General features: G+C 68.8%; 48 protein-coding genes (2 of these 48 running past the window's edge). 21 read left to right on the top strand and 27 right to left on the bottom strand.

Translation table 11 applies throughout. From position 1 onward, the window contains the following. Both QHF85_RS08300 and QHF85_RS08295 read right to left on the bottom strand, forming a co-directional pair. A protein-coding gene (locus QHF85_RS08300; RefSeq protein WP_281326539.1) for a hypothetical protein crosses the window boundary here: on the bottom strand, positions 1-414 show its 5' portion. 303 nt of this gene lie to the left of the window's left edge; the window shows 414 of its 717 coding nt (coding positions 1-414); it begins with the start codon at positions 412-414; its stop codon lies off the left edge, out of view. A gap of 70 nt (positions 415-484) precedes the next feature. After that, a complete protein-coding gene (locus tag QHF85_RS08295; RefSeq protein ID WP_281326538.1) occupies positions 485-1,354 on the bottom strand; it encodes a hypothetical protein in 870 nt (289 codons plus the stop codon). 117 nt (positions 1,355-1,471) lie between these two features. Here QHF85_RS08295 and QHF85_RS08290 point away from each other — a divergent pair, with 117 nt between their 5' ends. After that, on the top strand, positions 1,472-2,701 hold the full coding sequence (locus QHF85_RS08290; RefSeq protein WP_281326537.1) for a zinc-dependent alcohol dehydrogenase: 1,230 nt from the start codon (positions 1,472-1,474) through the stop codon (positions 2,699-2,701). Here the strand turns inward: QHF85_RS08290 and QHF85_RS08285 are convergent. The 4 genes from QHF85_RS08285 to QHF85_RS08270 all read right to left on the bottom strand — a co-directional run bounded on the left by QHF85_RS08285 (position 2,617) and on the right by QHF85_RS08270 (position 5,189). Continuing rightward, entirely contained in the window at positions 2,617-3,618 is a 1,002-nt protein-coding gene (locus tag QHF85_RS08285) for a hypothetical protein (protein WP_281326536.1), read from the bottom strand. The genes QHF85_RS08290 and QHF85_RS08285 overlap by 85 nt on opposite strands. Then, positions 3,596-4,129 (bottom strand): hypothetical protein, encoded by a 534-nt coding sequence (locus tag QHF85_RS08280; RefSeq protein WP_281326535.1) that lies wholly within the window; start codon positions 4,127-4,129, stop codon positions 3,596-3,598. Before QHF85_RS08280 ends, QHF85_RS08285 begins: the two co-directional genes overlap by 23 nt. A 60-nt stretch (positions 4,130-4,189) precedes the next feature. Next, positions 4,190-4,642, bottom strand: a complete 453-nt coding sequence (locus QHF85_RS08275) for a hypothetical protein (protein WP_281326534.1) — start codon at positions 4,640-4,642, stop codon at positions 4,190-4,192. Between the two features lie 166 nt (positions 4,643-4,808). Further along, complete coding sequence (locus tag QHF85_RS08270) at positions 4,809-5,189, bottom strand: hypothetical protein (RefSeq protein ID WP_281326533.1); 381 nt, start codon at positions 5,187-5,189, stop codon at positions 4,809-4,811. A gap of 166 nt (positions 5,190-5,355) precedes the next feature. Here QHF85_RS08270 and dhaK point away from each other — a divergent pair, with 166 nt between their 5' ends. The 4 genes from dhaK to QHF85_RS08250 are packed head-to-tail and all read left to right on the top strand — an operon-like array spanning position 5,356 to position 10,475. Further along, positions 5,356-6,357 (top strand): dihydroxyacetone kinase subunit DhaK, encoded by a 1,002-nt coding sequence (gene dhaK, locus QHF85_RS08265; RefSeq protein WP_281326532.1) that lies wholly within the window; start codon positions 5,356-5,358, stop codon positions 6,355-6,357. A gap of 31 nt (positions 6,358-6,388) precedes the next feature. Continuing rightward, on the top strand, positions 6,389-6,994 hold the full coding sequence (gene dhaL / locus QHF85_RS08260) for a dihydroxyacetone kinase subunit DhaL (RefSeq protein ID WP_281326531.1): 606 nt from the start codon (positions 6,389-6,391) through the stop codon (positions 6,992-6,994). Next, positions 6,991-9,369 (top strand): phosphoenolpyruvate--protein phosphotransferase, encoded by a 2,379-nt coding sequence (gene ptsP / locus QHF85_RS08255; protein ID WP_281326530.1) that lies wholly within the window; start codon positions 6,991-6,993, stop codon positions 9,367-9,369. The genes dhaL and ptsP overlap by 4 nt, the downstream gene beginning before the upstream one ends. 11 nt (positions 9,370-9,380) lie before the next feature. Next, positions 9,381-10,475, top strand: coding sequence for a DUF4241 domain-containing protein (locus QHF85_RS08250; protein ID WP_281326529.1), 1,095 nt, complete (start codon positions 9,381-9,383; stop codon positions 10,473-10,475). Positions 10,476-10,493: 18 nt separating this feature from the next. Here QHF85_RS08250 and QHF85_RS08245 read toward each other — a convergent pair whose 3' ends face one another. Next, positions 10,494-11,882, bottom strand: coding sequence for an alpha/beta hydrolase (locus QHF85_RS08245; protein ID WP_281326528.1), 1,389 nt, complete (start codon positions 11,880-11,882; stop codon positions 10,494-10,496). A 272-nt stretch (positions 11,883-12,154) separates the two neighbouring features. Then, positions 12,155-13,291, bottom strand: a complete 1,137-nt coding sequence (locus QHF85_RS08240; RefSeq protein ID WP_281326527.1) for a hypothetical protein — start codon at positions 13,289-13,291, stop codon at positions 12,155-12,157. A gap of 164 nt (positions 13,292-13,455) precedes the next feature. On the opposite strand from QHF85_RS08240, the gene QHF85_RS08235 reads away from it, so the two are divergent. The 3 genes from QHF85_RS08235 (at position 13,456) to QHF85_RS08225 (ending at position 18,053) form a co-directional block, all read left to right on the top strand. Then, entirely contained in the window at positions 13,456-14,685 is a 1,230-nt protein-coding gene (locus tag QHF85_RS08235) for a hypothetical protein (protein WP_281326526.1), read from the top strand. Between the two features lie 447 nt (positions 14,686-15,132). Further along, on the top strand, positions 15,133-15,873 hold the full coding sequence (locus QHF85_RS08230; protein WP_281326525.1) for a hypothetical protein: 741 nt from the start codon (positions 15,133-15,135) through the stop codon (positions 15,871-15,873). Positions 15,874-16,301: 428 nt separating this feature from the next. Beyond that, positions 16,302-18,053, top strand: coding sequence for a hypothetical protein (locus tag QHF85_RS08225; protein ID WP_281326592.1), 1,752 nt, complete (start codon positions 16,302-16,304; stop codon positions 18,051-18,053). A gap of 48 nt (positions 18,054-18,101) precedes the next feature. On the opposite strand, the gene QHF85_RS08220 is transcribed toward QHF85_RS08225, so the two are convergent. Next, positions 18,102-18,374 (bottom strand): hypothetical protein, encoded by a 273-nt coding sequence (locus QHF85_RS08220; RefSeq protein WP_281326524.1) that lies wholly within the window; start codon positions 18,372-18,374, stop codon positions 18,102-18,104. Between the two features lie 182 nt (positions 18,375-18,556). Between QHF85_RS08220 and QHF85_RS08215 the strand changes: the two genes are divergently transcribed. The 3 genes from QHF85_RS08215 (at position 18,557) to QHF85_RS08205 (ending at position 21,609) form a co-directional block, all read left to right on the top strand. Beyond that, entirely contained in the window at positions 18,557-18,880 is a 324-nt protein-coding gene (locus QHF85_RS08215) for a four helix bundle protein (protein WP_281326523.1), read from the top strand. A 146-nt stretch (positions 18,881-19,026) separates the two neighbouring features. Next, positions 19,027-19,779, top strand: coding sequence for a hypothetical protein (locus QHF85_RS08210; RefSeq protein WP_281326522.1), 753 nt, complete (start codon positions 19,027-19,029; stop codon positions 19,777-19,779). Positions 19,780-20,253: 474 nt separating this feature from the next. Further along, positions 20,254-21,609: a M1 family aminopeptidase gene (locus QHF85_RS08205; protein WP_281326521.1), complete on the top strand. Its 1,356-nt coding sequence runs from the start codon at positions 20,254-20,256 to the stop codon at positions 21,607-21,609. Positions 21,610-21,612: 3 nt separating this feature from the next. On the opposite strand, the gene QHF85_RS08200 is transcribed toward QHF85_RS08205, so the two are convergent. The 3 genes from QHF85_RS08200 to QHF85_RS08190 all read right to left on the bottom strand — a co-directional run bounded on the left by QHF85_RS08200 (position 21,613) and on the right by QHF85_RS08190 (position 24,081). After that, positions 21,613-22,116, bottom strand: a complete 504-nt coding sequence (locus QHF85_RS08200; RefSeq protein WP_281326520.1) for a hypothetical protein — start codon at positions 22,114-22,116, stop codon at positions 21,613-21,615. A gap of 92 nt (positions 22,117-22,208) precedes the next feature. Further along, positions 22,209-22,718: a hypothetical protein gene (locus tag QHF85_RS08195; RefSeq protein ID WP_281326519.1), complete on the bottom strand. Its 510-nt coding sequence runs from the start codon at positions 22,716-22,718 to the stop codon at positions 22,209-22,211. A 25-nt stretch (positions 22,719-22,743) separates the two neighbouring features. Continuing rightward, on the bottom strand, positions 22,744-24,081 hold the full coding sequence (locus QHF85_RS08190; protein ID WP_281326518.1) for a DUF4403 family protein: 1,338 nt from the start codon (positions 24,079-24,081) through the stop codon (positions 22,744-22,746). A gap of 516 nt (positions 24,082-24,597) precedes the next feature. Between QHF85_RS08190 and QHF85_RS08185 the strand changes: the two genes are divergently transcribed. Then, a complete protein-coding gene (locus QHF85_RS08185) occupies positions 24,598-25,983 on the top strand; it encodes an adenylate/guanylate cyclase domain-containing protein (RefSeq protein WP_281326517.1) in 1,386 nt (461 codons plus the stop codon). Further along, entirely contained in the window at positions 25,980-27,566 is a 1,587-nt protein-coding gene (locus QHF85_RS08180; protein ID WP_281326516.1) for an oligopeptide:H+ symporter, read from the top strand. The genes QHF85_RS08185 and QHF85_RS08180 overlap by 4 nt, the downstream gene beginning before the upstream one ends. On the opposite strand, the gene QHF85_RS08175 is transcribed toward QHF85_RS08180, so the two are convergent. The 3 genes from QHF85_RS08175 to QHF85_RS08165 are packed head-to-tail and all read right to left on the bottom strand — an operon-like array spanning position 27,551 to position 30,980. Then, positions 27,551-28,351, bottom strand: coding sequence for a hypothetical protein (locus QHF85_RS08175; RefSeq protein ID WP_281326515.1), 801 nt, complete (start codon positions 28,349-28,351; stop codon positions 27,551-27,553). The genes QHF85_RS08180 and QHF85_RS08175 overlap by 16 nt on opposite strands. Then, positions 28,348-29,328, bottom strand: a complete 981-nt coding sequence (locus QHF85_RS08170; protein WP_281326514.1) for a serine/threonine protein kinase — start codon at positions 29,326-29,328, stop codon at positions 28,348-28,350. Before QHF85_RS08170 ends, QHF85_RS08175 begins: the two co-directional genes overlap by 4 nt. Beyond that, positions 29,325-30,980 carry a PAS domain S-box protein gene (locus QHF85_RS08165; RefSeq protein ID WP_281326513.1) on the bottom strand — a complete coding sequence of 552 codons (1,656 nt, stop codon included), beginning with the start codon at positions 30,978-30,980 and terminating at the stop codon, positions 29,325-29,327. The genes QHF85_RS08170 and QHF85_RS08165 overlap by 4 nt, the downstream gene beginning before the upstream one ends. Before the next feature lie 81 nt (positions 30,981-31,061). Here QHF85_RS08165 and QHF85_RS08160 point away from each other — a divergent pair, with 81 nt between their 5' ends. Further along, complete coding sequence (locus QHF85_RS08160; RefSeq protein WP_281326512.1) at positions 31,062-31,841, top strand: chlorite dismutase family protein; 780 nt, start codon at positions 31,062-31,064, stop codon at positions 31,839-31,841. A 437-nt stretch (positions 31,842-32,278) separates the two neighbouring features. On the opposite strand, the gene QHF85_RS08155 is transcribed toward QHF85_RS08160, so the two are convergent. Both QHF85_RS08155 and QHF85_RS08150 read right to left on the bottom strand, forming a co-directional pair. After that, positions 32,279-33,967, bottom strand: a complete 1,689-nt coding sequence (locus QHF85_RS08155) for a serine/threonine-protein kinase (RefSeq protein ID WP_281326511.1) — start codon at positions 33,965-33,967, stop codon at positions 32,279-32,281. A gap of 58 nt (positions 33,968-34,025) precedes the next feature. Then, complete coding sequence (locus QHF85_RS08150; RefSeq protein ID WP_281326510.1) at positions 34,026-34,256, bottom strand: hypothetical protein; 231 nt, start codon at positions 34,254-34,256, stop codon at positions 34,026-34,028. 92 nt (positions 34,257-34,348) lie between these two features. Between QHF85_RS08150 and QHF85_RS08145 the strand changes: the two genes are divergently transcribed. Beyond that, the gene (locus tag QHF85_RS08145) at positions 34,349-35,317 is read left to right on the top strand and encodes a hypothetical protein (RefSeq protein ID WP_281326509.1); all 969 of its coding nucleotides are present in this window, start codon (positions 34,349-34,351) and stop codon (positions 35,315-35,317) included. A gap of 76 nt (positions 35,318-35,393) precedes the next feature. On the opposite strand, the gene QHF85_RS08140 is transcribed toward QHF85_RS08145, so the two are convergent. The 4 genes from QHF85_RS08140 to grxD are packed head-to-tail and all read right to left on the bottom strand — an operon-like array spanning position 35,394 to position 38,618. Beyond that, positions 35,394-35,669, bottom strand: a complete 276-nt coding sequence (locus tag QHF85_RS08140) for an ATP synthase subunit I (protein WP_281326508.1) — start codon at positions 35,667-35,669, stop codon at positions 35,394-35,396. Beyond that, a complete protein-coding gene (locus QHF85_RS08135) occupies positions 35,666-37,366 on the bottom strand; it encodes an amidohydrolase (RefSeq protein WP_281326507.1) in 1,701 nt (566 codons plus the stop codon). Before QHF85_RS08135 ends, QHF85_RS08140 begins: the two co-directional genes overlap by 4 nt. A 37-nt stretch (positions 37,367-37,403) precedes the next feature. Then, positions 37,404-37,664, bottom strand: a complete 261-nt coding sequence (locus tag QHF85_RS08130) for a BolA/IbaG family iron-sulfur metabolism protein (RefSeq protein WP_281326506.1) — start codon at positions 37,662-37,664, stop codon at positions 37,404-37,406. Positions 37,665-37,685: 21 nt separating this feature from the next. Then, positions 37,686-38,618 carry a Grx4 family monothiol glutaredoxin gene (gene grxD, locus QHF85_RS08125; protein WP_281326505.1) on the bottom strand — a complete coding sequence of 311 codons (933 nt, stop codon included), beginning with the start codon at positions 38,616-38,618 and terminating at the stop codon, positions 37,686-37,688. Positions 38,619-38,808: 190 nt separating this feature from the next. Between grxD and QHF85_RS08120 the strand changes: the two genes are divergently transcribed. From QHF85_RS08120 to QHF85_RS08110, 3 genes are read left to right on the top strand one after another with little or no spacing between them, the layout of a single operon-like run. After that, a complete protein-coding gene (locus tag QHF85_RS08120) occupies positions 38,809-40,242 on the top strand; it encodes a VWA domain-containing protein (RefSeq protein ID WP_281326504.1) in 1,434 nt (477 codons plus the stop codon). 30 nt (positions 40,243-40,272) lie between these two features. Beyond that, on the top strand, positions 40,273-41,118 hold the full coding sequence (locus QHF85_RS08115) for a hypothetical protein (protein WP_281326503.1): 846 nt from the start codon (positions 40,273-40,275) through the stop codon (positions 41,116-41,118). Positions 41,119-41,176: 58 nt separating this feature from the next. Continuing rightward, positions 41,177-43,870 (top strand): ion transporter, encoded by a 2,694-nt coding sequence (locus QHF85_RS08110; RefSeq protein ID WP_281326502.1) that lies wholly within the window; start codon positions 41,177-41,179, stop codon positions 43,868-43,870. A gap of 3 nt (positions 43,871-43,873) precedes the next feature. On the opposite strand, the gene QHF85_RS08105 is transcribed toward QHF85_RS08110, so the two are convergent. The 5 genes from QHF85_RS08105 to QHF85_RS08085 all read right to left on the bottom strand — a co-directional run bounded on the left by QHF85_RS08105 (position 43,874) and on the right by QHF85_RS08085 (position 53,932). Next, positions 43,874-44,677: a hypothetical protein gene (locus QHF85_RS08105; RefSeq protein WP_281326501.1), complete on the bottom strand. Its 804-nt coding sequence runs from the start codon at positions 44,675-44,677 to the stop codon at positions 43,874-43,876. A gap of 23 nt (positions 44,678-44,700) precedes the next feature. Next, positions 44,701-47,904, bottom strand: a complete 3,204-nt coding sequence (locus tag QHF85_RS08100; protein WP_281326500.1) for a TonB-dependent receptor — start codon at positions 47,902-47,904, stop codon at positions 44,701-44,703. Positions 47,905-48,109: 205 nt separating this feature from the next. Then, entirely contained in the window at positions 48,110-50,809 is a 2,700-nt protein-coding gene (locus QHF85_RS08095) for a hypothetical protein (RefSeq protein WP_281326499.1), read from the bottom strand. A gap of 174 nt (positions 50,810-50,983) precedes the next feature. Then, the gene (locus QHF85_RS08090) at positions 50,984-52,390 is read right to left on the bottom strand and encodes a sodium:solute symporter family protein (RefSeq protein WP_281326498.1); all 1,407 of its coding nucleotides are present in this window, start codon (positions 52,388-52,390) and stop codon (positions 50,984-50,986) included. A gap of 12 nt (positions 52,391-52,402) precedes the next feature. Next, positions 52,403-53,932 carry a serine/threonine protein kinase gene (locus QHF85_RS08085; protein ID WP_281326497.1) on the bottom strand — a complete coding sequence of 510 codons (1,530 nt, stop codon included), beginning with the start codon at positions 53,930-53,932 and terminating at the stop codon, positions 52,403-52,405. A gap of 107 nt (positions 53,933-54,039) precedes the next feature. Here QHF85_RS08085 and cyaY point away from each other — a divergent pair, with 107 nt between their 5' ends. Together cyaY and QHF85_RS08075 are read left to right on the top strand one after the other, a co-directional pair. Next, a complete protein-coding gene (gene cyaY / locus QHF85_RS08080) occupies positions 54,040-54,375 on the top strand; it encodes an iron donor protein CyaY (RefSeq protein WP_281326496.1) in 336 nt (111 codons plus the stop codon). Between the two features lie 15 nt (positions 54,376-54,390). Beyond that, a complete protein-coding gene (locus tag QHF85_RS08075; RefSeq protein WP_281326495.1) occupies positions 54,391-55,311 on the top strand; it encodes a matrixin family metalloprotease in 921 nt (306 codons plus the stop codon). Here QHF85_RS08075 and QHF85_RS08070 read toward each other — a convergent pair. After that, positions 55,280-56,620 carry a hypothetical protein gene (locus QHF85_RS08070; protein ID WP_281326494.1) on the bottom strand — a complete coding sequence of 447 codons (1,341 nt, stop codon included), beginning with the start codon at positions 56,618-56,620 and terminating at the stop codon, positions 55,280-55,282. The two genes, QHF85_RS08075 and QHF85_RS08070, sit on opposite strands and share 32 nt — an antisense overlap. A 371-nt stretch (positions 56,621-56,991) precedes the next feature. Between QHF85_RS08070 and QHF85_RS08065 the strand changes: the two genes are divergently transcribed. Beyond that, a protein-coding gene (locus QHF85_RS08065) for a pseudouridine synthase (protein WP_281326493.1) crosses the window boundary here: on the top strand, positions 56,992-57,238 show its 5' end (the start). The gene runs 2,033 nt beyond the window's last position; 247 of the gene's 2,280 nt are visible here — the first part of the coding sequence; its start codon is at positions 56,992-56,994; its stop codon lies off the right edge, out of view.

The raw sequence follows: 57,238 nt of genomic DNA, 5'->3' as shown, positions 1-57,238 counted from the left end.
GTCGATGAAGTCCGCCGCCGTGTCGATGAGCTCGAAGCGCCCGCCGCCCGTCGAAAGGAGATAACGGCGCTTTTGCGGCAGCATGCAGCCGAGGTCGACGATCCCCTCGGGCGAACCCCGACGCGCGTCGGCGTTGCACTGCGCGATGGCCACGCGCGGCGCGAGGCCGCCGAGCGATTCGACGATCTGGAGGGTATTTCCGAGGCACCCGAATTGCTGGATCGTCGGGGACGCCGAGCAATCCAGCGTGTCGTCGCTCCGGACGCAGCCCGCGCCGAGGAACGGCTCCACGTTGACCGCCGGCACGCGCGGCGGCGGATGCTGGGTGATGACCGGATCCCGCGCCGAGGCCTCCGCCGCGTAGCCCGTCACGAGACCAAGACCAAGCGCGAGAATCGGAAACAGGTTCTTCATGGTCATGCCCCCAGGCGTACCTAAGCCGGTCCGCCTGGGTGACAAGCCGAAGCTTACGACGCGGTCTCCGTCAAAACCGCAAAATCCCGTTCTCCAGCACGACGCCCGTGCTCCCGCGCTGCCCCTTGACGAGCTCGATCCGCGTGCGGCCCTCGGACAGGAGCATGATCCCACCGACGAGCGACCCGGCGCCCATGGCGAGCGTGACGAGGCCGATCGTGCGGACCGCGCGGACGTCCTGCGCCGGATTCGGGTTCTCGGGCGTGGGGGTCGTGTCCATTGTAAAACTCGCGGCCGTGAACATGGTGCCGCCGAGGCCGAGCACGACGCCCAGCGTCGTCAGCAGGATGCCTCCCGTGAACCGCGCCAAGCTGACGCCTTTGACCCGCGCAGTCACGGGGCCCTCCAGGTCATCGAGCCGGAAGGACGAGGTCGGGAACATGCCGGGGCCGCTGATGAAGAACCGATGACCGTCCCGGCCGTCCACGAGCTTATCGCACGGCGCCCGGCACATGTATTTCGTGATCGTATTGGGTCCAACGAACTCTGGCTGCTGGTACCCGCCGCCCACCTCGCCCTCGATCCGCGCGAGCTCCAGCTCGGGCCAGTTCGATTCGATGTGGACGAGCGGCACGCCCGGCCCGGGCGCGAGCGGCGCCGCCGACGCGGGCGGCGCGGGCGCGGCGGGGCCCTGGGGACCGCCCACGATCTTCGCGATCTCGCTCCAGGGGATGACGCTCTGCTCCCCCGCGACGATGACGATGACGCGCTGCCCCGGCTCGACGTTCACGATGGTGCCGCGCATCGTGCTGCCATTCTTGAGCTGAATCTCGGCGGCGTCCGTCTCGACCTCGGCCGCGACCTCGTCCGCCCGCGCCACACCTGCGAACGAAGCGCCCACGAGCGCCACCACCCCTACGCACCGTGCAACGAAGCTCATGGCTACGTCATAGAGCAAACGAGCGCGCGCGTGAAGAGCAGACGAGCAATCCCAGGCATATTCGTCCCTGGGCAAGGCGGGGCGCTGGCGCTAGGGCCCTTCCGAGGGGGAGGTCGCATGAAAGCCGTCGTGTTTCACGGAGTCGGAGACATCCGGCTCGATGACGTGCGCGAGCCGAAGATCAAGGAGCCGACGGACGCCATCGTCCGCCTGACGGCGAGCGCGATCTGCGGGACGGATCTGCACTTCGTCCGCGGGACCATGTCCGGGATGAAGCCGGGCACGATCCTCGGGCACGAGGGGGTCGGTATCGTCGAGGAGCTCGGCAAGGACGTGCGGAACCTGCGGAAGGGCGACCGCGTCGTCGTCGCCTCGACCATCGCCTGCGGCGCCTGCTCGTATTGCCGGGCTGGCTACCAATCGCAGTGCGACAAGAACCCGAATGGCAAGCAGGCCGGGACGGCGTTTTTCGGCGGGCCCATCCAGAGCGGCCCGTTCGACGGGCTGCAGGCCGAGTTTGCCCGCGTCCCCTTCGCGAACGTGGGCCTCGTCAAGCTACCCGACGGCGTGAGCGACGATCAGGCGATCCTGCTCTCGGACATCTTCCCCACGGGGTATTTCGGCGCGGAGATCGCCGAGATCACGCCGGGCGACACCGTGGCCGTGTTCGGCTGCGGCCCGGTGGGGCTCTTCGCCATCGTGAGCGCGCAGATGCTCGGCGCGGATCGGGTCCTCGCGGTCGACACGATCCCCTCGCGCCTCGAAATGGCGCGCGCGCTCGGCGCCGAGGTGATCGATTACAACGAGGAGGACCCGGTCGAGACCATTCTGCGCCTGACCGACGGGATCGGCGTGGATCGCGCGATCGACGCCGTGGGCGTCGACGCGAACCGGCCGCACGCGGGGCCGGCGAAGGTCCACCGCGAGGACAAGAAGGAAGCCGAGCGAATGCTCGAGCAGGTGGCGCCGAAGACGAACGAGGACGGCGACAACTGGCACCCGGGCGACGCCCCGTCGCAGGCGCTCACCTGGGCCGTGGAGGCGCTCGCGAAGGCCGGGACGCTGTCCATCGTCGGCGTTTATCCGCCGCAGATGAAATGGTTCCCCATCGGGATGGCCATGATGCGAAACCTCACGGTGAACATGGGGAATTGTCCGCATCGCCGGTACATCCCGAAGCTCCTCGATCACGTCGCGAGCGGCGTCGTGGATCCGACGAAGATCCTGACGAACCGCGAGCCGCTCGTCTCCGTGATCGACGCCTACAAGGCCTTCGATCGGCGCATGCCCGGCTGGGTCAAGGTCGAGCTCTCGCCCGGCGCCGCTCCGGCGAAAAAGGCGGCCTGATCGCCGCGCGGCTCGGGGGAGATCCCGAAAAGCGCGATGTTGAGCACGCACATGATGATGCCGAAGAAGTGGAGGCCGAGGAAGATGGCGATTCCGAGGTGGAGACCGAGGACCGCCGCGAGCCAGAGCCTCCGCGTGCGACGCGGCCAGATGAAGACGCAATAGCCGATCTCGATGGCGAGCGTGGCAAGGCAAGCGAGCTGTGCGAGCGCGGGGTGATGGGCGAGCCAGGACATGTCGAACCTGCGATACCCCGGGAACGAAAGGGCCCGGAAGATGAGCTCTCCGTTCCACCAGTCGATGAACGCCGCCTTCTCCACGCCGCTCGCGAAATACGAGATGCACAGGTGCATTTGCATGAGCCGTAGCCCGATCCGCGCCCCCGCCGTGGGCGCGCGCGAGGCACCCAAGAGGAAGACGTCGAGCGAAGCGGCGCGACCGACCGGGACCCAGATCGCGTAAAACAGAAAGATGTGCGCATACAGATCCACCCCGTACCTCAGCGGGTCGGCGCTGTTCATCAGCGTCCAGTGGAGAAACCACGCGAGCGCGGCGGCGGCCCGCGTGAAGAGGCCGAAACCGAGCATGACGAGGGCCACGACGTAGGCGGCGCCGATCGCACGAAGGCCCGCCACTTCGCCGACGCCGAGCGGGGACAACCAGGCGAGCAGATCACCCGTCCGTGGCCCGAACAGGGGGCCGAAGGCGCGGGCCAGATTCCCCTGGAAGAGGCCGTCGCGCGAGAACCAATCGAGGAACTCCGCGTGGACGACGGCCGCCTGCACGAGGAGCACCGAGGCGAGGCCGATCCGCAAGGCCGCGAGGGGCCTTGCCGTGGCCGGCGCGAACAGGAACACGTCGAGGGCCCGGCACGCGCCGGCCCTCGGGGACGAGTCATCCAGGATCGGCGCTTCCATGGCGTGCCTCCGGCCGCGCTTGCGGCTTTCGGAACCTCGCATCGTAGACTTGGGTGACTCGTGGCTCGCGGCCGCTCCGGTGCTCGTCCATCAAGACGGCCACGAAATACTCGACGCGCACGACGACCTCGCGCGCCTCGGGGTGCCTGTCGAACATCTTCGCGGCGAGTGACTTCGCCAGCTCGCGCCGGAGCTCAGGATCGGCCGTCTCGAACGCGTCCGCGATGTGCGCGACGCGGATCTCGGCCTCGTGGCTCGCCCCTGTGCCGAGGGAGCGCGTGCTCCGCCGGCCCTCGGCGTCGATCACGTCCACGTGGAGCACGAGCTGGCCATGATCCCTGGACGTGAAAAAGTCGTATTCACATTCGGCGCCGGAGGCGAGTCCGTAATGGTGGAGGAGCCGCCCGATGGGCCCGACGTCGCCGAGCTCCACGCCGGCCGCTCCCAGCGTCACGAGGAGCAAGTGGGCGGCGACCAGGACGAGCAGCCATCGGCGCGGTGTCGATCGCATGGTGGTTCCTCCCAGCGCCGCCCGCAGGTCCTCCCTGCGGGCGGCGCTCCTCGGAAAACCTCAGTGGTCCCAGCCGCCATGATGCCGGCCGCCGTGATCCCAGTGGCCGCGATCCCAGCCGCCGTGATCCCAGTGGCCGCGATCCCAGTGGCCGCGATCCCAGTGGCCGCGATCCCAGTGGCCGCGATCCCAGTGGCCGCGATCCCAGTGGCCGCGATCCCAGTGGCCGCGATCCCAGCCGCCGCGATCCCAGTGGCCGCGATCCCTGCCGCCGCGATCCCTGCCGCCGCGATCCCACTGCGTCCCCAGCGCGGCGCTCCCCTCGTCCACGTTCTCGTTGACCTCCTCGTCCACGGACCCGTCGACGAGCGCGTCCACGTTTTCCTCGACGAGGCTCGGCTCGTCCTCCCCTGAAGGGATATCCGCACGCGCCGCGAGCGGCGCCGCAATCACGGCGACGCCTGCACCGGCGACGCCAGCCACGAGCAAAAATCGAATGAGATGAGCAGCCATGATTCCCCCTCCTTCACCGCAACGTGCGGTTCGCGGCGCGGAACGGCAAGTGCAGCCTCAGGCGGATGGCTCGTCATGCTCGCCGACACAAAGGCGCCGCCCGCCGAAAAACCCGGCGGGCGGCTCACCTGTCCCTCTTGCGATGCTCAATACGGCGCGAATGGTCTCAATGCCACCGGTCCCAGCGATCGTGGCGACGATCCCAGCGATCGTGACGACGGTCGTAGCGATCATGGCGACGATCGTAGCGATCGTGACGACGATCGTAGCGATCGTAGCGGCGATCATAGCGATCGTGGCGACGATCGTAACGATCGTGGCGACGATCGTAGCGATTGTGCCATTGCGTGCTCAGGGCTTCTTCGGACTCGTCGACGTCTTCCTCGGATTCGGTCAAGGCGCCTTCGGCTCCGCCCAGGTCCTCGTCGTTGAGCTCCGGCTCCGGCGCCGGGATGTCCGCCCGAGCCTTGGACGGCACCGCCACCACGGCGAGCCCCGCACCAAAGACGGAAGCGACGAGTAGAGAGCGAATGAACTTCTTGAACATGAACCCCCCTTCCTGCCCGGAACGTGCGGTCGCCAGGCGGAACGGCAAGTGTCTCCCAGCGCAGGCCGCTCGCATGGAGGCTTCGCCGTCGCCATTCTCGGCTCCCGCCTCGGCCTCTTCCTTTTCCCCTCGCGGGATGCTCCCGTCTTTCGGTATCCTCCGCCCGATGAAGAAGCTCCTCAACGCGCCTTCCGATCTCGTGAAGGAGGCCCTCGCGGGCATGGCCCTCGCGCACCCGGACCTCCTCCGCGTCCACGTCGACCCGGCGTTCCTCGTGCGCGCCGATGCGCCCGTGCGGGGCAAGGTCGCGGTGCTCTCCGGGGGCGGCAGCGGGCACGAGCCTCTGCATGGGGGGTTCGTCGGGCGCGGGATGCTCGACGCCGCCTGTCCCGGCGCGGTGTTCACGAGCCCCACGCCCGATCAGATCCTCGAAGCCACGCGCGCGGTCGACGGCGGCGCGGGCGTCGTCCACGTCGTCAAGAACTACACCGGCGACGTCATGAATTTCGAGATGGCCGGCGAGCTCGCGCGCGACATGGGGATATCCACCGAGACGGTGCTCGTGAACGACGACGTGGCCGTGCAGAACAGCCTTTACACGGCGGGGCGTCGCGGCGTCGGGACCACGGTGCTCGTCGAGAAGATCTGCGGCGCCGCGGCCGAGGCGGGGCGCGCGCTCGCGGACGTCGCGGCCCTCGGCCGGCGCGTGAACGAGCACGGGCGCAGCATGGGGATCGCGCTCACGCCGTGCACGGTTCCGCACGCGGGAAAACCCTCGTTCGAGCTCGGGCCGGACGAGATGGAGGTCGGGATCGGGATCCACGGCGAGCCTGGCCGAAGGCGCGCGAAGATCGAATCCGCCGATCGGATCACGGAGATGTTGATGGAGCCTGTCCTCGACGATCTACCGTTCCGTGCGGGAAAGGACGTGCTGCTCTTCGTCAATGGCCTCGGCGGCACGCCGCTCCTGGAGCTTTACGTGGTATTCCGCAAGGCGCACGAGATCGCGGCGGCGCGGGGCCTCCGGGTCGTGCGGAGCCTGGTCGGGCCGTACATCACGTCCCTCGAAATGGCGGGCGTCTCGATCACGCTGCTCGAGGTCGACGAGGAGATGGTCCGGTACTGGGACGCGCCCGTGCACACGGCGGCGCTGCGCTGGGGGGTTTGACGTGGGGAGCGAGGTATTGAACGGGGACGCCGTGGCCCGGTGGATCGAGCGCGCGGCTGGGCTGATCGGGGACAATGAAAAATACCTGACGGAGCTCGACGCGGCCATCGGCGACAGTGATCACGGGGCGAACATGGCCCGGGGTTTTGCGGCCGTGCGAGGCAAGCTCGCGGGGCATCCGCGGGACGATGTCGGCGCAATCCTGAAGACCGTGGGCATGACGTTGCTCTCGACCATCGGCGGCGCGAGCGGACCGCTCTACGGGACCTTGTTCCTCGAAGCGGCGAAGGTATCGGCAGGAAAAGCGGAGCTCGATCGGGGGGCGATCCTGCAATCGCTCTCGGCCGGGCTCGCGGGGATCCAGAAGCGCGGCAAGGCCGAGCCGCTCGACAAGACGATGGTGGACGCGCTGGGGCCGGCGATCCGCGCATTCGAAGGCGCCGAGGGCGTTTCTCTCGCCGAGGCGCTCGGGCGGGCGGCCGAGGCGGCGCGGCAGGGCGCGGAGGCGACGATTCCGATCGTGGCGCGCAAAGGACGGGCGAGTTATCTCGGAGAGCGGAGCGCGGGCCATCAGGATCCGGGCGCCACGTCGATGTGGCTCCTGCTCCGGAGCCTCGCCGAGGCAGCGGCGGAATGAGCAAGTCGACGGTCGGGCTCGTCCTCGTCTCCCATAGCCGTGCGCTCGCCGAGGCGACACGCGCGCTCGCCACGCAGATGACGGGCGACGTGGTCCTCGTCGAATGCGCGGCGGGCGTCGGCGAGGCGGGCGAGGAGCTCGGCACCGACGCCATGGCCATCGTGGCGGCGCTCGAACGCGCGGCCGGCGAGCGAGGCGCGGTCGTGTTGATGGATCTCGGCAGCGCGCTCTTGAGCGCCGAGACCGCGCTCGATCTCGTGGATGCGTCGATCGCGGCGAAGACGCGCCTCTCGTCGGGACCGTTCGTCGAGGGCGCGGTTGCCGCAGCCGTACGCGCGGCGGGCGGCGGGACACTCGACGAGGTCGCCGCCGAGGCGCGGCGGGGGCTCGTGGCCAAGGAGGAGCAGCTCGGGGAGACCGCACCTGCGACCGCCCCCGCGCCGATCGAAGAGAGCGCGGAGAACGTGTTCTTGGAGGACGCCGTCATCGGGGACGAGCACGGCCTGCACGCGCGACCTGCGGCGCGGATCGTGTCCCGTGCCTCCCAGTTCGACGCGAAGGTCGCGATCGAAAATCGAACGAACGGAAAGGGACCGCGAGCGGCGGACAGCGTCGTCCTCCTCGCGGGGCTCCAGGCGCGGCGGGGTGATGTTCTGCGAATCGCCGCCTCGGGGCGGCAGGCGGAGGCCGCCGTCCGCGCCGTCGCAGCCCTCGTGCGCACGTTCGGCACGACGCCCGACGCGCCCCCGCCGCCTGCGCCTGACAAGACCACGAACAATCGCGGGATCCCCATTGCCCCAGGCGTGGCTGTGGGCCCATGTGTCCGCCTGGAACGCGCCGAGATCCGTTTCTCGCATTCCTTCACCGAGAATCCCCCCGCGGAGCGCGATCGGCTCACGGCCGCCCTCGACAAGGTCGATGCGGAGATCCGCGGCTCGCTCGGTCGTGACGACATGGCGACCCTGCACGCCACGTTGCTCCGGGATCCCGTCATCCTGCAGACGGCCCGCGATCTCATCGCGAACCATCACCAGAATGCCGCTTCCGCTTTCCATGAGGGGATCGAGCGCGCAGCCATGGCCCTCGCAAACGCGGACGACGCCTACATGCGCGCGCGCATCGCCGACCTGCGCGACATCGAGCTTTCCGTCCTGCGCGCGCTCGGCGCCGCGCCCGCGGCCGTCCTTCCCGAAGGCCCGCCCGCCATTCTCCTCGCCGACGAGCTCTTGCCGAGCGAAGCCGCGCGCCTCGATCCCGCCCGCGTGCTCGGCGTCGTCGATTTGCGCGGCGGACCGACCTCGCACGCCGCGATCCTCCTGCGAGGCGCGGGCATTCCCGCGGTCTTCGGCGCCGCATCCATTTTGAAGGACCTGCCCGAATCCCCTGCCCGCCTCGGCCTCGACGGCGCCACGGGCGAGGTGTGGATCGACCCGGCCCCGGATCTCACGGCCGATCTCGAACGACGCCGCGCCGAGGAACACGCGGCGCGGCTCCCCGCGGCGACCTTTCACGGCAAGGTCACCCTTCCCTCTGGCCCCACGGTCGAGCTCTGGGCGAATGCCGCGAGCGCGCTGGAGGCGCGCGCGGCCAAGGAAGCAGGCGCCTTCGGGATCGGTTTGCTTCGCACGGAAATGTTTTTCCTCGACCGCAGCGACGCGCCCGGCGAGGACGAACAAACGGAAGCGTATGCCGAGGTCCTCGCCGCGTTCCCCGGCGCGCCCGTCGTGATTCGCACGCTCGACGCGGGCGGGGACAAGCGTTTGCCTTGGCTGCACGTTCCCCCCGAGGAAAACCCGTACCTCGGCCTCCGCGGCATTCGCCTCTCCCTCGATCGGCCCGAACTGCTGGAGACGCAGTTCCGCGCGATCCTCCGGGCCGGGCGAGGCCGGGAGGTGCGGATCATGATCCCGATGGTATCGACGGCCTCCGAGATCGAAGCCACGAAGGCGGCCCTCGCGCGGGCCGCGCGCGCGCTCGACGCCGCGGGAAAACCCTACCTCTCGCCCGTCCCGCTCGGCATCATGGTCGAGGTGCCGGCGGCGGCGCTCCTCGCGGATCGGCTCGCGCCGCACGTCGATTTCTTCAGCATCGGGACGAACGATCTCACGCAATACACGCTCGCGGCGGAGCGAGGTCATCCGAGGCTCGCCGCGCTCGCGGACGCGGGACATCCGGCGGTGCTGGAGCTCGTGGATCGGGTGGCGAAAGCGGGTCGGGCCGCGGGGCGCGCCGTGTCGGTCTGCGGCGAGGCGGCGGCCGATCCGAAGCTCGCGGCGACGTTCGTCGGGCTCGGGATCACGCGGCTCAGCATGGGTCCGGCGGCGATTGCACGTGTGGCCGCGGCGCTCGCGACGGTCCCCGCCGCGAACGGCTGAGGTTTCGCCCCATGAACGAACCCCGCTACGCGCTCCCCCGCTCGTTCCTTCCGATTCGCACGGCCCACCTCGCCGGCAAGAAGGCCGCCGGCGTCAAGGAGGTCCTTCACGCCGGCGAGATCGTGATCACCACGGGGCGCCTCGTGGCCTGCGATCCGATGATGCAGCCCGAGCGGCCCGCGTTCGAGCGCCTCCTCGCGCCGGGGAAATACCCGGTTCATCTCTTCATCGCGAAAGAGGGATCGGTGATCGGATTCGCCGAGATCCGCCTGCGGAGCGCGGCCATCGACCATTTCGAGCTCGCCACCCTCGCCGGGCAGAATGCGGCGACGCTCGGCGAGCTGCGGTTCTTCGGTTATCCCGTCGACGCGGGGCTCGGCTGCTTCGCCGACGAGGTCGCCCTGCGTCACCTCCGCGATGCGGACGCCGCGCGCCAAAAGGCGCAGGGGCCCTCGTATGGGAGCTACTACGACGTCGTGTCCCCCGAGCTCCGCGCGAATGGAGGCCGGTGGGTGGATCATCGGCCCCACGGGAGCACGGGCGAAAACGTGATGATGTTCCGCTCGGGAGACGGTGACGGGACGTATGCGACCTATTTCGGCATCGACGCTGCCGGCGAGGTGGCGTGTGTCGTCACGAGCTTCAACGTGTTCGCGGAGCCGGTCTCCCGGGATCGCAAGCTGCGGGACCTCACCGAAGTCTTCGCGCCGTTCGTGGCCGCGATCGAGCGGGACATCGGCGCCACGCTGCGGTCGAATGGTTTTTCGGAGCCGAACGCCGCTTACAAGGTGAAGTCGGACGGGGGCGAGCTCGATCTCACGTACACGCGCGACGGGCTCTCCTTCCAGGTGCGAGCCACGGCGCTGTATCGGTCGGTGTCGGGCGCCCATTTCCGCTGGACGCGAGGGCGCGCCGTGCTCGACGTGGGCAACGAGCACCACAAGGCGGGCGTCCCGCTTGCCCTGCCGAGCGCCTTTGCCGTGGGCGCCGCGGCTTATGAATACGCCGCGAAGATCGGGGCCACGTACGCGGCGCGCTGGGACGCGCTCGAGCCGGCGGTTCTCGGGTACCTGCCGATCAAGGCCCCCAAAGCGAGCAAGCGATGACGCCGGCTTCGCCAGGATTCATTTGCGCCCCTGCTCTTTCCCTTTCCCGTCGCGCGCGGGTGGGGCAAACGGTGGCAGCTCGAACTTGGGCACCTGCAACGCCAGCTCGACGGGGAGGTTTTCCCTCTTGCCGGTCCTGAGGAATTCATAGACCGCCTGCTTCGCCGCCGGGTCTTCGCGAAGCTGGTAGAACGTGCCGTCGTGGCCGGCGCGATGGACGAAGATCGCATGGCCGTTCGGGAAATGAGGCAGCAGGCTCCGGGTATTTTCGATCGGCGTCGAGGTATCCCAATCGCCGTGCACGAACAACACCGGGATCGCGCTCTCGACCGGCTCTCTCAGCGCATCACCCATGTCGCGGGTCGGCCAATCGGGCGCGGAAGCGATGTTCGACTCGAAGTTCCATGTGCCCAGCATCTCGACGGCCGGATCGCTCCGAAGCTCGCGCTCGCGGGCGGCCGTGACGCCCAGGCTGCTGTCGACCAGGGGCCCGATCAGCTTCGTCTTGCTCGCCTGGCGCTCTTCGATGACTTCGCGTGCCCAGGCTTCGTAGTGCCCGTGATAGAGCGACAGGAGGAACGCCGGCCATCGCTCGCCTTCCTGCGTATGCGAAAGCAGGGCGAGCTGAAGGTCTTCCGACCCTAGAACCACCGTGCGCTTTCGTCCGGCCTCGTCGTCGACCTGCACGCGCACCGGATCCTCGGCGAAACGGAGGCGCAGGGCGCGCACGGCTCCCATCAATCCGCCCGCGGGCAGATAAGGCGCGAGCCCAGGATCACGGTCGGCGTCGTCAGCGATACGCTGCAGCGCCGCGAACACGTGCGAGGGCATGTCATAGCCATTGTTCAACGGCTCCACGCCCGACAGCACCGCGCGCGCGACGATCTCGGGATGGAGTCTCATCACCGCCAGACTCCACTGAGAGCCGAAGCTCCCTCCGAACAGGCTGATCCTGTCATAACCGAGCGCCCGGCGAAGGTCGTCCACGTCCGCGGCGAATTCACCGATGTCGTAGCCCGAGAGGTCCTTGTCGGGGTTCGCGGCAATGGCCGCCCTGGCGAGCGCGCGCATGGCCTCGGCTTCCGCGCGGGCCGAACCAGGCTGATCCAAGGGCAAGGCTTCGCTGGTCGCCTCGAGCATTTCGCCGCGACGCGTATAACCGCGCTGTTCGATCACGACCAGGTCAGCGACGGCGCCGAAGGTCAGCCAGGACCGCAGTCGGCCCTTTTCAGCCTCTTCGGTGAATGCACCAAGCACGCTGAGACCGGGCCCCCCCGGCAGCCAGAACACTGGCGGCGCGCCCGTGGGCTGAGGCGCCTTGATGCGGGCAAAGCCGACGCCGATCAGGCGGCTGCCGGGGTTTCGCCTGTTCTCGGGCACATACAAGGTGCCGATCTCGTAAGGCACAACGGCGCCGCTCTCACTCCTGACAGTCCCTCGCTCCACGACAATCTCACGGGGCTTCGCGGAGGCATCCACGAATGCCGGCGCCGCGGTCGGGGGTAACGAGGGGGATGACCGGTTCGTCTGGCTTGCGGAATTGCAGCCAGCCATGAGCAGGACGGCGACGAGGACACGCAAGGAGTGCATGGGCCGAATCATCTGGGCCCTACCACGCGTCCCGCGCGGCAGGCAACCGTCGCAGCGCGGAAACGGCGGCGGGAGTTTGCTCTTGGGTGTCATTGCGAGAACACCACCTCCCTCGGCGCCGCGATGGGCCCCTTCCCGCTGCCGCTCGATTGCCCCGATTCATCCGCGCCCCAGCACACGACGCGCCCGTCCGCGAAGGCCGCGCAGGTATGCGCCTCGCCGCAGCCGATCGCCTTCGCGCCCGCCGCGGCGGGCACCTCCACCGCCATCCCTGCGGTCACGGAATCACCCGTCCCAAGCTGCCCGCGGCGCCCGTCACCCCAGCAAAGCACGCGGCCATCGGCCTTCTGCGCGCACGCGTGCTCCGCGCCCGCGCACAGCGCCACCACGCCCGCCATTCCGACGACCGGCAGCGGATCCCTCGTGGCGGCGGGCGCCCCCCGGCCGAGCTGGCCACGCGCGTTGCTCCCCCAGCAGAGCACGCCGCCCTCCCCGAGCCCGCACGCGAAATCGCGCCCCAGCGCGAGCACGTGCACGGTCTTGCCGTCGTCCTGCGATCCGAAGTCGCGTTCGGGCTGTCGCGGTGCGAGGTTCGGCGGCCCGAACGGGCAGGCGACGCGTGGCACGCCGTTGACGTCGCTCAGCGTGCACAGCGCCGATTCGAAGGCAGCGCCACTCGCACTGTATACCTTGGAGCAAAGCGTCCCCGTCGGGCACGGCGGCGCGGGGCCGCGTCCCGTGAGGCGGAAGATGTCCATATCGTGGTGCGCGCCGGTGCACGCCGCGAAGGAGCCTGAATACTCCTCGGACCAGAAGAAGCACGAGCTGTCACGCGTGAGCACCGGCTGGGTCTTGGCGTGCTGGATGTGCTCGCCGGCGCGGCCCATGGCGCGCACGAGGACGGGGCTCGGGCGTTCGGAGCGGATACCGTCGCCGAGCTGCCCGTGATCGTTCTTCCCCCAGCACCAAAGGGCGTCCTCCTGCACGGCGCAGGCGTGCTCGGGGCCGGCGGCGAGGGCCAGCACGCCGCCGAGCCCGTCGCCGCCGCACTGTCCGGCGTCGTTCATGCCCCAGCAGCGCACCTGACCGCGCGCGGTGAGGAGGCAAGAGAAGGCGCGGCCAAGGGCCAGCGTGGTGCTCACGGGCTCAGGGGCGGCGACGACGGACGGCGGGGGCTCGGGGCGGCAGGCGGCGAGGAGAGCGAAGGCGAGGAGAATGCGGCGCATGCGGATGTATGGGGGGGAGAGGGGAAAGTGTGACGGTGACGGGTGGCGGCCTGTTGCGAGACCGATGAACGTTTTTCCCGCGACCGGGAACAGAGGGGCAAGCGTCCTCTCGGGCACCCATTCTTCGCGATCCGGGAAACCACCGGTCACCCACACGGACATCCATGAATCTTTGCAACTTCTTCTTCAAGACCGCCATCCCGTCCCTCACCCTCGCCCTGCCGGCCCTCATGGGCTGTGGCGGCTCGGAGCCCGCGGAACCCGGGCAACCTGGGCACGAGCTGCTCGCGCCCCCGGAAGCGGGCAAAGGCGTGCAATTCAAGATGGTCACGAAGCTCGACCCCGGCACCGAGGCCGAGCATTGCATGTTCGTGAAGGCGCCCGCAGAGGGGCTCTTCGTCAACCGTGACGAGGTGCGCTACTCGAAGGGGAGCCACCACTTCCTGCTCTTCCAGACGAGCTACGACGACATCCCGACCCAGAAAGACGACGGGACGGTCGTCGACACGAGCGGCGTGTTCGATTGCTCCGAAGGTGCGACCGACGGCTGGGAGGTGGAGAAGCTCGTCGCCGGCTCGCAGAACGCCGACGGCGACTCCATGCTGCGCTTCCCCGAGGGCGTGGCCATGAAGGTGCGCCCAGGCGCCGTGCTCCTCATGAACGCGCATTACATCAACGCCTCGATGAACGTCATCGAGCCCGAGGTCCGGGTGAACCTTTACACGGTCCCCGAGGCCGAGGTGAAGACGGAGGGCGACCTCCTCTTCATCTACAATCCCTTCATCTACGTCGGGGCGCAGGCCCAGGGCCGCGCGCGCATGCGATGCCCGGTGCACACGGACATCACGATCGCGAACGTGCAATCGCACATGCACGCGCGCGGCGTCGGGTATGCCGCGTCGATCGTCGGGCAGGCGGATCCGTTCTATACGAGCACCGAGTGGGAGAACGTGACCGTCAAGGATTTCGGCGAGGGTCTGAAGGTCAAGGCCGGCGCGTGGTTCGATTACTGGTGTGACTACTCGAACGCGGAGACGAGGGACGTGTTCGAGGGGCCGCGCTCGACGGACGAGATGTGCATGATCCTCGGCTCGTATTACCCGGCCGACCCGGCGACGGCGCATTGCCGCGCCGAGCCCGACGTCGCCGGCCAGCCGAACTTCATCGGCGCCGAGTGGGTGGGCAATGGCAAGGCGACGTGCGCCGAGTCGTTCGGCTGCGTGCAGCAGGCCCTCAGCGCAGGCCAGGAGATCACGCCCTGCGTGACGAGCTCCGACGCCGCGGTCTCGCGGGAGTTCTCCGATGCGTTGCGTTGCTTGCTGAAGAAGGCCGGCCCGGACCAGGATCCGGGGGTGGTCTGCAAGACGGAGCTCGACGCCTGCCTCGCGAAGTGATTCGGACGTAGGAGGCTCATTGCGGATTTGAAGGAGGAGCGGAGCGTTGCTGCCGCTGCCGCTGCCGCTGCCGCTGCCGCTTCCGCTGCCGCTGCCGCTGCCGCTTCCGCTGCCGCTTCCGCTACCGCTTCCGCTACCGCTACTCCGAACCTCGCAATGCTGCGCGCACATCGACCAGTGCGCCATTCGGCTTCACGCGACGCGGTAGAACATTTACAGCCGCCGCGATCCCCGCACCTCGCGGCGAGCTCCCTCCTGGCTCCCGGAGCGCCAGGCGAGCCCTCGCCAGCCGGCCAGATGCTCCTTCCCGCGAATGTGAACACCGGAGGGCTTGCCTCCCGGACCTCAGTCGAGATAACTGGGAACCCATCCACCATGCGTGCCCTTCTCCGTGCTCTGCCCCTCTTGCTTCTCGTGTCCTGTGGCCACTCCGCGACAAAAGCTCGCATGCAACGCGTGCGGACGGCGAAGGAGGAGGCCCGCATCCCCGGCGCGCGCCAGGCACAGGAATACGCCTCCGCGGTCCACGAGGCGTACAAGGCCGGTGACTACCGCAAGCGAGCCGAGCTCGGCGCGACCAACGCCAGTGACGCGATCTCCGTGATCGATCGCGCGATTCCGACGGCCGGGGTCGACGCGCCGACGCTCGTCGCGTGGCGCGCGACGTTGCTCCTCGACTCCGGCAAGCCGCGGGACGCCTACGCCGAGTACCACCGGTCGTTCGAGATGGGTCCCAACGAGATCGCGGGCAAGGCGCTGATCGAAGCGTACGGTCAGCAGAACCGGCCCGACCTCGTCGGCCCGGTGTGCGCGAAGACGGTCCCTGTGTTGCACAACGACGACGACAAGCTCGCGATGATCGCAACGTGCCGGAAGAACATGAACGCGCTGTCGCCCGAGGGCGAGATGGCATGGATGAGCCCCGAGCTGGTCACCTGGTATCAAGCCGAGAATGAGCGCCGCCTCGGTGCCCAGGTCGAAGCGAACAACGCGCGCATCGAGCGCCAGAAGCAAGAGCAGCACGTCGTGCGCGACATGGAGCAGTGCGCGGCGAACTGCAAGCGTGAAGGGCTGTACTGCCAGAACCGCTGTCGCCACGACAACGCATGCGAGAATCGTTGCGTGGAGATCAATCACGCCTGCCTCGATCGCTGCGAATCAGAAGCCCACGACAAGCTCGGCCGGTAAGCTTCCGCGGTGGAGACCGCAGCCCGCGCGGCCCGGGCGGCGGCCATGGGCTCGGCGTATGCGCTTCACCGTCCTTGTCGCGGGGTGATCAAAGTTGAGCGGTACCGGCTTCCGCCTCCGCTGCCGCTTCCGCTACCGCTTCCGCTACCGCTGCCGCTGCCGCTGCCGCTGCCGCTTCCGCTTCCGCTTCCGCTTCCGCTGCCGCTACCGCGAGGTTCATTTGAACCGATCGTGATCTCGCCCGCGTGTGGTCGACGTGGATCCCGGGTAAAGCAATAGAATGAAGGGGAAACCACTCCTCCTCTACCCAAAACAAGAGACGACAAACTGACCAGCTGCTCGGATGCACAAATCGAAGCGTGCAACCTCATCGCACGACCCTCATGCGCCGCGGAGGAGCATGATGAATCCAAGGAAAGGTGACCATCATGCTGAATCCAAAGTTAGTGCCTGCCCCGCTGCTGTTGTCGCTGTGCGGGGCGCTCGCCTCCTCTTGCAGCACGCCGGATCCCGCAGAGCCACCTCCTCCCGCGTGCACCCCCTACGACACATCGGTGCCGAAGCCTCTGCCCGGGCCGTTTACGGTGGTGCACGTCGAGCCCGGCACACCGCCGCCAGTTGCGCTCGCGTTGCAGGCATGCGCCGGGCTGCATAATCGCAGCGCAGGCGGGTCGGTGTACATCGACGCAGATCCGCACGATATGACGTGGCTGAACGATCTCGGCGCCGTCCCAACCGCGACCCTCGACGCACAACAATTCCTCGACTCTTGCGCCGCGACCTTCCCCGCGTGCGTTCGTTACGACTACAAAAGCCAACAATCGCTGCTCCCGAACATTCTCACCGTGGCTGCGGCGCTCGGCGCAGTGCCCGTGGACGGCAGCCTGAACATTCTCTGTGATAACCCCGCGTTCGACGCGATCGCAGAATTTTCGGATAAAAACACCCCAGCACTGGCGACCAAGTACGTCTTCGATACGTACGCCAAGCAGACAACTGGCCTGGCGATGCTCAACCCCGGGTACGAACCAGATCCTCAAGACAACGCGTCTCCAGCGATGACGCAGGAAATGAAACCTGCGCTCGTGGACTTCGTTTTCTCACAGAGACTGTTCGTGGTTTTTCTCGTGAATGGTTGCGTCGACGGGAACCCAGAGAAAGAGCTACTCAGCAGCATCGTCAACGCGGGCAACTGGGCAACGCCGCTCGGCGTGTATGGGTACAACAATTCGTGGAATGTCGCGGGCGGGTATCTGTACGAGGCACAAACACTCTGCCTGGACTCCCGCAACATGGGCGCCGTCGCCAGCGAGGCAGGCAATCTCTCGTTCTTCACCACACGCACGCCTCCGATAACGGGATCGGGTGCGGTCGTGCAAAATGAGCCCGAATCTCTGACCTACGACCCGAACAAGACCTACGTTGCGTTCGTCGTCGGGGATGGCGACAACATTCAATACCTCATGACCACGCGCCACGACTGGTTCCAGCAACGGATCGCCGATTGCGAGGCGAAGCCCGATGCCTGTCCACCGCTGACGTGGAGTATCTCTCCGCATCTCACCTCTCTCGCTCCCGATTTGCTCGGTTGGTATTACGAGCAGAGCCATCGCACGGGCAAGGATTACTTCGTCCTGCCACCCAGCGGGCATCTCTACGCGTATCCATCGTCGTTGGCCGAAAGTGAGCAAGACGTATTCGTGAAAGCGACGCAAGAGGACGCGTGCATCCTCGGCCTTACGGGTGTGGTCCATTGGGACTGGTTGGGGACCTGGCACGATGCCGAGGATCATTTCTTGCCAAAATACGCAACAGCAGGAGGCTCCATTCGTGGCGTGTTCCCCATGAACGTGCCCTATCTCTTACCAGCATTCACGTGGTGGCCGGAGGACCAATTCTTTGAAGTGCTGACCGGCGCAGACGGAGCCAAGCTCGCCTTGTTCCGGCCGCGCGAATGGCGAGGCGTCGATAGCGACACGGACCAATATCGCCTGACTCCACAACGAATGGCCGACGAGCTCGGTGGCTACCCCAAGGGCACGGTCACCTGGGTCTACATGACGAGCGATGGAGGGCTCACATTGCAGAACTCCTTCCTCACACTTGCCAAGCTCTTGCCTCCACACGTCCGTCTCGTGAGCACAGATGCGGCTGCGAGGCTTGCAATCGCTGCGAAATGACCAGGAGGGGTGCGCCTGGCCGAGGCGTTCCTCAACAGCGGTACACAATCAGATCCCGGTTGCCGCTTCCGCTGCCGCTTCCGCTGCCGCTTCCGCTTCCGCTTCCGCTTCCGCTTCCGCTTCCGCTTCCGCTTCCGCTTCCGCTTCCGCTTCCGCTTCCGCTGCCGCTTCCGCTGCCGCTTCCGCTGCCGCTTCCGCTTCCGCTTCCGCTTCCGCTTCCGCTTCCGCTGCCGCTTCCGCTGCCGCTTCCGCTGCCGCTGCCGCTGCCGCTGCCGCTGCCGCTGCCGCTGCCGCTGCCGCTTCCGCTGCCGGGAGGCGCATTCAAAGGCGCTTCGTCCGGGGGGGTCGAGCATGCCCGCGTGCTCGGGTGGCGCAAGGCCAAGCCGTGCTCGCCGTGCTCGCGCTTCGCGCTCCGCGCGGCTCCGCGCGGTGCTGCGCAGCCTTGCGCCACCCTCCGCGCGCGGGCGGAGGACGGGGGTCCCCGGTCGGGGAAGGAGGAAGCAATGGCTCTCAAGATCTACAGCGTCACGATCGAAATGCTGCGGGGGCTGCGGCCGGTCATCGAGAAGATCGGAAGGAAGGATCCGAATCTGGCCGATCAACTACGGCGCGCCGCCACGAGCGTGCCGCTGAACTTGCACGAAGGCGCATATTCGTTGGGGCGGAACGAACGAGCACGGTGGCACACGGCCATGGGCTCGGCCGCCGAGGTGCGCGCCTGCCTGGACGTGGCCGAAGCACTGGGATACGTGGACGAGGTGGACGCCCAGCTGCGCGACACGCTCGACCACATCATCGCCACCCTGCACCGGCTGACACACCGTTGAGGCGAACAGCGGGCCGTCCTCCCCCAGGACGGCCCGCCCCCATCGCCAGGATCACAGCGGCCATGACGTCGCCCGGTCAGGGACGTAAGAACGCGGAGCGATCTCCCTTGCACCCTCCCCTCCTACCCCTGTAACGTCCCACCCCCATGCGTCATATCTCCCTTGTCGCTCTTTTCGTCGGATTGAACGATCTCCTCACGAATCGAAAAGCCGCTCTCGTGAGCTTCGCCTCCGGCGCCGCCAGCACCAAGCTCCTCACCGCCAAGCGCGACGCCATCGGAAAACTCCCCTCCATTGCCGCGGGCCGACCCCTCGCCGACGATCTCGGCGCCGCCGACGTCCGCCATGACGCCCTCGGGTATGCCGTCTGGCACCTGCTCGAAGCCTACGACCGTCACCCCGACATCCCCGAGCACATTCGCGCGGCCGCTCGGAAAATCCGCGCCGCTTTCATTCCCACCCTCGAAGACCTCGGGGCCAGTTATCCGGCCGAGGCCAAGGCCGCCATGGACCGAAAGCCGTCGCTCACGAGCCTGCAATCGGAGCTCGCCCTGTTCCCCGTCGCCGGCGGCGGCACCCTCCACGATTGGGCCGATAGTTTCCTGCATGCCGGCGTCGCCATCGATTCGCTGCTCAGCGCACGCGCCGACCTCGAAACGAAGACCCGCAAAGACGCAGCCCGCCTCCGCGGCGAGGTCGTCGGCCTCTTGAATCGCACTCGCAAGAACCTCGCGCTGGAGCTCCAGGAAGATCCGAGCCTGCCCAAAGACCTCGACGCGCGTGTCTTCGGTTACCTCGACCTCCTCGAAAAGAGCGCCGCCGACGCGCAAAAGGGCAAAACCTCGCCCGAGATTCCCCCGGCGCCCCCCGCGACCGAGGCGCCCGCCGCCACCCCGTAGCGCCTCGGACCTGCTCCCCTCTCCCGCCGCCTTTCCCGGCGAGCTGCTCCCACCTGCCCGCGTCACCTCCCGCCAGCACGCGCGACGAGAGCCGAAGACGTCCCCGGTGCCACCCCGCGCCCGAGCCGGGCGTCTCCGACCTGCTCGCGGTGCATTCACGAGGCACGAGCGAGCTTCACGGGCCTGTTCGCGAGGCCATTCGAGAGCCCCTTACGGCCTTCTCCGACCTACCCGGAGGGGGGTGGGCTCGGGTGTTCGGGCAGGTCCGACCTGCTCGGAGGGGGGTGGGCTCGGGGGTTCGAGCAGGTCCAGGAAGGAACCGGTGGGGATGGCGTGCCTCACCGGGCACATCGGCTCAGCCGGCGATCCCGGCCACCCGGTCGGCCGAGCAGGTCAAAGAAGCAATGCCCGCCCCCAAAATGCCCCGGGCCAGCGCCATTGACGCGCGCGCCGCGAGGCACGTACCCTGACGGGATGAAGCATCTCTTCAAGCTCGCTTGTGTTTCGATATCCGTGATTCTTCTCGCCGGCTGCAGTGACGGCGGCGGCGGCAGCGGCGGTAGCGGCGGCAGCGGCGGCGGCGGCGGCGGCGGCGGCAGCGGCGGCAGCGGCGGCGGCTCCATCCCCGTCGCGCCGACGAGAAACGATGACCGCGACATCCTCTCGACCGGGCTCGCCCTGGACGTCACGGCAATGACGGGCGAGGCCACGATCGAGCTCTCCCCCGCGGACAAGCCGGGCGCGTCGTTCGAGGTGCAGGGGCTCGTCGTCCAGAGCGTCGAGGGAGTGAGCGGGCCGCTCGAATATGCGGTCGCGGAGGGAAGGCTCGACGTGGGCGTGAAAGAGAGCGCCGAGAACACCACGCTGAGAGTCAAGTACACGTTCACCACGCAGAAGAACTTCGACGGGTATCTCGCCGAGGGCCTCACGTTCCTGTGGCCGCGCTTCTGCGGGAACCTGTTTCCCTGCAAGTCCGTGCCCTCGGAGGGCGTGAAATTCGAGATCGCGCTCGCAGGCGTGCCGATGGGCCAACAGGCTGTCTTCCCCGCCGAGATCCCGGCCGACGCGCCCACGTACATGCCGGCGCTCGCGATCGGCGAATACACGCACATCGAGCTCGGCGCGACAAAAGCGGGCACGAAGGTGGGCGTCTACCACTTGCCCGGAGAAGAGGCGGCCGCGACCGACGGGACGAAGGATCTCGCGGCCGTGTTCGATTGGTACGAAACGACGTACGGCTCGTACTCGTTCGGCGGCGAGGTCGCGTCGGTCTCGGCGAATTGGGGCCCGGGCGCGTACGGCGGCATGGAGCATCACCCGTACTGGCACGTGGCGCGCGACGCGATGAACGATCCGGAGGTGCACGCGCACGAGGCGGCGCACGGCTGGTTCGGCAATGGTGTGCGTATCGCGTGCTGGGAGGATTTCGTGCTGTCCGAGGGCACGGCCTCCTACCTCGCGGCGCGCGGGCTCGAGGCCGCGGCGGGCATGGCCGCGGGCGAGAAGATCTGGAGCGATTACCAGACGAGGCTCGACGACGCGATCCAGAACGAGGACACGGTCCTCATGCTGGACACGTGCAATGCGATCGACCTCATCACGCACCCTTTGTGGTCGAACATCACCTACATGAAGGGCGCGTTCTTCTATCGGGCCGTGGAGGCCCAGGTCGGACGCGACAAGCTCGACGCGGCGATGGCGAAGTTTTACGGGACCTACAAGAACCGCGCGGCCCGCATGCAGGACATGATCGACACGATTCAAGCCGAGACGGGCGCGGACATCTCTGTCCACGTGAATGGCTGGCTGAAGGGGCTCGGAAAGCCCTGACGGTCACTTCCTCGGCACCCACGTCGTGACCGCCGCGAGCCACGACTCCGCGTCGCGCAGCGTCGGTTCGTCCGGAAGCTCCGCCATGAACTGGAACCACCTGAGCTGACCGTCCGTCGCGTACGCGAGGTGCAGGATGCACGTCTCCTCGGTCTCTACCCGGCAGTCGACGCATGTACGCTGCACCCACACGCGCTCGCGCTCGATGAGCACGAACACGTTGCCCCTCGAGCCCACGAGCCTCTGCGCGCCGTCCGGTAAGGGTATCCGTTCAAACATGGTCGCGAAGCTGACGCGGTCGTTCTTCCCGCACCTGTCGAACGGGCTCATGGAACTCGGCCAGTCCTCCTTCTTCGGGCAAGGCCTGCCGAGATCCGCAAACGCCGGGGGCAGAGACGAATCGACCTCCGGCGTCTCGGGGCGCAGCTCGGGGCGAAGGGAGCCGCCATCCGCCGACGCGCAAGACGATCCAGCGAGGAAGAGGGCCACGGCGAACGAGGCGCGCATGGACCTACCTATCACGAAAGGTGGGGTCACCGACAGGGCATGTCCACCGGCGAGGTCGCGGCGGAAGAGGGGCCTCGGAAAACCCTGACGGGTCAGTTCCTCGGCTCCCACGCCGCGATCGCCGCGCGCCACGCATTCGCGTCGCGCAGCGGCGATTTGTTCGTGAGCTCCGCCTGCATCTGGAGCTGCATGAGCTGCGCGTCCGTCGCGTACGCGAGCGCCGCGATGCCCGTCTGCTCGGTGAACGACCGGCACCAGACGCACGTCCCCTGCACCCACACGCGATCCTCCTCGATGTACACCTGCACCTTGCCCATCGAGCCCTCGAGCTTCTGCGCGCCCTCCGGGAGGGGCAGCCGGCGAGGCGCGACGATGAGCCCGACGCGGCCGTCCTTCCCACACCCGATGGCCGGGCTCTCGTAGGTCGGCTGCTCCGGCGGCGGGCAAGGCTCGCCGAGCTTCACGAACTCCGGGGGCAGCGGCGCAGGGGTCTGCTTCGTCGGCTCGGGGCGGGGCTCGGGTCCGATGGATCCGTCGTCCGCCGACGCGCAGGAGAGGGAGAAACCAGCGAGGAAAAGGGTCGCGATAAGGAAGGCGCGCATGCACCTCCCTACCACGGAAGGTGGATCACGGACAGGGCATGTACACCGACGAGCTCGCGTTCGTCGTCACGTAGACGCGCATGTACGTGCCGTGCACGTGCACGCTGCTGACCTCGATCTTGTGGACCTGGGCCTTCATGCAGCCCTGGCCGCTCGCGAACGAGATGTCGTTCGAGAGCTTGTCGCGCACCGACTTGAGCCGCTCGCCGATGTCGAGCCTGAGCGCGTCGCGCGCCTGATCCCGGATCTTGTCGGCATCCATCGAGGCCTTGAGCGCGAAGAGAAAGCTCTTCGTCTCGATCGTCGGCTCGAGGTCGGGGATGCGCAGCTCGTTGTCCACGACCGTCGGATGGCCGGTCATGAAGAGGTCGCCGTCGAGGTCCAAGCTGACGGGGTTGTCGACGTGCCCCGCAATGTGGAGCTTGAGCACGAGCTGATCCTTCGCGGCGTAGATCTCGGGCTTCTCCATGTAGATCTTCGGGTGCTCCTTCGAGAAGAAGAACTTGCCGTCGGTGAAGACGAGGCCCATCGCCTTCGCGAGCTCGTCGTACTTCGCCACGATCGGCACCGTCACCGTGAACGGGCCCGGCTGGAGCGTGGCCACGTTCGCGAGCGGCGGGAGCTTCGCGTCGGGGTTCGGCGGGGCGCAGGGGATCGTCACGGAAGGCGCGACGACGAGCGCGAGGTCTTTTTCGAAGCCGCCGGCGAGGACCGTCGGCCCCGCCTCGACGGAGACGACCTGGAGGGCCGCGCAGCCGTTCGCGTCGCCGAGCGGGAGCTCGATCGGGCGCGAGAGGCGGCCGTGCGCCTCGGCGAGCGTCGGGTAGAGGTCGTACTCGAATGCCTCGAGCTTCTCTTTCACCGCCGCCTTGACCTTGCCGAGGATGTCGGCAGCCGCGTCCGCGGCCTTGATCACGCGGTCATCGCTCTTCACGTTGACCTCGAGCGATTGCAGCTTCGCCTTGTACTCGCTCGTCACGACGGGCTCGGCGAGGATCGAGAACTCGAGCGGGACGTCGAGGCTGCCAATGGGCATGTCCGCGTTCGCGTCGACGTGCAGATCGAGCGCGATGCGGCCCTGGTTGAAGCGCACCGCGATGTTGCCGCGCGTCCAGGTGTACTTGCGCTCGTTGCCGAGCATGGGGAACGTGCCGTCGCCCGTGCGCGGGACCGCGGTCTCGAGCTCGCGCTGGAGCGCGGCGCCGGTGATCGTCGCGTGCACGACGACGCGCGAGGGGACCGGATCGGAGACGGGCTCACCGGGCGTGGCCGGCGGGCGAGGCGGATACACCGGCGTGCCCGCGCCGCACCCAGCAGATACGACGACAGCGGCGAGGAGGACGGCGAGCGAGGTTCGCGACATGGGCGCAAAAGAAGACGGATGCACCGCGGCTGTCAAGCCTCCACCACGTCGGCTCTCCAAACATGGGTCTCAGCTGGGAGGCGCCGCGCCGGGGCGCTGCCCCGGGCCCCGCGGGGGCTGTTCGCCCCTCGCCCCGAACCAGGGCCAGCCCTGGACCTCAGGGGGAAGAACTGCGCGATGCGCAGTTCTTCCCACAGGCCAGTGGCAAGACCATGGGGGGCTCCTCACGCTTCGACGGGCCTCGCCGGTTGAACCGTCGGCGCGCCTGTCCGCGTTGGCAAGGTCGTCGCTGGTCTTGACCCGGCCTGTTCGATGAACTGCGCGATGCGCAGTTCATCGACCCCGAGTCCAGCGCTTGCGCTGGTCCAGGTCCAGGGGCGGACAGCCCCGGTGGGGTCTGGGGCAAAGCCCCAGCGAAGCGGCCCCCAATGGCCGTGGGGGATTGCCCTGCCAAACGAGAAAGTCGACGCGCGAAGGTCGTTGCGGAGGCGGCCCTCGGCTTGATAGGGTCGAAGCATGGCGGGCGCGGAGAAAGCCATGGTGTGGCTCTTCGGCGCGGGGGAGCGCCAGGGCGCCTACCCGGAGACGTTCGACGCCGAGCTCGCCTTTCAGTCGTGGAAGATCCTGCGGGTCTCCGGGCTCATCTGCGCGCTCGCGTGGCTGCCGTACCTGCGGCTCGACGCGGCGCTGCACCCCGAGCTGCCGTCGCTCTTGCCCCTGCGCCTGAGCCTCACGCTCGCGGGCGCGTTGACGATCGTCTTCTCGCTCTTCCCCGCGGCACAGCGCCACGCGAGCCGCGCGCTCTTCGCGCTCTGCATGAGCCTCGAGTGCGCCACCGGGCTCATCACGGGGCTCGCGAGCGGCCAGAGCCCGTACCTCGGCGGGTTCATGTTCGTGCTCATGCTCGCGCCGCTCGCGCCCGTCCGGCGGCGCTACGCGTGGGGCATGCTCCTCGCGGCGATCCTCGTCTTCTGCGTGACGGGCATGCTCGCCGGCATGGACTTCGAGGGGCCCGACCGCAGCTATGCGCTGCAGGACCTCAGCGCCGCGGCCCTGGTCTCCGGGGTGTTCGTGCACCTCAGCGATCGGCTGCGGCGGCAAGGCTGGACCAAGGGGAGCACGATCCAGCACCAGTCCGCGGAGATCGTGCGGGACAAGGCGAAGATCGACTCGCTGCTCTGCAACATCCTGCCGGCGCCGATCGCCGGGGAGCTCACGCGCGAGGGCTCGGTCAAGCCTGTGTTCCACGAGGAGGCGACGATCGTATTCGCCGATTTCGTGGGCTTCACCGCGAAGGCCGCGACGATGCCGCCCGAGGCGCTCGTCGCGACGCTCGACGCGTATTTCTGCCGCTTCGACGCGATCGCGGACCGCTCGGGCGTGGAGAAGCTGAAGACGATCGGCGACGCGTACATGGCCGCGGCAGGGCTGCCGGCGCCGACGCGGACGCACGCGGTGGACGCGTGCTTGTTCGCGCTGCGGATCCGGCGCGACGTGGAGGCGCACGACGCGTGTTTCCAGGGCGTGCGTATCGGCGTGCACTCGGGGCCGGTGATGGCGGGCATGGTCGGCGCGAAGAAATTCGCCTACGACGTGTGGGGCGACACGGTGAACACGGCGAGCCGCATGGAGTCGTCGGGGGAGCTCTGGCGCATCAACCTCTCGCGCACGACGTACGATCGGGTGAAGGATTTCTTCGAGCTCTCGGCGCGCGGCGCGGTGTCGGTCAAGGGCAAGGGCGAGCTCGACATGTATTTCCTGGAGCGCCTCTTGCCCGAGCTCAGCCGGGACGAACAGGGCGTCGAGCCGAACGACGTGTTCTGGGAGCGCTACCGCGCGCTGCAATCGAATGTGCTTGTCTCGGGCGGCGATCCCCGGAAGGATGAGCGCCGCGCACGATGACGACCGAAGTCTCGGAAGGGCCCGCGATCCCCAACGCCGACCCCAAGGCCCTCCCCGCCAGGTACCCGAAGTCGATCCCGTCCATCATCGGAAATGAGGCGTGCGAGCGCTTCAGCTTCTACGGGATGCGGAACATCCTGACGGACTTCCTGATCGGGTATCTCCTGCTCGATCTCGTGGAGAAGGAGCGGGCCGGGGCCGCGAAGGAGGTCTTCCACATCTTCGTGATGGGGGTCTATTTCTTCCCGCTGCTCGGCGGGTGGATCTCGGATCGCTTCCTCGGCAAGTATCGGACGATTTTCTGGCTCTCGCTCCTCTACTGCGTGGGGCACGGCTTCCTCGCGCTCTTCGAGGGGAGCAAGACGGGGTTTTACGCGGGCCTCTTCCTGATCGCGCTCGGCTCGGGCGGCATCAAGCCGTGCGTGTCGTCGTTCGTCGGCGACCAGTTCGACCAGACGAACAAGCACCTGGCGCGCGTGGTGTTCGAGGCGTTTTACTGGGTGATCAACTTCGGCTCGTTCTTCGCCTCGCAGCTCATGCCGAGGGCCCTCAAGCACTGGGGGCCGAGCATCGCGTTCGGGATCCCGGGGATCTTGATGTTCATCGCGACGCTCATCTTCTGGATGGGGCGCAAAGAATACGTGGTGGTCCCCCCCTCCCCCGCCGATCCCCATTCCTTCGGCAGCATCGCATGGACGGCGCTGCAAAAAGGCCGCGGGGCGGGGCGCGCGCTCGCGGGCCTCGGCGTGCTCGGTTTCGTCGGTTCGTTTTTCCTGATCCCCACGCTCGGATTCGTCGCGTCGTTTTGCCTCGCGATCGTGGCCTTCCTCGTGCTCGCGGGCCCAGGCGTGCTGCTCTCGCTCGAAGCGGCGCAGGGCGAGCACCCGGACGAGGACGTCGAGGGCGTGCGATCGGTCTTGAAGGTGCTCGTGGTGTTCGCCCTCGTCACGCCCTTCTGGTCGCTCTTCGATCAGAAAGCCTCGACGTGGATCATCCAGGGCAAAGCCATGGTGCTGCCCGGGTGGAGCATCCTGGAGACAGCGTCGCAGATGCAGGCGATCAATCCGCTGCTCGTGATGCTGCTCATTCCCTTCAACAATGCCGTCACGTATCCGCTGCTCCGGAAGGCCGGCCTGAACCCGACGCCGCTCCGGCGCATGACGGCGGGCATCGCGATCGCAGGCGTGTCGTGGATCGTGATCGGCGTGATCCAGCGCTGGATCGACGCAGGCGAGCAGGTCTCGATCCTCTGGCAGCTCCTGCCGTACACGATCCTGACGCTCGGCGAGGTGCTGGTCTCGACGACGGGCCTCGAATTCGCCTACAGCCAGGCGCCGGCAAAAATGAAGGGGACGCTGATGAGCTTCTGGTCGCTCTCGGTCACCGTCGGCGGGCTCTGGGTGCTGATCGTGAACGCGGGCATGAAAAACGAGCGGCTGACGAGCGCCATCACGGCGCAGACGGGCCTATCGACGACCGCATTCCAGATGTTCTTCTTCGCCGGCTTCGCGTTCCTCTTCGCGCTGGCATTCGGCGCGTACGCGATGCGGTACAAGAGCGTGGAGCATTATCGGAAGGCGTGAGCGGGCGCCTCGGCTTCCGTGGGCGAGACCTCGCCCTGCCCGTCGCCTTCCGCATCGCCGGCAGCCGCAAGCAAGAAGATTTCGCGATCGATTTCGGGGCGCAAAACGGCGAGGCGCTCGTCCCCGTCGACGTGCGCGAGCAACGCGCCGGCGGCGTCGCGGTATTCGTGGAGCGTGAGGTCGCCGCGACAAACGAGGAGGCGCAGCAGGATCGCAGCCTCGGACGCGACGTCCGCGAGGTTGTAGTGGCGCACGGCCTCGCGGCCCTCGGCGCCCTTCGCCCAGAGGCCCTCGACGTCGGAGCCGTCGACGCCGACCTTGCCAGGCCAGCCGCAAAGGCAAGCGAACGAGGCCATGCGCGCCGCGCGGCCGGCGCCACGGAAGCTCACGGCGTCTTGCAGATCGACGTGCTTGTTCCCGCGGTAACGATCCTCGAAATCACGATCCCAGAGCCACGGCGCCACGATGCCGTGGCGCACCGAGCGCGCAATGACGAGCGGCAAATCGAAGCCGCGGCCATTCCACGAGACGAGCACCGGGCGGCGCTCGCCCACCATGCCCACGAAATCACGCAGGATGGCCGCCTCGTCGCCGCCCGCGGGGCCGCCGAGCAGTCGCGGCGGCTGCACGCGGACGTGGCCGCTCTCCACGACGAGCGCGAGGATCGCACCCGAGACGATGGCGAGGTGCGGCACGGCCGGGACACGGTCCGGATCCGCGCCTTCGGGGAGCGGGTTGTCCTTGTCGAGGATCGCCTCGAAATCGAAGACGACGTACGCGGTCATGCCTCGAAGCCCCCACGCTCTTCGGTGATCATGCGGACGATCTGCTCGAGGTCACGCGTCTCCTCCTCCCAGTACGCCTCGGTGCCGAAATGGGGGAACGTGCGCGGGAAGATGGGGTCGTGGAAGCGGCGGGCGATCCACGCCGCATAATGGACGCGCCGCAGGCCACGCAGCGGCGTCGCGAGGCGGAGGCTCTTTCGATCGAACGCACGGAGGGCCTCGTACCCTTCGAGGAAGCTCTCGAGCGCAATGCGCGCCTCGACGCCCTCCCCCGGCAGGAGCAACCAGAGATCCTGCACGGCCGGGCCCACGACCATGTCGTCGAAATCGACCACGGAGAGCACGCCGTCCCGGAGGAGCAAGTTCCCGAGGTGCAGATCGCCATGAATGCGGTGGACAGGCGTGCCGTGGATGCCCTCGTCCACGAAGTCGGCGATCACGCGCGCGGCGCGCTCGTACCGCGGGAGGAGGCGCGAAGGAATCGACCCCTTTTCGCGGAGGAAAACGACGTTTTGCCGGACGAACGTCTCCGCCTCGAGGCGGACGCGGTGCGCGGCAGGTCGCCCAGCGCCGACGTTGTGGATCCGCGCGGCGAGCATGCCGAGGCGCTGCAGGAGGTCGTCGTCGGGCTCGTCCGGGGCGCGGCCGCCCATGCGCGGGAAGAGGCAATACGAGATGCCATCGATCGTGCCGAGGGTGCCGCCGCCGCGGAGCGTTCGAGGGAGGCAAACCGGGACCTCGGCCTCGGCGAGATCCGCGAGGAAGAGGTGCTCTTCGAGGATCTGCTCCGGGCTCCAGCGGCCCGGGCGGTAGAACTTGGCGACGAGCCGCGAGCGGTCCTCGAGCTCGACCTCGTAGACGCGGTTCTCGAACGAGTTCAGCGGGTAGCAGAGGGGATTGACGGGAAAGCCCGCGTCCTCGACGGCCTCGAGGACCTTGTGCGGCGTGAGCGAGAGGAAGAGATCGGTCGTGTTCATGCGCGTCCGCTGCCGGAAGATCCGCGTTCGGCGCACTCCGCCCGGCCAGGCCGAGCCGCGCCCCCGAACCCCCGGAGCGCATACTTGATACCATCACGGAGGGTGCCGCGCGTCCTCAGGCTGCCGAGATCGGCACCGATCTCGACGAGCGTGCGGGCGATCGAGGGCTGGATGCCCGTGATGACGACCTCGGCGCCGAGGAGGCGGATGGCCTGCGCGACCCGGACGAGCGCCTCGGCGACGGACGTGTCGGCCTCGGGGACGCCCGTGACGTCCACGATCGCCACGCGCGCGCCCTGGGCGACCACGCCCGCGGCGATCGTCTCCAGGATGCCCGTCGCGCGCTCACCCGTGATGCGGCCGATGAGCGGCGCGACGAGGATGCCGTCGCCGATGGGGATGAGCGGCGTGGAGAGCGCGCGGAGGGTCTCTTCCTGCGCCTCGATGACCTTCGCTTGGGCCTCGTTCTGCCGCTGCACTTCGTCGGCGTGTCGACGCGCCGTGACGTCGACGACCGCGATCTGCGTGGCCTCCTCACCCTCGAAGAGGACAGGCCGCGCGGCGACGTCCGCGTAGATGATGGTGCCGTCCGCGTGGACGTAGCGCTCTTCGATCGGCGGGAGCGCGACGCGTCTCTCTCGGCTCTGCCGAAGGCGCGAAAGGAGGAGCTCGCGATCGTCGGGGTGCACGATACGCATGACGTTCATCCCGACGAGCTCCTCGCGCGGCAGGCCAAGGAGGCGCGAGAGGGCCTCGTTGACCCAGAGAAACACGCCGGCCCTGTGCACGGCGAGCGGGAGCGGCGCGAGCTCGGTGAGGCCACGCCATCGCTCCTCGCTCTCACGCAGCGCACGCGTGGCCCGGACCTCGGCCGTGACGTCCTGGAAGACCGCGAGGATCTGCTGAAGCTCGCCGCGCTCGTCGCGCACGACGACGCTCGATAGGCGGACGTCGACGATCTCGCCGCTCTTCTTGACGAACTGCGCGTCGGCGAGGTCGACGCGCCCCTCGCGCCGGAGCTGCGGGAAATGCTCGGCGAGGGCGCGCGCGCGCGTCTCTTCGGTGACGAACTCGATCGAGCGGCGGCCGAGGACCTCATCGCGGCTGTAGCCGAGGAAGTCGAGCCAGCGATCACTCACGGTCGTGAGGCGGCCGTCGCGATCGAGCGAGTGCATGAGGGCCGGGGTGCGCTGGTAGAGGTCCTGGTAGCGCTGTTCGAGCACCTCGAACGCACGGCGCTCGGTGTCGCGGCGTTGCTCGTAGACGGCAACGGCGGTCCTCACGAACTCGTCCGACACGAGCTCGACGCGCTCGATGGCCTCCCCGGCGAGCTCGGCCGTGGGCAGGGCGCGCAAGGCGAGGCGGGCAAAGGCGCGGCGGCCGGCCGTGACGCCCGCGAGCACGTCCACGAGCGCAGCGCCCTGCTCCTGCCTGCGCGTAAACACCTCGATCCCGAAGGTGCGCAGGCCCTGCGCGTCGACCTCGTCGAGGGCGTCGAGGTAGATGTCGACGAGCCGGGAAGCCATGGCAACCTGCGCGCTCTGCGGAAAGGTGCCGTAAAACGGGACAGCCCTGGGAATCTCGACGAGCAAGGTCGCGATGAGGTTGTCGCGCTCGGGGAGGAGCGCCGCCTTGAGCGTGCTCGTATCCATGAGGCCCAGTTCTATCACGGCGCCGCCGCGCCGGGCGATCCGGCCTTGCAGCGCGCCGCCGAGGCAGGTAGCCCTTGCAACATGAGCGAAGCGACCCCGGGCGGACGGCCCGCCGGACACGGCCATGGGCAAGGCAGCGAAGAGCTCCCCTCGATCGACGTGAGCGAGCGCGGCGCGCCGCGCGACGGAAAGCCGCAAACGATGGATCGGCGGCTCTTCATGCAGCTCCTGGTCTACCAGGTGCCGGGTCTCTCCAAGCTATCCGAGCTCCGCACGCACGCGCAGGCCATCCGCGCCGCAATCACGAGCAAGGGCGTAGGCGCCGTCGTGTACGAGGACGTGAACGATCCCCAGAGCTTCGGGCTGCTCACATGGAGCGAGGATCCCGCGGCATTCGTGGAGGCCGTGCGGCCAGCGCTCGTGGAGTCGGGGCAAACCGTGTCGCTGCGGCCCGACATGACGATGCTCGGACGAACCTATTCGACAGGCTACGAGCAAGACCTCGAATACTGGCTGCTCCGGCGGCCCGCGGAGACCGTAGCGAACCCGGCATGGCCCTGGGCCGTGTGGTACCCGCTGCGCCGAAGCGGGGCCTTCGCAAAGCTCGAGCCGCGAGAGCAAGGCTCGATCCTGCGAGAGCACGGGACCATCGGGAAGGCCTACGGAGCAAAGGATTTCGCCCACGACATCCGACTCGCATGCCACGGGCTCGACGCGCGCGACAACGAATTCGTGATCGGCCTCGTAGGCAAGGAGCTGCACCCGCTGTCGCACATCGTGCAAACGATGCGAAAGACGCGACAAACGAGCGAGTTCATCAGCCAGATGGGGCCGTTCTTCGTGGGACGGGTTCTCGGGTAGAAGCGCCGCGCCGGGGCGCTGCCCCGGACCCCGCGGGGGCTATCCGCCCCTCGACCCGGACCAGGGCCAGCCCTGGACCTCTGGGCATCGACTGCGCGAAGCGCAGTCGATGCGGGGAAAGATTTTCAAGCTGTCCGCCCCCTCTTTGCAGGGCCAGCCCTGGACCATTTGGGGAAGAACTGCGCTCCGCGCAGTTCTTCCCACAGGCCGCCGCTGGTACCGCGTCGCCCGCTGAGCCGTCAGCGCGGCTGTCTTGGTAGGCAGGATCGCCTGTGGTCTTGACCTGGCCCGTTCGATGAACTGCGCGGAGCGCAGTTCATCGACCACGAGTCCAGCGCTTGCGCTGGTCCGGGTCCCGGGGCGGACAGCCCCGGGTGGGGCCTGGGGCAAAGCCCCAGCGAAACGGCTCGCGACAAGACCCCGCGCCCTGGGGGACTTCAGTACGACACGTCCATTTCGAGGATGACCGTCTGGATGCCTTCGACCACGCCGTCGCGGCGGGTTGGGTAGACGGTCACGGATGCGCGCTTGTTCGAGACGAGGTCGACGAGCGTCGAGATGTAGCCGGATTGCAGCGGGGAGTACCAGGGAATGGCCCACGCTGGGATGCCGCGCTGCACGAAGGTGATCGTGCCTGGTGCGAACGAGTTTGCCTCCCATTCGCCGAAATCGTAATAGCGCGTCGCGATGAGACGGAAGCGTGAGGGGAAATCGTCGATCGAGCGGCCTTGGATGAATGAGCGGTAGGCGTGCTCGGCGTCGTACTTGGCTTGCGCGCGGCCCTGACCTTGCGCGAAGATCTCGAGCTGGACGTTTGCGAGTGCTGCGCACCCGGCGCTCGCTGCGACGAGCGGGAAGAAATCGTAGAAGCTTGACGCGAGGAAGGACTGGGCGAGGTATTCGCGCAGCACGGGATCGCGGAACGAGCTCGCGAGTGTTGCCATCCCGCCGTCGAGGCGCGTCGAGACGTAGTGAAGCATGCCCTTGTAGGCGATGCCCTTCACCCGGAAGGGGCTCCGGCCTGCGGGGCGCGGCAGACGCTCGAACCAGCGGCGATCGCTCGCTGGGGAGACGCTTGGTGGTGGGAGATCGACCATGCGGCTCGATCGGGGCTCGGGTGGCGGGGACGAGGGGCGCTGGCCTGAGGACTCCGAGAGCTCGCGGAACGAGGAGAGGCCTGGCATCGTGGCTGCCATGCCGAGCGTCGGGTCGGACGAGGGCGGGGACGAGGGCGGGATTGAGGGGAAGATGTCTGCGAATGCGCGGGAGCGGATGGAGGGCGGCGGGGGCTCGACGCTCTTCATGTTGGCGAGGGCGTCGAGCGCGGCGGCGACGGCAACGCCGTCTGCGGGGCGGGCGCCGGGCTCCTTCGCGAGCAGACGCGCGACGAGGGCGTCGAGGGCCTCGGGGACGTCGTGCCGGCTCGCGCGCAGGCGTGGGGCGTCCTCTGCGAGCAGCTTCGTGATGATGGCCATCGGGTGCGGGCCGTGGAAAGGGGGTTGGCCCGCCAAACATTCGTAGAGGAGACAGCCGAGCGAGAACACGTCGGCGCGCGCGTCGACGTACCGTTTGTCGCCGCGCGCTTGCTCGGGCGCCATGTAGCCGGGGGTGCCGAGGACGTTGCCGGTGCGGGTCAGGCCGCTCGATGCGTCGTCGAGGCGGGCGATGCCGAAATCGAGGAGGCGGACCTTGTCGATTGCGCTGTCGACGAGGAACACGTTGCTCGGCTTGACGTCGCGGTGGACGATGCCGCGCGCGTGGGCGGCGCCGAGGGCCACGGCGATGCGGCGTGCGAGGTCGAGGCTCTCTTCGAGGCGCAGGGGCTCGCGGGCGAGGCGTCGATCGAGGCTCTCGCCTTCGAGCCACTCCATCACGAGGTAGGGTTCGCCGTCGGGCGAGATGCCGTGCGTCACGTACCGGACCACGTGCGGGTGCTCGAGCCCCGCGAGGGCCTTGGCCTCCTTGAGGAAGCGTGCCTGCGAGGTCGTGTCTGGCGCGTGGAGGACCTTGATCGCGACGAGCTTCGTCGTCTGCCGATCGAGCGCGCGGTACACGGATCCCATGCCGCCGACGCCGGCGCGCTCCAGAATGGCGAAGCGTCCGTCAACGACGTCTCCCGTGCGCATGGGACCGGATGATGCCCGAAGGACATCCGCAGTATCAAGGTGCTCGTGCGCGCTTCGTTCAGGCGACCCGGATCACCTCGTTCGGCTTCTGGGTCGGCGCGGGAGGATCCCGGATGATGGGCGGCTCGGGCGGCGGCTCGCCGGGGACGGGGCTTGGCGCCGGCGGCTCCTCGATGGGGCCCTTGCGGATGCGGGGCTCCTCTACGGGCGGGGCCTCGGGTCGCTCGGGCGGACCGGGGGGCGTCTTTTGATCCGTTCGGGTCGTCTCGATGGGTCGGGGGAGGGTCATGCTCCGACGAACGCAAGCGTGGTGCCCGGGGCGCGTGTGCGTCCTCGGTCGGGCGCTTTACGGGGCTGATAACGACGGGTATCCTGGCGGGTATGGACCTCGAACGGATGCTGGAGAACTGCCGGCGTGATCAGTGGCGCGTCGGCGACCTCGACTGGACCCGGAAGCCTCGGGCGATGTCGCGGGAGGACGAGATCGCGATCGTGCAGCTCTTCACGGACATGTCGGGGATCGAGCGGCTCGCGGGCGCGCTCTTCCGCGAGCAGGAGCGGCGCGTGGAGGATCCGACGCTGAAGGCGATCTTCCGGTCGTTCGTGGTCGACGAGGTGCGCCACGCGCACGCGGCGCAGATGCTCGCTGATTTTTATGACGTGCATCATTACAAGCTGTACGGACAGAGCCCGAGCCTGACGGCGTTCGCGCCGCATTTCGTGGACGCGATCCATTATTTGAGCGACGACGTGGCGAACGCGTACATCGTGGCCGGGGAGCTCATCCTGGACATCGCGCTCCTCCGGTCGATCAACGATTTCGTGCACGACGAGATGAGCCAGGAGGCGATGACGCTCATCAACCGCGACGAGTCGCGCCACATCGCGATCGACTACTACATGGCCGAGTATTACGGGTCCGAGGCGTACGAGCGGCGGATGGCCGAGCGCGAGACGAAGCTCTCGATCGCGGAGCGGGCGCGGGGTGCGAAGGCGTTTGTGTTCATGATGCATTCGGCGCATCCGTTCATCCGCGACGTGTTCCTCGATCCGATGAACTTCGTCGATCCCGAGGGCAAACGGCTGCGGGACGCGTTCAAGCGGATGCAGCTGCTCGGCCGGAAGGAGGAGACGCCGCGGCGGCCGTTCACGCGGTTCTTGCGGGTCCTGCAGGATGGGGTCGATCACCCGATCACGGGCCGGCTGCTCGGGGATCTGTTCGGCCGCGTCGGGGGCGTGGGCAAGGAGTTCATGGCCCGGCAATACGACGACACAGAGCTCGCGCGGGCCCGGCGCATGTCCTACGAGGACATGGCGAAGGACGCGCTCTCGGCGAAGGATACGAACTAGCGTTTGGCGCGCGGCCTGCACGAGGGCGCTGATGCTGCGCGGTGTCCGTGCCGAGATCCGGATGGCAGAAAGAGCGTCAATTCGGCGGCGCACCGTTTGTACGACGATGAACCAATCGCGCCACGACGAACCCGCAGAGGGACGCGAGGAGCGGCATCGAGCCCGATTTGCCAATCAAGCCAAACGCGACGCAAAGAAGGACGAGGCGGAGGACGAAGATGACCGTGGGGCGCGCGCGCTCCCCCGTCTCGCGGTGGATCCGCTCGCCCTCGGTCACGGCCTTCGCGTGCGCCCAGCCGAGCGCGAATCCAAGGGCGAGGAAGAGCAGGACGCGAAGCAAGAGGTTCGTCACGGGGCCTCCGGTTTCGGGATCGCGGCGCCGAACGCCACCTTGCCGCCCACGATCACGCGGTCGATCTTCGCGTCGAGCAGCGAGCGATCCGCCGCAAGGGCGCCAGCAAAGACGGTCAGATCAGCGACGTAGCCCGGCGCGATCCGGCCGTGCGTCGCCTCGGTGAAGGAGGCGTAGGCCGGGCCCGCGGTGAAGGCGGCGAGCGCTTCGTCGAGGGTGAGGCTCTCTTCGGGCATGAAGCCGTCCGGCGGCGCGCCCGAGGGGTCTTTTCGGCTGATGGCGGCCCAGAGGCCGAGGAGAGGCGAGGTCTCTTCGACGGGGAAATCCGAGCCGAAGACGAGGCGCGCGCCGACGTTTTGGAGCGAGCGCCACGCATACGCGCCGCGCAGGCGGTCGGGGCCGAGGCGCGCAGGCGCCCACGGCATGTCGCTCGTCGCGTGGGTCGGCTGCATGGAGGCGAGGACGCCGAGCGCGGCGAAGCGCGGGATGTCCTCGGGCGCGAGGACCTGCGCATGCTCGACGCGAAAACGCAGCGCGCGGGCCCGGCCCTCGCCGAGCGCGGCGTAGGCGTCGAGGACGTCGCGATTCGCGCGGTCGCCGATGGCGTGCACCGCGAGCTGGAATCCCGCGTCGGCGACGATGCGCGCCGCGTCGGTGAGCGTTTTTCGGTCTGCAATCGAGATTCCCACGCTCTTCGGCTCGTCGGCGTACGGCGCGAGCAATGCGGCGCCGCGGGAGCCGAGGGCGCCGTCGGCGAAGAGTTTTACGCCGCGCAGGACGAACATGGCCGTCCCTTGCGGGTCGACGTCGGGTTTTCGTTGCGACAACGTGGAGAGGCTCGGTCCACCGGCAAGATAGGCGTACACGCGGATCGGGAGCCGGCCCTCGGCCGCGAGCTTGCGGTAGACCGCGACGGTCGCGTCGCCGATGCCCATCTCGTGCACACCCGTGAGCCCGAGCGAGAGAGCGCGCTCCGCGGCGCGCAGGATGCGGCGCTCGATGACCGCGGGCGGCTCGCCGGGCATCTTCGCCGTGACGAGGTCCATGGCATTGTCGATGAAGACGCCCGTCGGCGCGCCCATGGAATCACGCAGGATGCGGCCGCCCGGGGGATCGGCGGTCTTCGCGTCGATGCCGGCGAGGCGCAGGGCGGCGGCGTTCGCCCAGAGCGCGTGCCCGTCGATGCGCTCGAGGGCGACGGGGTGATCGGGCGAAGCCGCGTCGAGCGGGTCGTGCGTGGGAAAGGCGGCGGGGGTGAAGAGGTTTTGATCCCAGCCGCGGCCGGTGATCCATTCGCCCGGCGCGCGGCCTTTTGCTTCGACGGCCACCAGGCGGGCGATGTCCTCGGGGCTCTTCTTGCCGCGGACGTCGAGGCTCTCGAGCGCGGCGCCGAGGCCATGGAGATGGCAATGTCCGTCGACGAGGCCGGGGATCACCGCGCCGCCGGAGAGCCGCTCCACGCGGGTCTCCGGGCCGATGAAAGCGCGCACGTCCGCGTCGGTGCCGACCGCGACGATTCGATCGCCCCGCACGGCGACGGCGCTGGCCTCGGGGCGCGCCGGATCCAGGGTGCGGACAGCCCCGCCGAGGAGGACGAAATCGGCGGGGTTTTGCGATTGCGTGGGTGGCGCGGGAGCTGCCCCACAGCCGAGGGCCAGGGGCGCGAGGGTCGCCACGAGGAGGGCGCTTCGGAGCATTGGGGCCCACTCTAGCAGCAGAGAGGGACCGGGCTCGTCACGCGGGGACTTTGGTATTCAGCTTGTCGACGGCGTGCACGGGGGCGTCGTTCCCCGCCATGAGGTGCGCGATCGCGCCGAGGACGATGCGGTGCTTCTCCAGCGTGTTCTTGCCGGCGAAGACCTTGCTCGTGACGGAGATCTCGAAATGCCCTCCCCCGCCCTGCACCTCCACCACGGCGTCGCTGATCTTTTCCTTGATGGCCTGCTCGATCGCCGCGGGGATCGAGCCCTGAAACGTGGTCATGTGGTACGACACGCGCGCTTCCTCCCAGATTCGTCAATACCGCGGAACCGAGGGGTCGACCGCGACCGACCAGGCGTCGATGCCACCCTCGAGATTGTACACCTTGGAAAAACCTCGCCCCACGAACGCCTCGGCCGCCGAACGGCTGCGACCGCCGTGGTGGCAATGGAAGACGATCGGCGTGTCCTTGGGCAAGCCTTCGAGCCGCGCGAGCTCGGCCTGATCGAGGAGCTTCGCCGGCTCGATCCGCGCAATCGCGCGCTCCTTGTCGGTGCGCACGTCGACGAGCTCGAAGCGCTCGCCCGCGTCGAGCATCTCCTTCAGCTTGCGCGCGGAGAGGTTTCGGACGCGCGGCGGCTCGTTCGGGTTCTCGATCTTGAAGCCGGCGCCCTCGGGGCCTTCCACGAAATCGATGGAGACGCCGTCCGCCAGGCGCGCGCTCGCCTTGTCGACGAGGACCGTGAGGCCGCCCGCGTCGACCTCGATGTCGCCCTCGGCGCGCGGCCCGAAGAACAGGCCATACTCGAAGCGCGGGCTCACCTCGAAGCGGAGCAGCTCGCCCGGCGCGTCGGCCGCGGCCTCGGTGAACGCGCGCTTGGCCGTCTCGCTGATCGTGATCTTCAGCGCCTTGACCTCGCCCCCGCCCGCGGCCCCGCCGAGCTTCTGCGCGAGCTCGCCGCTCTCGCGCATCTCGCGGACGATGTCGGCCCCGCCGACGAACTCGCCGTCGATGTAAAGCTGCGGGATCGTGGGCCAGCTCGCGTAGGCCTTGATGCCCTCGCGAATCTCGGGATCCTCGAGGACGTTCACCGTCGTGTAGCTCGGGAGCACCTCGTTCAGGATCTGCACGACGGAGCTCGAGAACCCACATTGCGGAAACCGACGCGAGCCCTTCATGAAGAGCACGACGCGGTCGGACCGAACGAGCGCCTCGATACGCTGCTTGAGCGGTTCACTGAGATTCATCTGTTTCCCTCGATCGGTCGGGACTCTCGCACGTCTCGAAACGTGACGCTACGTCATTTAGACCGAACGGCCCGCTCGTCCGTAGTCGTGCGCCGCTGACGTTCGTCGCCCCACGCGCTCCCCTTCGCGAGCGCCCGAGGGCGGTGTTTCCACGCGCCGGGCGTCCGGCGTGTGCCGGGAGGAGTGTGTCATGACGAACCGGTGGCTCCGTGTCCCTCGTACGCGCCGCGCGCTCGCGGCGAGCCTGCTCGCTCTCTGCGCAGGGGGGCTCATCCTGCACAGGGCGCCGCTCGGCGCGCGGACAAACATGGCGTTCGCGAGCCCGATGGAAGGCGGCGCGGGCGCGACGTTCTCGGGGCGCGGGGCGCGCGGGTCGATCACGCTGACGCAGTCGCGCGTGTTCGGCGGGAGCGAGGCGCGGATCTCGGCCGTCTTGCGCATCGGGGCAGATCGGTCGGACGCGCGGGAGCGGGCGCCGCTCGCGCTTTCGATCGTGCTCGACACGTCGGGCTCGATGATGACCGAGAGCAAGATGAAGCAGGCGAAGGACGCGGTGGCGGAGCTCGTCCGCGAGCTGCGCGACGACGATCAGATCACGCTCGTGCGGTACGCCTCGGACAGCGAGGTACTGCTGCCGATCGCCCGCGTGGGGGACGTGCGGGAGCGGCTCCTCGGGATGGTGCAGGAGCTATCGGCCAGCGGTGGGACGAACATCCCGCCCGCGCTGTCGCGAGGGATGGGGTCGCTCGCGGATGCGTCGCCGGGGCGCGTGAAGCGGGTGGTGCTCGTGAGCGACGGGCTCGACGGCGGGCGCATCGAGGCGGAGCGGATCGCGCGGGACGCGACGGAAGATCGGGTGACGGTGTCGTCGCTCGGGATCGGGCTCGATTTCGATCCGGGGTACATGGGCGGGGTCGCGGAGGCGGGGCGCGGCAACTTCGCGTTCGTGAAGGATGGGGCGGCGCTCCGGACGTTCCTGCGCCGCGAGCTCGAGGAGACGGCCGCGACGACGATCGAGGCGGCAGAGGCGCGGCTCGTGTTGCCCGAGGGCGTGCGGTTCGTCCGGGCGATCGGGGCCGAGGCGCGGACGGAAGCAGATGGGCGCGAGGTGACGTTGCGGATCGGATCGCTCTTCGCGGGCGACGAGCGGCGCGTGGTCGTGGAGCTCGCGGCGAACGCGGAGGCCGGGGAAAAACTCGCGATCGGCGGCGAGGTGGGCTGGTCGCTCGTGGGCGGCGAGCGGACGCGCGTGGCGCTGTCGCCGCTCGATCTGCAAGGGACGGCGGACGCGCGGGAGGCGGAGCGCAGCGTGGATCGGGCAGCGTTCGCGGAGGCGACGAGCGCGCTCGCGTCGAGCCGGCAGCTCGAAGCGGCCGCGGCGCTGGAGCAGGGCGACATGCAGGCGGCGCAGCGGATCGTCGACGAGAACATCGGCGCGCTCAAGGCCGCGGCGGAGGCGGCGCCGGCGCCGGCCGCGACGGCGATCCAGGCGCAGGTGGACGCCTACGAGCGGGCGAAGAAGGAGATCCACGCGGCGCCGCCGAAGAGCGCGGGCGCAAAGGCGGCGGCGCGGAGCATGGCCGACAAGGAGTTCTCGAACCTCGGCCGCGCGGCGGCGTACTGAACGACAAACCCGTTGGAGATGCAAGGAATCATGCGCAAGCTCGCCCTCCTCGTGGCCGCCGCGGCGGCGTTCGGTTTGTGGCCCTTCGCGGGCCGGCTCGGGCTCGTGACGGGATCGATCGCGCTGCTCGCGCTCGGCGTGCTGCTCTCGCTCGCCGCGAGCGCGACGCTCGACGGCCTCGCCGCGGCAGGCGGGGCGCTCGGCGCGCTGTCGGCGGCGCTCGTGGGAAATACGTCGCCGGCCGCGGCAGGCGCAGCGCTCGTGGCGCTCGCGTACGCGGAGCGGACGACGCGGGTGAAGGCCGGGACGGCGCGGCTCGCGCACGTGGGCGGCGCGCTCGTGGCGGGCGCGCTCGCGGGGACGATCACGTCGGCGTACGGGAGCGGGTCGCCGGCGATCCGCGTGGTCGCGTCGCTGGTCGCGGCCGTGCTCGCGGCGCTGCCGCTCTTCGTGGAGGCGGATGATCCCGTGGCGTACGCGCTCGATGGGCTCGCAGAGGATTGTGGCGAGGAAGCGGGCGCGGCCTTGCGGGAAGGCGCGGCGCTGCGGAGGCACGTGGACGAACGGCTGCTCGATGCGGCGGCGGCGCGCGAGGTGCGCGCGAGCTGGAAAGCGCTCGTGCGGCTCGGCGAGGCGCGCGCGCGGCTCGAACGAGCACGCGCCGGAGGAAAGGGCGCGCTCGCGGACGCGCCCGCGGCGGTGGCGCGGCGCGTGGATCAACGGATCGGCGCGCACGTGGCGGCGCTCCGGCGCGCGTACCTGCTCGCGGACACGGCGCACGCGGCGGAGGCGAGCGAGGACGTGCGGGCGCTCGAAGTCGTGGAGGCGACGGGCGAGAAGCTCGAAGCGACGAGCGAAGCGCTCCTCTCGTCCTGACGGAGGCGCGCGGAGGCCGCTGGAAACGCGGCCGTCCGGGGGTCTATGCTGCGGCGCGATGGCCCCTCGGGCACCGAGCCTCCCCCGCCGCGTCGCCGCGCTGCTCGACAAACGTCCGGTCAAGATCGCGCTTGCGATCTGCATCCTCGTCTCGCTCCTGCCCCTGCCCCGGCTGGAGAACGCGCTCCGGCCCGTCTTCCTCGCGGTCTTCACGATCGAGCTCGCCCTGCGCTGGATCGCGCTGCGCAGGCCCCGCGAGGAGATCCGGCGCTTCGAATGGTTTTTCCTGGTCGTCGATCTGCTCGCGCTCCTGAGCTTCTTGCCGTTCGAGCAGATCGGCGATCCCATGTACGTGGCGCCGCTGCTCTCGCTCCGGCTCGCGCGGCTCTTGCTCTTGCTCCGCTTCGCGCGCGAGCTCGCGGCCGACGTGTACTCGATCGTGACGCGGCGCGAGCAGCTCCAGCAGTTCGGGCTCGTGACGGTGGCGGTCTGGTCGCTCGCGTTCGGCGCGGCCGTGGTGCTGGATCACCTGGCGATCCGCTACGATTACACGGGCAGCGGGCTCGCAGCCGACGCCGATTTCATCGATCGGGTGTGGTGGGCGTTCCGGCAGCTCGAGAGCGCGGACAACCTGGTCGGGACGATCAAGGTGCCCGCGCCGATCGCGGTGCTCTCGCTCGGGCTCACGATCGTGGGCGTGTTCGTGGTGTCGTTCATCATCGGCATCGGCTCGAACATCGTCGATCAGGTGGTGCGGGCCGAGCGGCGGCGCACGGTCGACTACGACGAGCACTCGCTCGTGATCGGGCCGGTGCACGACGCGGAGATGCTCGTGCGAGAGTTCGCGCGGCTCTACGAGCGGAACCGGATCCTCCGGAGCTTCTTCCGGCCGGCGGAGATCCTGCAATGGCTGCTCGGGCGCGGGGCGATGCCACGCAGGCACGCCCTGCCGCGGATGGCGCTGCTCGGGACGACGGAGGATCCGCCCGGGTATCTCTACGAGCCGATGATGCGGTGGGTGATGTACCGCGAGGGCGACGGCTGGGATCCGGACGCGCTCGGGCGGGTGTCGGCGGCGACGGCGAAGCGCGCGATCCTGCTGTCGCGCGCGGACGCGGGGCCTGACGCGGACGCGGTGACGACGATGACGCTCGCGTCGTTCCGCGCGCAGAACCACGACGCGCAGGTCTTCGTGGAGGTGGTGGAGAGCGAGAACCGCGCGCTCGTGATGGCGATCGGTGGACCTCATACGTTCCCGCTCGACATGCCGCGATTTCTAGGGCTTTTTCTGTGTCAGCACCTGGTCACGCCGGGGGTCGAGGCGCTGTACACGGACCTCATGACGGCCGACGGGTCCGAGTTCTACACGCACATGTTCGTCGAGCCCGGCGAGGCGGAGGCGATCGAGGCGCTCGGCGGCGAAGACGGGTTTGTCTCGTTCGAACGGCTCGCGCGGGCGGCGTACGAGGAGCGCGGTGTGCTGCTCACGGGGGTGTTCCTGGGGGAGACGACGCCGCAGCGGACGCGGGGGCTCGTGCCCGTGGCGGACCTGGAGCAATGGCTGAATCCGCTGCGCGATCCGGAGGAGGGCTCGGGCGCGTGGAAGCTCGGGGCGCGCGCGGGGAAGATCCCGACGAAGCTCTTGCGCGGGATCATCGGGGTCACGGCGACGTACGCGCCGCTGCGCAAGTACGGGCGGGAGCTCGTGATGGGGCGCGGGATCACGCGGGCGGATCGTCCGGCGACGCCGCCGCGGCCCGAGGTCTGCGCGTGGGCGGAGGACGCGCACATGGCGCGGGGGCTGCTCTCGCGCGTGCTCGTCGTGGGGTACAGCCCGGCGCTGCCGGCGATGGTGCAAGAGCTCGCGCGGTTCATGCCCGGCGTGGACGCGACGCTCGTGCTCGGCGAGCGCGGCGACGAGCGGATGCCACTCGCGGCGCGTCTCGCGTCGCTCGGCATCGGCATCGAGCGGGACGTGCCGCCGCCGGGGCGCGAGGGCGTGACGATGCCGCTGGAGCACGGCGGGCGGGTGACGGTGTACACGCAACGCGGGCACGATCTCGCGTCGTTCGCGGTGGAGTGCGCGCGGAAGGGCGGGCCCGTCGGCGCGGTGATCTTCCTGAGCGAGCCCGACGCGGTGGATCGGGACGCGCGCACGACGATGCGGCTCTTGCGGTTCGTGGGGGCGCTCGAGCGCGGTGAGCTCGCGCGGGGCGAGCGGCTGCACGTGCTCGCGGAGTTCGCCTCGGTGCAAAAGGGCGAGCACGCGCGGAGGCTCGTGGACGCGAAGAAATGCGGGTTCGCGTCGGCCGATCGGCTGCGGCTCTCGCTCGTGAGCACCGACCGGATCAAGAACTACTTCATGGTGCACAGCGCGTTCGTGCCGGGCGTGACCGCGCTCTACGACGAGATCCTCGGCGAGTACGGGCAAGAGATCGTGCGGCTCGAGCCAGGCCCGCGCGCGGCGGAGCAGAAGGGCGTGATGCGGTTCGACGAGCTGCGCGAGGCGCTCGCGTCGCGGCAGGTGATTCCGATCGCGATCGAGCGGCGGGTCACGGACGAGCGCGCGCGGGAGCGGCTGGAGGTGCTGCTCAATCCGCCGCAGGATCGGGTGTTCGACATGGCGGAGATCGTGGCGATCTACGCGCTCGCCGAGAGCCGCGATCTCGAAGAGCCGGAAGCGCGGGCGGCGCGGGAGCGTTCGCCCGCGCCGCGGAAGGTCGGGCCGTTCGGGCTCGACGCGGGCGCCTGAGGATCAGGGCGCGGCGCGCGGCGTCTCGTCGAGCACGCAATAGAGCAGCGTGGGATCACATTTCACGCGGTAATCAGGGTTGATCCCGGAGGGCGTGCGGCCCTCGGCGGCATTTCCATTCGGATCGCACAGCGCGTCGTCCGGCTCGTTCGTGGGTTTGCCGTCGGCGTCCGCTTTCGCGCAATGGACCGCCGGGAAGAGCGCGACGAACGTGTACGTCGCCGAGCAGCCCTCCATGAGGTCCTCGTACTTCATCGAGCCGACCACCTGCGTGCCCGGCGCGGCGGCGGTGACGTACACAGAGAGGTTTTCCCAGGTTTGTCGGAGTCGCTTGGCGGGGAGCGTGACGGGGTTTCCCATGGCGTCCATGACCTCGGCCTCCGGGAGGTCGAGCTCGGCGGGCGCGAGCGCAGAGGTTCCGGCCGCGCCGCCGGCGAAGCAGAGATCCCGCTCGTCGGGGTTTGTCGTGTACGCACCCAGCGCATAAGGGATGTCGTCCTCCCCTGCCCCGAGCCCCTCACGCTCGCGGACGAGGCCACCAAAGGTGTCGGACTGGACGGCGATGCTGCGTTTGTCGTAATCGGCGAGGGTCCGATCGGCATTCGGCGCGAGGAACGTGGAGAGGCCGATCTTCTCGCCGACGAGGTCGGCGCACGAGCCCGTGCCCTCCACGAGCGTGTATTTCGCGATGAAGTTCCCGTGCCCGACGACGCACTGGATCGGGGGCTGCGAGCACGACGCGCCGCCAAACGAGGCGAGGCCGAGGCCGAGGCCGAGGACTGCGAGGAAGGAATGACCTTTTTTCATGGTTCGTCTCCTCGTCGGGGCGTTCAGAAGGTGACCCGCGCATTGAAGCGGACCTGACGCGGGAGCTGGAATGCGTTCGGATTGCCGAAATTGGGGTTCTTGTCGACGTCGTTGAAGGGCCGGCCGTCCCAGTAGACGAGCTTGCCCTTCGCCGCCGGGAGGTCGTCCATCTTGCCTCCGGCGATGGGGCGCACGTCGGCGAACGTGTAATTCGAATCGACGCCGGTCACGGTCTGGAAGTTGAAGAGGTTGAAGATGTCGACGCCGAACGTGACGGTCTTGTCCTTGCCGAGCTGGAGGCCCGCGGTGACGTTCGTGTCGATCGAATGGACCCAGGGCGTCCGTCCGCCTTCGCCGCGCGGGAGAATGAAGACCTCGCCGGTGAGGTATTGCGGGTGCGAGCCGAGGACGTTGATGGGCGTGCCCGAGCGGGCGGTATAGCTGCCGCCGACGCTGAGCGAGATGTTGCCGGGCAGGATGAACTCCTTGGCGCCGAAGACCTTGATGGAGTGGGTCCTGTCGCCCGGGAGCGGGCCCTCGCGGTTCGGCAGGAGCGAGATGAGGTCGAAATCGGAGTTGATGTTCGGATCGAGCTGCTGGGTCTCGGGCCGGAAGAGGCCGGCGAGGTTGCCGCGCAGATAGGAAGCGGTGTAGCTCGCCTGCGCGAGCCAGCGATTCGCGAACGCCTTCTCGAAGAAGATCATGAAGGAGTCGTAATCGCGGACGGCCTCGGGGAAGTCTTTGGCGATGCCCTGGCCAGGGTTGCCGATGAAGTAGGTGTTCGCCTCGTCGCGGCTCATGTCCTCGACGGCATGGTTGAGCGATTGGTGGGTGTACGCGCCGCCGAGCTTCGCGCCGGTGAAGAGCTCGTATTCGCCGCCGATGACGAACTGATCGGAGGACTGCGGCTCGATGTCCGGATCGACGGGGACACGATCGGAGCCGGTGGCGCCGAATTTCCGGGTGGGATCGGTGTTTCCCGTGATCGTGGTGAGGTTCTGCGGGTCGTCGCAGGCGCCGTGGACCTGCGCGGGATCCCGCGGATTGCAGACGTTCGAGCCGCGGAGGGAGTAGACCTGGAGCTCGCCGGGGAAGGAGCGGTCGACGAGGTTCAGGGTGATGGCCTGGTAGAATCGCGCGAAGTTGCCGAAGATCTTGGCGCGGCCCTTTCGGCTCGGATCCCAGATGACGCCGACGCGGGGCGACCACTGGTTCGGGAGCGTCATGCCAATGCGGCCGTCATTGCCGGTGACGACCTGCGCGTCGTAACGGACGCCGAGGTTCAGGGTGACACGCTCGAGGATGTTCCAGCTATCCTGGACGAACCCGCCCACCGTATAGGAGCGCGAGGTGGTGGAGAACTGGTTCAAGAAGACGGGGCGATCGGGGCCCTCGAGGAAGCCGAAGCGGCGGGCGTCGAGGAAAAACGCGCCGTCCGAGGTCTCGCGGAATGCATTGCCGCCGCTGACGCCGCGGGCGCTCGTGTAATCGAGGAACTCGAAATCGATACCGGCCTTGAGGATGTGCTGGCCGAGGAGGCTGCCGATCGCGGTGAAAATGGCGCGGCCCTGGATGCGGTTCTGGGTGGCCTTGCGCAGGATGCCCGGTCCGCCCGTGAAGTAGTTGACGACGGGGCAATACAGCGAGGCGATCTCCGCGCTGCCGCCGGGCGCGCATTGCTCTCGCGCTGCCTCCGGGAGGTTTTCGAACTCGGTGATCGGATATCGCCCGCCGGTGGACCTTCGCCACGCGACGTTGGGGATGCCCGCCATCGTGCCGGGCGAGCCGATGTCGCCGACGCCGCTGCCATCCGCGGCGGCCTGCACGACCGAGCCGTGGACCCAGCCAATCGTGGTGTCGAGAAGATACTTCTTTTCGGCAAAAGAGGAGGCGGTCTTCAGGACGACGTTGTTCGTGAACGACTCGTTGATCCCGCCGAAGGCCGCGTAAGGCCCCTGGAGGTTCGGCGAAGAGCCGCCGGTCTGGAGGTTGAACGGATAATCGCCGTTGCCGCCGGAGGTCTGCGGGACGCCGAAGACCGAGAGCGAGACGGTGTGGTCCTGATGGGCCTTCCACGTGAGCTTGCCGATGTACTGGTACGTGCGGTTCGTGGCGTAATGGGTGGATTGCGTGCCCGGCAGGAGCGCGGTCTCTTGGAATCCGGTCTCGGGATCACGGATCGGAATGGGATTTCCCATGGAGTCCACGGCCGGCGTGCCGTCCGGGTTCTCGACGAAGAGGAGCTTGTTCAGCGTGCGATCGAGGCGCGTCTTCTGGATCGCGAGGCTCGCGCCGGTGAAGAACCAGAGCCGATCCCGCAGGATGGGCCCGCCGAGCTCGAAGCCGATGTCCTGGATGGTCGCGAGGCTCGGGTTCGTCTGGATGGTGCTGCCCTCGCGAGGAATGAGGGTGCGGCGGCCTTCGAGCGCGCCGGGCGTGATGGCGCTGAAGAAGGAGCCGTGGAACTCGTTCGATCCGCTCTTCGTGACGACATCCATGACGCCGCCGATCGAGCGGCCATATTCGGGCAAATAGCCGGCCGTGATGACGTTGACCTCGCGGACGAACTCGCTGGAGAGCGGCGTGCCGAGGATGCCGAAGGCGGCGTCGTTGGCGGAGAGGCCGTCGATGATGAAGCCGTTCTCCGGGGACGTCGTGCCATTGACGGCGACGCCGTACGTGTCGGTGAAGGTGCCGGGGGCGATGGTCGCGAGGCCCTCGAAGGAGCGGGTCGCGCCGCCTTTGCCGGTCGGCGGGTTCGTCGGGACGCGCCGGGTGAATTCGGGGCCGACGCTGGTCTTGACGCCGGTCGTGTAATCGATGACGGGGACGTTGCCTTCCACGACGATCACGATCCCGGTATCGATGACCTCGGGGATGATCTGGATCTGGACGAGGGCCGTGCCGCCTGCGCGGAGCGTGAAGGGCTTGGAAGCATAAGGCCGGAAGCTCGTGCCGCCGTCGGCGCGAATGACGTATCCGTCGCCGGGCGGCAGGCTCGGGATGCGGTAATTGCCCGCCTTGTCGGTCACGGCGATCTCGTCGCCCTGGAGCGCGGGCGAGGTGGCCGTGACGGCGACGTCCGGGACCGGCTGGTTCGTCGCGGCGTTGATGACCTTGCCTTGAATGGTGGCATTGCCCTGCGCGAGCGCCTCGCTGCCGAAGCAGACGAACGCCATGGCGAGGGCCGGCGCGCAGAGGAGAAAAACTCGATTCGGCCGTCTCACGTGGACCTCCCTCGAGCCCGCCCCGCGGGCTCGAGGGGCCGAAGAGCAGCGACCGTGCCACGAGCGCGCGGCAGCGATTCTCGGGAGGAAATGAGGAGGTCCGGGGCGAGGCGGGTTTCACGGCGCGCGAACTGCGCAAGCAGCGTTTGCGCAGTTCGCGCAAGCTCATTCGATCAGGTTGCGCAAGCGGCGGGGAGAGGCGCGCTCATTGCGGGATCGGGGCGCAGCATCCCGTGATGCAGGTATGTCCGTCGGGGCAGGACGGTTGGCCCGGCAGGCCGCACTTGTCGGCGCCCGGGGCGCATTGCTGCTCGGCGCACTCGGGCGGCAGGTTGGGCTTGCCGATGCAGATCTCGCAGGTCTCGCAGGGGTTGTCGCAGGCCTGGACCTGGGTGCAGGGCTTGCATTTCGACGGATCGTCGACGTTGTCGAGCGTGCAGCTCCCGGTGCCGGAGGGGTTCTCGGAGCCGAGCCAGACGGCGTGGTCGACCCACGGGAGCAAGCAGCAGCCGAAGCAATCGCATCCGTTCGGGGTGAGCGGGCCGCAATAGGTGTCGCAGAGCGCCGATTGCGTCTGCGCGGCCATGCTGCAAGTGCCGCTGTAGCCGGGGATGCTGGCGTTCGGGTTGTACGCGCACTGGCTGCCCTCGGGCGGGTAGCTCGGCGCGACCGAGAGCGGGTCGCATTTGTGGCTCCAGTAGCACGCATCGTTGCCGGAGCCGGTGTCGGCGTCGAAGTAACAATCGCTCTTGCAAGGCGAGTTGTTCTGGCCAGGGATGCCGCCGTAGAAGCTGTCCTCGGTGTTGTCGCAGGGGCCGAGGCATTGATCGTCGGCCGAGTCGGTCTTGCAGTCGCCGTCGTTGTCGACGCAATCCCCGCAGGCGTAGACCTTGCCCTGGCAGGTCGTGACCTTGCAGAAATTGCCGCAGCCGCCCTGCTCCGCGTCGCACGTCTGGTTGCAGGGGCAGAGGGAGTCGTCCGGGATTCCTTTGCAGGTATCGAGCACCTCGTCGCAGACGTCCGCGGTGCAGGCGATGCCGTCGCTACACGTGACGGGCTCGCCCTCGATGCAGCCCTGGAACGGATCGCAGACCTCGGCGCCGTCACAGAAGACGTCGTCGTCGCACATGTAGTCCTGCGCGTAATGGGCGCAGGTGCCGCCCGGGTCGTGGCAGAGGTCGTAGGTGCAGGCGATGCCGTCGTCGCAAATCACGGGCGTGCCGAGGGCGCAGCCGAGCCCCGGATCACACGTCTCGACGCCGTTGCAGGCCCACCCGTCGTTGCAGACGTCGTGGTTCGGCGTGTGGATGCACGCGCCGGTCATCGAGACGCACGAATCGATGGTGCAGGCGATGCCGTCGTTGCAACTCACGGGCGTGCCGGCCTTGCAGACGACGTCGCAGGTCTCCGTGCCGTTGCAAGCGTCGCCGTCGTCGCAATCGGCGGCCGTGACGCAAGGCATGGCCGTGGTGCAGCCGCCCGCGCCGGGGATGCAAAGCTCGCCGGCGGCGCACGCGGCGTTGTCGGCGGTGGACTTGCAGCCGAGGATCGCCTCGTCGCAGGCCTCGAGGGTGCAGGCGACGCTATCGGCCGGGCAGGAGATCGAGGTGCCGGGGACGCAGCCAGAGGGCGCGGGGCCCGCGGTCGAGCAGGTCTCGACGCCATTGCAGTAGAGGCCGTCGTTGCAGGCGGCGTTCACCGCGGTGAAGATGCAACCGCCTTCGGCCTCGGAGCAGGCGTCGCTCGTGCAGGAGAGGTTGTCGTCGCAGATGATGGGATTGCCTGCGATGCAGCCGCCGGCGCCGCAGGTCTCCTTGCCGTTGCAATACACGCCGTCGTCGCAGGATGCGTGTTCGGGGACGGCGTCGCAGGAATCGGTGGCCTCGTTGCAAGCATCGGCGGTGCAGGCGACGCCGTCGTTGCAGTCGACGGGCGTCCCCGCCTGACAGCCGAGGATCGGGTCGCAGGTCTCCACGCCGTCGCAGAACAGGCCGTCAGCGCACTTGCCGTCGTTCGGGTGATGCTTGCAGGCGTCCGCCAGGAGATCGCAGTAGTCGTCGGTGCAAGGGAGCCCGTCGTTGCAGTCGAGCGGCGCGGAGGACAGGCAACCGAGGATGGGATGGCAGGTCTCGACGCCGTCGCAGGTGATCTTGTTGTCGCAGAGGGCGTCGTGCGGCGTGTAGGTGCAAGCGTCGATCGCCTCGTCGCAGGCATCGACGGTGCAATCGATGCCGTCGTCGCAAGGATCGGAGGTGTCGACGCAGCCGAATTTTGGGTCGCATACCTCGACGCCGTTGCAATATTTCCCGTCGGAGCATTTGTTGCTGTCCGGCCCATGCTTGCATTCGCCAGCGACGCATGCGTCGACGGTGCAGTCGATGCCGTCGTTGCAGTCGAATTCGCCCGAGCAGCCAGCGGAAGCGCTGCCGAAGCCGCCACCGCCAGTGGGATCGATTCCACCGGCGCCGCCGTTTCCCCCCGCGGCGAGGCCGCCACTTCCGCCGTCGCCGCCGCTTCCGCCTGCAGCGACGCTGCCGCCTCCGCCTCCGCCTCCGCTTCCGCTTCCGCTTCCGCTTCCGCCTGCGCCTTCGCCGCCACTTCCGCCCGCGGCGACGCCACCACTTCCGCCTCCGCCTGCAGCGACGCCGCCGCTTCCGCTTCCGCCTTCACCTCCCGCGCCGCCTGCGCCAGATCCGGGCGTCGCGCCTCCAGCGCCGCCGATTCCACCAGCGCCGCCGGGCCCCACGGTCGCCGCGCCGACGCTGTCGCCGGAGGTCGTGGTGGCCTCGTCCTGCGCGCCTCCGGGGCCCGTTCTCTGCTCGATCGTATCCGAGCTACTACACGCGGCGAGCGCTCCCCATGCCATGAGCACGGCAGCCGCCACGAATGCTCGATTCGTGTTCATTTAAGCCCCCCCCCAGAAAGAAATCAGATGTTCCGGGGAAGAGTCTGACCCGCAAAAAAAGGAAACTCCACGGAGGATCCTCGGCTTTTCTCGAATTTTCGCACGCTTTGTATGTCCCCGAAAAACCGGTCTTCGTCCGGGCCACGCCTCCGTGCGTCGCGGCCGGAGGGCGGCTCAGCCGGGAACGGAAACGGCGGCGCGCGGGCGCCTCGCCCAGTGGACGACGAGGGGCACGGTCGCGAGGAGGAGGCCCACGAAGATGTCCTGGAGCCAGGGCGAGCGGAGGCCGAGCGCCTTCGGGCCGAGCTTGCCCGCGAGCGCCCCCACGAGGCCGAGCGTGAGGGAGAGGAGCGCAACGCGCGGCGGGATCGGCGCGGCGACGAAGAGGCCGACGCAAAGGAGGGGCAGGAGCGAGGCGCCGAGGAGCGCGCCCGCAAGGGTCGAGAGGGAGACGATGTCGCCGAGAGGGCGGAAGGAGAGGAGGAGGACGACCGTCGCGACGAGGAAGAGGATCACGCGGGTGCGGCGCTCGCTCGGCTCACGCCGGACGATCGGGGCGACGACGTGCTTTTCGAGGCACGAGGCGACGACGAGCAACGCGGAGTCGAGCGAGGACATGGAAGCCGCGAGGAGCGCGACGAGGAAGACGGGGCCAAAGGCCGCGCCGAGGAGGCCGCGCTCGAAGACGAGCTGCGGGACGATCTCGTCGGCGTCACGAACGACGGGCACGAGCGAGCGCGCGAGGTAGCCGACGGGGAAGAGGCAACCAAGGACGAGGAGGAGCAGGAGCGGAGCGATGTGCCGGAAGCGGCGGGCCTGCGCGGCGCCGCCGAAGGCATAAAAGACCATGACCTGCTTCGGATCGGCGACGAGCTTGACCGCCCCCGAGAGGCCGACCGCGACGAGCTGCGCGACGGAGAGGGGCCGAACCGGCGGAGGCGGAGGTGCGCCGGGATCGGGCGACGCAGTGACGACCGCGACGAAGAGCAGGACCGCGCCCGCGAGCAAGACGACCGATTGCACGACGTCCGTGAGCACGTCCGCCCAGAGGCCGCCGAGCAGGCAATACAGGATCGTGACGAGGTAGACGACGAGCAGCGCCGCCTCGTACGAGAGGCCCATGCCCGAAGCGACGACGAGGGCCGTGCCCCGCAAGACGGCGAGGACGTAGAGCAGGGTCGTGGCGACGACGATCCACTGGACGAAGACCGCGAGGGGGCGAGAGCCGAAACGGCGTTCGAAGAAATCGGGGAGCGTGTGGGTGCCGTTCGTCCGGGCAAACTCGGCGAAGCGCGGGGCGAAGAAGTGGAAGGAGAGCGCGCAGGCGACGACGAGGAAGCCGCCGACGGCGCACCAGCCGAGCCCGACCTCGTAGCTCTTGCCCGCGTGGCCGACGAAGGAGTTCGAGCTGACGAAGTTCGCCATGAAGGAGAGGGCGAGCATCCACGCAGGGATCTTGCCGCCGCCCGTGACGTAGTCGGAGAAGCCTTTCGATCGCCGGGTGACGTAGGTGCCCGCGAGGATGAGCGCGAGGAGGTAGCCGGCGACGACGAGGACGGTGACGAGGCGATCAGGGCGCAAGCGATGTCGATCCTAGTGGCGGCCAGAGAGCGGATCCTTGCGGGGATACGTGCCCCGGGGCGAGACGCTGGGCACGGCCGAGGCGGAGGCGGCCGGCGCGACCGAGGAGGCCGGGCGGAGGGCAGAAGCAGAGGGCGAAGGCGGCGGCGTGACGTTCGCGCGGGCAGACGACGGGACGCCCGAGGCCGCGGGAGAGGCGCTCGTCGCGGCGACGGGCGCGTCGGTGCCGCTCGATTGAACGAAGACGAAGGCGAGCACGAGACCAGCCGCGAGCGCCGCGGCGACGGCGAGCCCGACGTAGACGGAGCCACGCGAGGCGCGAGGCACCTGAGGGATCTCGAGCGAGGGTCGCGCCGCGACGTCGGCGGAGCTCACGACCGCGCTCGTGCTCGGCGGAGGCGGGCGCAGGTGCGGGGGCAGCTCCGGATCGGAGAGCGTGGCCGGGAGCCGGGGGACGGGCGGAGGCTTGATCGCCGGCAGCGCAGGCGTGTTTGCGGGCGCGGACGGCGCGGGCGGGCCCTTCGACTCGAGGGCGTCGAGGAGGATGTCGATGGAGTCGCGCCCCGAGGGCGGCGCGCGCATGGTCTCGCTGTACGCGAGGGTGCCGATCGCGCGTCGCGAGGAGATGACCGCGTCGATGAGCGCGTCGCCTTCCTCGACGCCGAGCGCCGCGGCGAGCGCGGTGACGGCCTCGCCCGCGGAGCGGAAGCGTCGGCCGATCTCGCGATGGCAGCAGCGGAGGAACCACGCGTCGTAGGCAGGCCCGAGCGTGGTGCCGAGCTCGCTCGGCGGGCGGATCGGGTCATACGCGATCTTGCCGATGAGCTCGGCGACGGTGTCGGACTCGAAGTGATCACGGCCGGTGAGGAGGCGGTTCGTGACGAGGCCGAGGGCCCAGACGTCCGTCGCGGATCCGACGAGCGAGGCGCGGCCCGTGGCCTGCTCGGGCGACATGAAGAGCGGCGTGCCGAAGATGCGGCCGGTCTGCGTGCGCGAGACGATCTGCGCGATGGTGGCCGCGTCGCCCGTGAGCTTGGCGATGCCGAAGTCGACGAGCTTGATGCAAGGGACGCCGTCCTCGCGCTCGATCAGGAAGAGGTTCTCCGGTTTGAGGTCGCGATGGACGATGCCGAGGGCGTGCGCCTTGTCGAGGGCGCGGGCCGCCTGCCGCATGTAGAGCACGACCTCGGGGACGGGCAGCGTGCCGCGCAGGTCGAGCTCGGCGCCGAGGTCGCGGCCGCGGAGGTACTCCATCACGAAGAAGGGCGCGCCGTTCAGCTCAGGCGCGACGTCCGCGTCCGTGATGCGCACGACGTGATCGCTGTCGATCCGCGCGGGCGCGCGCGCCTCCACGCGGAAGCGGGCGATCTTCTCGGGGCTCGCCGCGGCCGGGTCGTGCAGCACTTTGAGCGCAAACTGTTCGTCCGTATGGACGTGTTGCACGAGGTGCACCGAGCCGACCGCGCCGCGCCCGATCTCCTGGATCACGCGATACCGGCCGGCGATGACCTGGCCGGGGGTGATCTTCTTCGTCTCCGGCATGCGCTGAGGCGTCCTCGGGTGACTCGCCATCCTAGTCAATCCCGAGGCCAAACGAAAGCGGGGCGCGGCTGCTTGGCGGTCGACGCCGCCCGAGGTAGGTTCGACCCATGAGCACCGAGGGCATCTCGGAACGGGACTTCGAACGCGCCGCGGACGACACGCTGCGCAAGCTCGAGCGGGCGCTCGGCGACCTGGACGGGATCGAGGTGGATCTGCAGATGGGGGTCCTCACGGTCGAGTTCCAGGACGGGACCCGGTACGTCATCAACAGCCACCGCGCGGCGCGGCAAATCTGGATGGCCGCCGAGCGGAACGCCTGGCACTTCGACCCGCGCGGAGGAGGGACGAGCTGGTCCGCCTCGAAAGACGGCGCGGAATTCTGGGCGACCGTGAGCGCCGTGCTGTCGCGCAAGCTCGGTAGGCCGATCGACCTCACCCCCTAGCGCGGAGGAGCCGGCATGCGCGCCTCGCCTCGTCTCGTCCTCGCGGTCGGGATCGCGCTCGTGATGGGCGCCGCTCCGGACGCACACGCCTACTGCCGCGCCTCGACGTGCGCCGAGGGCCAGCTCTGCGGGCCGCCGCCGTGGGACGACCCGGCCTGCAAGCCTCTCCTCTGGAAGAGGCCTTGCGTGGGCGTGAGCGTGCAGGTGGACGGCTCCGAGGAGGTGCCGTACCCGCTGGCCCTGGCGGTCGTCGAGGAGTCGTTCCGGGCGTGGGAGGAGCCGGTCTGCGAGACGGAGCTGCCCGGACCGCCGAACATCCACGTGCAGAACCTCGGGCCCGTCGCGTGTGATCGAGTCGAGTACAACCCGAAGGCAGGGAACGCGAACGTGGTCGTGTTCCGCGACGCGACGTGGACGCACCCCGACGGGCCGCACAACATCGCGCTGACGACGGTGACGTTCGACACGAGGACGGGCGAGATCTACGACGCGGACATGGAGGTCAACACGCACGGCTTCCCGTTCACGACGTCGGACAACCTCGAGGAGGTGCAGACCGATCTGCTCTCCGTGATGACACACGAGGCCGGGCACTTCCTCGGGCTCGCGCACGCGGAGGACGCGAGCGCGACGATGTGGCCGAACTACACGTCGGGCAGCGTCCTGCCGCGCACGCTCGCGGCGGACGACATCGCGGCGATCTGCGAGGCGTACCCGCCGACGGGAGAGGTCGTCGACACGGCGCGCTGCAATCCCCTGCCCCGCCACGGCTTCTCGCCGGAGTGCGCGGCGAAGCAGACGGAAGGCGACTGCAGCGTGCGTCGCGGGACCGGTGCAAGCGAGGCGGGGCACGCGGCGCCGGCGATCGCGCTCGTGGCGCTCGGATTCGTTGGAGCTCGAAGGATCAGAGCCCGACGCGCACGCCGAGGCCGGTGAGGATCCCCGAGAGGCTCGGCGCGACGTCGAGATCGATCGAGACGCGCGGCGTGGGCCGGAACGAGATCCCGATCCGCGGCAAGACGATCCACGGGTAGACGAGCGGCCGCGCGCCGCCGTCGAACCAGCTCGGCTCGACGTACCCGCCGTAATGGTCGAGGTCCTTGTCGAGCTGGTTGCAGTAACGGAAGCTGCCCGGCGGATCGTTCGGCGCGGTGCAAGGCCGGTACGTGTACGGATCCCCGGGCGCGAAGCCGGGCGGGTAGGCCTGCGTGCGGTGGATGTCGCCGAGGAAGGTGTAGCCGACGCCGAGGCCGCCACCGACGCGGAGGCGGAAGCGCTGCCGGCGATCGAGCGGGAAATTCCATACGAGCTCGAACGATGCTTGCAGCGAGGAGAGATCGGCCTCGACGATCTCGTACTCGGTGTCGGGCGTGCCGCGCGCCTTGAAGGGCGTGGGCGGCAGGAAGAAGGCCGCGTACCCGAGCGTGAACGTGATGTCGAGGTTGCCCGAGGTGCGCACGAGGCTGAGCGCTCCGCCGGGCGCGACGACGGTGCGTCCGCCGTCGCCGAAGATGTTCATGGCGAACCGCGGTATGACGTAGCCGCGGTACGCCACGCCGAGCCAGAGGCGTGGCTCCTTCGAAGGGACAGCGGGCTCGGGCGCGGAGGCGGATCCGAGCGGCGCGAGATCGAGCGTGACGACGCGGCGCTCGCGCTCTTCGAGGGTGATCGTCTCCTTGCGCTCCTTGCGGCCCTTGGCCTTCATCACGACGGCGAGCTCGTCGCCGGGATCGACCTTCTGCGGATCGGTCGGCGGATCGACGGGCTCGCCGTCGATCGTGATGACGACGCCCTCGTAGCCCTTGGGGATCACGAAGCTCAGCGTGGGGATGCGGGCGTCGACGTCGCGGAGCTTGCGCTTGGCGATCTGGATGGCCGCGCGGTCGCCGCGCGTGTGGGTCCGATCGGGCGGCTCCTCGGCGACGACGCCGTAGAGGGCGCTCGCCTGGAGGAGCTCGGCCGCCATCTCGTAACAGCTCGCGAGGGCGACCGCGGTCTCGGGCCGGTGCCGGATGCCCTCGGCCTCCTCGAGCAGCGGGACGGCGTCGCCGCACTCCCCCTTCCGGGCGAGCGCGATCCCCTTCTGGGCCTGTGCGTCCCCGGGCGCAGCGAGCGCAGGCGTCGAGGAAAACCCTGCAAGAGCGGCGAGGCCGACCCCGAGCAGGCCGCGGATCCACGTCGGCCCAGGACGATCGGGGCCTGTTCGTTGGTCGCGACCTGCGGCGCTGGTACGCCTCTTCGGCATGGCTCGGTCGATCGCGCGGGCAGCCACGGCCCTCGCCGCTCCGCATCCTACGCGGCCCCGAGCGGCCGTGACGACAAAGTTACCACCGCCCTCGTCCGGCGGCTGCCGAGGCCAACCCCGGGTCCGGCCCCGACCGTCCGGTGGTGAGATTCCCCGCTCGATGAAGAAAACGATGGGCCGCGAGTTTTCCTGCTTCGACGTCCCCGAGTGACGCTTGTAATCTATCGCCGATGGACCCAGGCGCAGGGAAAAACGGGCCGAATGGTCCCGATGGCACCCCCGGGGCCGCAGGTACCGGGCGGGGTATTCTTTCGAATCCCACGCGTCGGACCCTACGAGCCGGCGAGATCCCGTCGACGATGATCGAGTGCGTGCACGCCGAGCAATGCGGCGGCTGTCCGCTCATCGGGATGGATTACGCCCAGCAGCTCACGACGAAGCGGGCACGCGTGGTGAGCGCGATCGTGCACTACCCGGCGCTCGAGCTTCTGTACACGCGCCAGGTCGTGCCCGGCGACCAGATCGTGGGCTACCGCGGTCGCGCGAAGCTCATCGTGTCGTCGACGGGCGGGATCGGGCTCTACGGTCGCTCCGGCAACCACGACGTGATCGACATCC

Origin of the sequence: Polyangium sp. 6x1, assembly GCF_029946515.1 — a bacterium.
Lineage (GTDB): Bacteria > Myxococcota_A > Polyangia > Polyangiales > Polyangiaceae > Polyangium.
Note: the sequence above shows the minus strand (reverse complement) of the source record. Positions and strands in the feature narration are given on the sequence as shown.

Coding starts and splice junctions, on each gene's coding strand:
- QHF85_RS08085 (WP_281326497.1), bottom strand. CDS start 53,932: ATGCCGGAGACGAAGAAGATCACCCCCGGCCAGGTCATCGCCGGCCGG.
- QHF85_RS08290 (WP_281326537.1), top strand. CDS start 1,472: ATGAAAGCCGTCGTGTTTCACGGAGTCGGAGACATCCGGCTCGATGAC.
- QHF85_RS08225 (WP_281326592.1), top strand. CDS start 16,302: ATGCTGAATCCAAAGTTAGTGCCTGCCCCGCTGCTGTTGTCGCTGTGC.
- QHF85_RS08215 (WP_281326523.1), top strand. CDS start 18,557: ATGGCTCTCAAGATCTACAGCGTCACGATCGAAATGCTGCGGGGGCTG.
- QHF85_RS08235 (WP_281326526.1), top strand. CDS start 13,456: ATGAATCTTTGCAACTTCTTCTTCAAGACCGCCATCCCGTCCCTCACC.
- QHF85_RS08250 (WP_281326529.1), top strand. CDS start 9,381: ATGAACGAACCCCGCTACGCGCTCCCCCGCTCGTTCCTTCCGATTCGC.
- QHF85_RS08220 (WP_281326524.1), bottom strand. CDS start 18,374: ATGCGCCTCCCGGCAGCGGAAGCGGCAGCGGCAGCGGCAGCGGCAGCG.
- QHF85_RS08120 (WP_281326504.1), top strand. CDS start 38,809: ATGACGAACCGGTGGCTCCGTGTCCCTCGTACGCGCCGCGCGCTCGCG.
- QHF85_RS08275 (WP_281326534.1), bottom strand. CDS start 4,642: ATGGCTGCTCATCTCATTCGATTTTTGCTCGTGGCTGGCGTCGCCGGT.
- QHF85_RS08075 (WP_281326495.1), top strand. CDS start 54,391: ATGCGCGCCTCGCCTCGTCTCGTCCTCGCGGTCGGGATCGCGCTCGTG.
- QHF85_RS08240 (WP_281326527.1), bottom strand. CDS start 13,291: ATGCGCCGCATTCTCCTCGCCTTCGCTCTCCTCGCCGCCTGCCGCCCC.
- QHF85_RS08180 (WP_281326516.1), top strand. CDS start 25,980: ATGACGACCGAAGTCTCGGAAGGGCCCGCGATCCCCAACGCCGACCCC.
- QHF85_RS08280 (WP_281326535.1), bottom strand. CDS start 4,129: ATGCGATCGACACCGCGCCGATGGCTGCTCGTCCTGGTCGCCGCCCAC.
- QHF85_RS08105 (WP_281326501.1), bottom strand. CDS start 44,677: ATGAAAAAAGGTCATTCCTTCCTCGCAGTCCTCGGCCTCGGCCTCGGC.
- QHF85_RS08155 (WP_281326511.1), bottom strand. CDS start 33,967: ATGCGCACGGGAGACGTCGTTGACGGACGCTTCGCCATTCTGGAGCGC.
- QHF85_RS08095 (WP_281326499.1), bottom strand. CDS start 50,809: ATGAACACGAATCGAGCATTCGTGGCGGCTGCCGTGCTCATGGCATGG.
- dhaK (WP_281326532.1), top strand. CDS start 5,356: ATGAAGAAGCTCCTCAACGCGCCTTCCGATCTCGTGAAGGAGGCCCTC.
- QHF85_RS08285 (WP_281326536.1), bottom strand. CDS start 3,618: ATGGAAGCGCCGATCCTGGATGACTCGTCCCCGAGGGCCGGCGCGTGC.
- QHF85_RS08150 (WP_281326510.1), bottom strand. CDS start 34,256: ATGACCCTCCCCCGACCCATCGAGACGACCCGAACGGATCAAAAGACG.
- cyaY (WP_281326496.1), top strand. CDS start 54,040: ATGAGCACCGAGGGCATCTCGGAACGGGACTTCGAACGCGCCGCGGAC.
- QHF85_RS08205 (WP_281326521.1), top strand. CDS start 20,254: ATGAAGCATCTCTTCAAGCTCGCTTGTGTTTCGATATCCGTGATTCTT.
- QHF85_RS08135 (WP_281326507.1), bottom strand. CDS start 37,366: ATGCTCCGAAGCGCCCTCCTCGTGGCGACCCTCGCGCCCCTGGCCCTC.
- grxD (WP_281326505.1), bottom strand. CDS start 38,618: ATGAATCTCAGTGAACCGCTCAAGCAGCGTATCGAGGCGCTCGTTCGG.
- QHF85_RS08200 (WP_281326520.1), bottom strand. CDS start 22,116: ATGCGCGCCTCGTTCGCCGTGGCCCTCTTCCTCGCTGGATCGTCTTGC.
- QHF85_RS08110 (WP_281326502.1), top strand. CDS start 41,177: ATGGCCCCTCGGGCACCGAGCCTCCCCCGCCGCGTCGCCGCGCTGCTC.
- QHF85_RS08270 (WP_281326533.1), bottom strand. CDS start 5,189: ATGTTCAAGAAGTTCATTCGCTCTCTACTCGTCGCTTCCGTCTTTGGT.
- QHF85_RS08195 (WP_281326519.1), bottom strand. CDS start 22,718: ATGCGCGCCTTCCTTATCGCGACCCTTTTCCTCGCTGGTTTCTCCCTC.
- QHF85_RS08170 (WP_281326514.1), bottom strand. CDS start 29,328: ATGAACACGACCGATCTCTTCCTCTCGCTCACGCCGCACAAGGTCCTC.
- QHF85_RS08165 (WP_281326513.1), bottom strand. CDS start 30,980: ATGGATACGAGCACGCTCAAGGCGGCGCTCCTCCCCGAGCGCGACAAC.
- QHF85_RS08185 (WP_281326517.1), top strand. CDS start 24,598: ATGGCGGGCGCGGAGAAAGCCATGGTGTGGCTCTTCGGCGCGGGGGAG.
- QHF85_RS08230 (WP_281326525.1), top strand. CDS start 15,133: ATGCAACGCGTGCGGACGGCGAAGGAGGAGGCCCGCATCCCCGGCGCG.
- ptsP (WP_281326530.1), top strand. CDS start 6,991: ATGAGCAAGTCGACGGTCGGGCTCGTCCTCGTCTCCCATAGCCGTGCG.
- QHF85_RS08070 (WP_281326494.1), bottom strand. CDS start 56,620: ATGCCGAAGAGGCGTACCAGCGCCGCAGGTCGCGACCAACGAACAGGC.
- QHF85_RS08190 (WP_281326518.1), bottom strand. CDS start 24,081: ATGTCGCGAACCTCGCTCGCCGTCCTCCTCGCCGCTGTCGTCGTATCT.
- QHF85_RS08210 (WP_281326522.1), top strand. CDS start 19,027: ATGCGTCATATCTCCCTTGTCGCTCTTTTCGTCGGATTGAACGATCTC.
- QHF85_RS08145 (WP_281326509.1), top strand. CDS start 34,349: ATGGACCTCGAACGGATGCTGGAGAACTGCCGGCGTGATCAGTGGCGC.
- QHF85_RS08295 (WP_281326538.1), bottom strand. CDS start 1,354: ATGAGCTTCGTTGCACGGTGCGTAGGGGTGGTGGCGCTCGTGGGCGCT.
- QHF85_RS08175 (WP_281326515.1), bottom strand. CDS start 28,351: ATGACCGCGTACGTCGTCTTCGATTTCGAGGCGATCCTCGACAAGGAC.
- QHF85_RS08160 (WP_281326512.1), top strand. CDS start 31,062: ATGAGCGAAGCGACCCCGGGCGGACGGCCCGCCGGACACGGCCATGGG.
- QHF85_RS08115 (WP_281326503.1), top strand. CDS start 40,273: ATGCGCAAGCTCGCCCTCCTCGTGGCCGCCGCGGCGGCGTTCGGTTTG.